The sequence below is a fragment of the Pseudomonas wadenswilerensis genome (assembly GCF_900497695.1).
In the GTDB taxonomy this organism is placed as follows: Bacteria; Pseudomonadota; Gammaproteobacteria; order Pseudomonadales; family Pseudomonadaceae; genus Aquipseudomonas; species Aquipseudomonas wadenswilerensis.
In genome coordinates this window covers 56,240-113,910 of record NZ_UIDD01000007.1, presented here as the reverse complement: position 1 = coordinate 113,910, position 57,671 = coordinate 56,240, and the positions used below count along the sequence as shown (strand labels likewise).

Sequence of the window (57,671 nt, the reverse complement as noted above, 5' to 3'; positions counted from 1 at the left end):
GCATCGACCGGTTGAATCCACAACCCAGAGCGGTCATTCATGTAGGTCAGCTAACGGCCAAAAGCGGTCAAAAACAATCATCCAACAATGTCGTCCCGGTCAACAGCTTCGGAGTGCTTAGCTACGCTCTAGGGCGTATATGCCATGACCAGCGTTGAAGTCGTAGCGTATCCGTTGAAGAGCGGATGCGTGCGCCGCGATCGCTGTATGGCGCGTTTTTATTCAATCTGTGTCTAACATTCTCCTATTGACCGCCCTACCATCGGCCGCTCCGTCCAGGTGCATACGATGAAAGATATTCCCGGCAACATCGATTTTTCAGGCTTGACGGCCCGTCGGCTAGGGCCAAATGACCGTGAGATCATTTGTGTGCACCGTGAAACGATGTTCCTTGAGGCGGGAGGAGACCCATCGGAGTTGCGGGTGATGACTGAGCACTTCCGGCCCTGGTTGCACCAGCGCCTATTCGATGGCCGCTACTACGGTTTTGCGCTGATGGACACGGGGCAGCCTGTGGCGGCGATAGGTCTGATGAATATCGACTGGCCACCTCATCCGTCCCATCCGGCCTTAGACCAGCGCGGCTATGTGCTAAATGTTTTCGTCGAACCTGCTTACCGGCGCCGGGGCCTGGCTTCAACCCTGATGAAGTTGGCTGAAGCCGAATTTGCGCAACGCGGAATGAGTTTTGCCGTGCTACACGCGACCAAGGCCGGCAAGCCGGTGTATGAAGGACTGGGCTGGGCGAATACATCTGAGATGGCAAAAACCGTTTCGTGATTTGACTGCCTATCTAGGAGCCTGGTCGCCGATTCTAGCTGTTGATGAAAGGCTGCTTTGGGTCGTTAGCTGCCGGTCGTGGGTGACTGCTTTCGACCCAGAGCTGCCGGTGTATGGCATCCAGGTGGGAGCGGGCTTGCCCCGCGATCCGGGCCATGGGCATTGTCTATCACGCGGCCATGACCCTATCGCGGGGCAAGCCCGCTCCCACCGTCTAATCGCCGTTCGAGCGGACGATCCCCCTACTCAGCGATAACCCGATACCGCGCCAGATTCAGCGCAACCAGCAACGCCACCATCGCCATCAGCGCCCCTGCCAGAAACCCGCCGCTGTAACCGGCCTGCGCGGTCAACCCCAGCAACAGCGAGGATGACAGCATCTCGCCCAGGTCGCGGGTGCTTTGCACGGCGGTCATGTCGGTGCCGGCCTGGTCGCTTTGCCCGGCAAACGCCATCGATGCGGTCATGATCGCCACCGAGCTAGCGCCGGTGGCAAACGAGCCCAGCCCTACCGCCAGCCAGATCAACCCGACCTGGGTCGCCACTACCCCGCTGGCCTGCAGCAGCCAGACCAGTGCGGCCACCCCGGCCATGGCCACCGCCAGCATGAACGCCGGCCACAAGCCCAGCACGCGGATCAGCCAGGCACCACCGCCGCAACCCAGGACGATGGTCACCACCCCGCCGCTCATGCCCAGTTGGCCGATGGCCTGCAAGGACCAGCCGGCATCGTTGAGGAACAGTTTCGACAAGCCGAACCCGGAGACCGCGGTCATGGCCGAGAGCAGCGCCAGCACCACCAGCGACACGGCCTTGGGCCGTTTGATAAAGCGCAGCAGGCTCGCGTGCGCTACGTCCGGCTGTTTTTTCTTCGCGGGTGCTACGTGCAGCCAGGCTACGCAGCACAGGCTCGCCAACGGCACCAGCGCCAACAGGCCAAAGGCCGTGGTTTGCCCGAAGTGGCCACTGAGCAACAGCGCCCCGGCACCACCGACGAAGAAGCCGAACATGGTGCCGCCGACCTGGATCGCGTTGATCCGCGCCAGCATGTTCTCACTGAAATACTCGGCGGCCATGCCGTCGGTGGCGATGTCCTGGGTGGCGCTGGCGAACGAGGCAAGGATCAGCAGGCCCACGGCCCAGCCTGCGGTGTCGACACTCAGGCCAATGCTCGCCAGGGTCACCAGGCACAGCAGCACCAGGATCTGCATCGGCATGATCCAGCTGCGCCGCCGCCCCAGGCGCGGGTTCCAGAGGTTGTCCACTTGCGGTGCCCAGATGAATTTCACCACCCACGGCAGGCCCACCAGCGGCAGGAAGGCCAGGGCATCAAGTGCAGCACCGTCGTGGCGCAACAGCGTGGGCAAGGCATCCATGGCGATGCCGAAGCAAATGCCCTGGGAGAGGTACAACAGGGCGAACGTCAGCACCATGCGCCAATGTTTCAACAGATCCAGCATTTGAGTCTCCAATCAAACAGCGTTGGCGTCGGCAGCCCGTGCCGTACGCGTAAAAAGAGTCAGGCGGCGCACCGCCCACAGGGCACTGGCGCCACCGAGCAGCAGCACCAGGTCGATCGGCCAGACGACCAGGTTGGCGTGCACCAGGCTGCCAGCCAGGTGCAAGGCGCCGGCGCTCAGGTAAGCCAGGCCGGCCACGCTCAACAGCAGGCGCAACGGTTGCCGCTGAGGCGGCATGAGCGCCGCCAGCAGCAGGCTGGCGGTCCAGCTGCCCCAGAAGCACCCCGGCAGCACGCTGGGCGGCAACAGCCCCAGATTGGCCAGCGCTCCGGCGCACAGCAGTACAGCGCTGGCAGCCAGCAGCCCGCCGCCGCCACCGACGACCATTCGCAGCAGCACTTGCCAACCCGCGCCTGCCTTGAGCCGCCGGCGCTCCAGCCACAGGTACAGGCCGCTGAGGACCAGCACCGCCGCCGCCAATGCCATGCCGAAATGCACCGCGCGCAACAGCGGCCCCGCGTGGGGCAGCCAGCGATAGTCGGCAAAGTGCAGCGGCTGCACCGCAATGAACGCCTGCAACCAGAACCCACGCCCACTCGCGCTGCTGGTGCCCAGGGGCTGGCCGTCATCGCCGCGGTAGGCATGCCGCTCGAACACGGCGGTACTGGGCAGCCCCTGCTCGATGCCGGCCACTTCCACCCAGGCCCCGGGTTCACCCCAGCGATGCAGCGTGACGCTCTGGGCGGCAAAGCCTGGGTGCGCCGCCGCGTCGTTGTGCAGCAGTTGATCGAGATCGAGCGCCTGGGTCGTGGCGGCCTGCGGCTCGACCTGCGGCGGGGCGCCGAGCAACTGCATGAACGCTTGCTGCGGGGCCCCGGGAAACGCCTGCCCAGCCAGGGCCACCGTGCCGAGGGCGCCGAGGCCGGACAGCGCCCCGGTGACCCCGAACAACAGCAGCCACGGCCCGGCCCAGCGGCCGATCAGGCTGTGCAGGTCATGGGCCAGCACCCGCAGGCCGCGGTCGCGGCGCAAGCGCTTGAGGTCCTGCAAACGCCCGCTGTGCAGCGCGCTGCCCGCCCAGATCATCAGCAACAACACCACGCCCAGCAGGCTGATCAGGATCCGCCCGGGGAACCCGCTAAACAGGCTCTTGTGCAGGTTGAAGAGGATGTCGGCTGCATTTACCGGCGCCAACTCCCGGCCAGTGGCCGGGTCCAGTTCCAGAGTGCACTGGTTGGCTGAAGCGCATAGTTCAACCACCGCACGCTGACCATCGGGCAAGCGGATGTGCAACGCCTCCGGCGTCAGGCCATGCCGGCTCGCCACCTCCAGCCACTGCGTCAGGGGCAGTGTTGGCCCTGGTGCCAAGGCTGCCGGGCCGCGAAACCAGGTGCGCAAGTCTTCATGGGCCATGCTCCAGGCCCCGCTGAGCAGAATCACGAACAGCAGCAGGCCAAACACGCCTCCAGCGCCGGAATGCACGCGCTGCACCAGCGCCCGCGGTGCCCCCATCATGTCCGGGTCCCTTCCCACAACAGCCATGGGGTGAACAGCAACAGCCAGACGCCGGAGCGATAGACCACACGCTGGCGATCTGGCGCCAGTAGCACCCACAGCAGCACCGTCACGAGAAAGCCCAAGCCGAGAAAAATCCCGGCGTAGAGCCGCTCAAGCCCGCCGCCCCAGGGATAGTGCCGGGCCAGCAGCACCGCCAGTTGCAGGCTGCTCAGCACACTGCCGGCCAGCGCAAGACAGATGCGCAGTGGCCATGGCCCGAGGCCGGGGGTTGCCATCAGAACGTGCCTCGCAGGGTCATGTTGAGGCTGCGCGGCTCACCGTAGCGGTTGTTCCAGTTGGGGGTGGACAGGCTCTGGTAGTACTTGCGGTCGGCCAGGTTGTTGCCATTGAGCGAGGCCGTCCAGTGCTCGTCGATGCGATAGGCAACCCGCGCGTTGAGCAACGCATAACCGCCCTGCTCCATCGACACGGCGCCCGATTGCGCAGAGAAATCACTTTGCGCCTGCACCCCGGCACCAACACTCCAGCGCCGGTCCTGCCACGGCAGCTCGTACTGGCTCCAGAGTCGCAGCATGTGCCGGGGAGTGAACTCGGCATAGCGGTCGCCCGAAGTGCTGCGGGTGTCTTTAAGGTACTCGGTGGTGGTGTAGGTATAGCCGGCGAACAGGCTCCAGTCCGGGGTGATGTAGCCGGTACTTTCCAGCTCGAAGCCCTGGCTGCGCACCTTGCCGCCGCTGATGTAATAGGTGTTTGGCCCGGCACCTGGGTGTTCGGGGTCAACCTGCGGATTGTTTTCCAGGTCGATGCGAAACGCTGCCAGGGAAACGTTCAGGCGCCCCTCCAGCAACTCGCCCTTGATCCCGGTCTCATAGGTCTTGCCTTCCACCGGCTTGAGCAGTTCACCGCTCCAGGTCTGCCCGGTCTGCGGCTGGAAGACTTCGGCATAGCTGGCGTACCACGACCAGTCCTGGGCGAAGTCCCAGATCAGCCCGCCGTAGGGGGTGATCTCGCGCCCGGGTTTGAAGTGATCGCCCGGCGCGTCCTGGTCCCACCAGCTGGCCCGGGCGCCGACCACCAGGGTCAGCGGATCGAGCAGCTTGAAACGGGTCAGCGCGTAGACGCCCTTGGACGTGGTCGTGGTCGAGCCCGGCGAGGTATAGGCGCCGATACCCGGCTTGGGCACGCTGTGCGGGTCCCAGCGATAGACGTTCACCGGCACGTTCAGCGGCGTGGTGAAGTTCGCCATGCGCTGTTCGGTTTCACCCTGGCTGTAGTTGCTGCCCAGCAGCAACTCATGGCTGCGGCCGAACAACGTAAACGGCCCGTTGAGCGATGCATCAACGCTCTTCTGGGTACTCTCGAACTTGTATGCGGCGCCCATCAGATGCCCGCCGTCGCCGGTAAGCGGATCAATTGCACCAAAGGCCCCGGCATAGCGCAGGCTGGAATCTGCGTCCTGGTACTCGGCAGCGATTTTGGCTTTCCAGTCGTGGTCCAGTTGCTGTTCCAGCGAGCCGAACACCCGGCGCGTGGTCCACTTGAAGCGATCCCAGTCGACATCCAGGTAAGTGGAGCGCGGCAGGTTCAGGCTCGACCCATCTTTGGCCATCGGCACGCCGGCCATGTTGGTCACCGAATCGATGGTCTGGTACTGCGCGCCCAGGGTCAGCAGGGTGTCCGGGCTCAGGTCGAATTCGCTGATGCCGTAGAGCAGCTGGGTGTCCTGCTTGCCGATATCGTAGAAGTAGTCACGGTCCTCGTAGGCCGCAACCATCCGCCCACGCACATTGCCGGAGTCGGTCAACGGCCCGCCGACGTCGATCTCACCGCGGTAACGGTCCCAGCTACCGCCACTCAAGGTAGTGCTGGCGGCAAAGTCCTTTTGCGGGCGCTTGCGCACCAGGTTGACGGTGGCTGCCGGGTTGCCACTGCCATGCAGCAGGCCGTTGGAGCCGCGCAGGATCTCGACCCGTTCATACACCGCCATGTCCTGCGGTGAACTGGCGGTGTCGCCGAGCAAGGCCGGCACCCCATCGAGCTCGAAGGAGTTGATCTTGAAGCCGCGCACGTAATAGGCGGTGGTCAGCAACTGGAACGGCTGCACAGTGACCCCGGTGGCCTGCTGCATCACTTCATCGAGGCTGAACAGGTTCTGTTGCTCGATACGCTCGTGGTCGATCACGCTCACCGATTGCGGGGTCTCGCGCAACTTGAGCGGCATCTTGCCAATGGTGGTGACACCGGGTGCGGTCACGCTACTTGCGCTGTCCTTGCCGGTGATCTCGATGTTGCCCAGCTGCAGCGTCCCGCTGCCACTCTCTGCAGCAATGGCCAGCGCCAGGGGATTCAAGCCCAGCACCAGCACCATCCCCAGATGCGCCCGGCGATGCTGGCCACCCCGTCCTGCCTTTGCGACTCCCAGATGTAACATTGCCCCGCCCCATTTCGATAATAATTCTCATTAGTATCCTTCAAACGAGTGGGTGAACTTTTCGATTTAGTGACTTTTTCAATTGATGCCCGGCACCAATGCCCTTAGCCGTCGACACGCTGCTGCTCGACGAACTGCGCATACCAAGGGTGGGTGGCGAGCAACTGTTCGTGGCTGCCGCAGCCGCTCAAGCGTCCGGCCTCAAGCACCAGGATCTGATCGGCGTCACGCACCAGCGCCGGGTTGTGCGACACCAGCACCAGTGTGCGCCGGCCACGCAACGCCCGCAGGCTGCGATTGACCCGCGCCTCGCTGCGCGCATCGAGGCTGGCGGTGGGTTCGTCGAGCAACACGATCGGCGCTTCGGACAGCAGCGCCCGCGCCAGGCCCACTCGCTGGCGCTGACCACCCGACAGCAAGGCACCGCCCGGGCCGACTTCGCAGTGCCAGCCGTCCGCCAGGCTGGCGAGCACCTCATCCAGCGCAGCCGCTTCGGCGGCCTGCTGCAGTTGCGCCGGTGTCGCCTGTGGCCGCGCCATGCTGACATTCCACAGCAGGCTGCCGGCGAACAGGCCGCTGTCCTGGAACACCTGGGTCAGCTGCGCGGCGAGGGTTTGCTCGCTCAATTGGCGGATGTCCACCTGGCCCAGGCGCACTTCGCCGGCCTGGGCATCCATCCCGCGGCCAAGCAAGGCCAGCAGCGTGCTTTTACCGGCCCCCGAAGGCCCGACAATGGCCGTGAAGGTGCCGGGCGCGCAGTGCAGGTCGAGGTCCTTGAGCAGGTGCTCGCCGTGTTCGCCGTAGCTGTTCAGACCCTGGCCCTGAAGGCTGGCATCCCGTGGTTGCAGGCCGGGTTGCGGGCTGAACAGTGTTGGTTCGCCCAGCACCCCCAGCACCTGCGCCAAGGCCTGCCAGGCCATGCGCAAGGCCTGGTCCAGTTGCGCCAGCTGCGACAGCGGCTCGACAAAGCGCACCAGCAAGACCAGCACTGCCACCAGCAGCGCCCCCGGCAAGTGCCCGGCAGCCACCGCCAGCACCCCGCCGACGAGCACCGCCGAAAACACCAGTTGCACTGCGCTGGCAAAGCCCAGGCTGGCGGGCAGTGCCCGGCGATTGAGCGAACGGGTCGCCTGATGTTGTTGCTGCAGGGCCTCGCGCAGGGCTACCTGGCCCTGACTGGCATCAGCACTGCTGCGCATCAGCGGCTGCTGCTCGGCGAAGGCTTGCAGCAGTTGCCCGGCATGACGATCCACCGCCTGGCGCTGTTGCTCCAGCTCCAGGCTGCGCCGCCCGGCCCAGCGCAGCAGGCCGAACAACGGCAGGTAGGCCAGCGCCAGCAGCAGCGCCAGCCGAGGCGCGATGGCGAACAGGCCGAGGACCACCACCGTCGGCGTGACCAACGCGGTTATCAACGGTGCCAACAGGTGCGCCGGGATGCTCATGCTATTGAACACCGGCCCGCGAACCAGGTCCTCAAGATGACGCTGCCGGCCCAGCGGCAGCCGTGGCAAATGCGCCAGCAGACGCGACACCAGCCCCGTCGCCAGCCCCGCCCCGGCCAGGTAACCACGACGCTGGGCGATGTAGCTGACCAGGGCGTGCAGCAGCGTCAGGCCGAGCAATAGCCACACAGGCTGCAGCGCATCAGGAGCCGCAGGGTCGAACCAGGCCAGCATCAGCGGCACCAGTGCCAGCCCGGCCAGGCCATCGAGCACGGCGGCCAGCACCATCCAGATCAAGGCCCCGCGCAGGGTTTGCCAGGTGCGCAGTGGCAGTTGGCGCAGGGACGAAAAAACGCTCATGACACAGGCTCCATTTGATCGGCGCTCGACATTTGTTCACGCCACAACTGACGGTAAAGGCCGTCCGTGGCCAGCAACTGCTGGTGACAGCCGCGCTGCACAATCCGGCCTTCGTTCAGCACCAGGATCTGCTCGGCATGGCAGATGCTCTGCAACCGGTGGGCAACGATCAGCCGGGTACGCCCGGCCGCCCCCTCATGCAAGGCAGTGCGCAAGGCCCGCTCGGTTTGCGGATCGGTCGCCGAGGTCGGCTCGTCCAAGAGCATGATCGGCGCGCTCGAGAGCAGCGCGCGGGCGATGGCCAGGCGTTGCAGCTCGCCGCCAGAGAGCCTTACGTCGTCACCAGCGATGCTCGCGTAGCCCTTGGGCAAGGCCATGATCCGGCTGTCCAGGCACGCCGCCCGCGCGGCCTGGCGAATCTGCGCCAGGCTCGCGTCGGGCTGGTACAGGGCGATGTTCTGCGCCAGGGACAAACGCAGCGCGCCGGCGTGCTGGAACACCAGCGCCAGATGACGTTGCAGTTGCTGGCTGGCGACCTGGCGAACATCCACCCCGCCCACCAGCACCTGCCCGCTGTCGACGTCCATGAACCGTGCAATCAACCCGGCCAGGGTGCTTTTGCCCGCGCCCGACGGCCCCACCAGCGCCGTGGTGGTGCCCGGTTCCAGGCGCAGGTTGATCGCCGCCAGCACCGGGACCGAGCCATGGGCGAAGTACACCTCACGCATTTCCACGCTGGCGTCCCTGGGCACTTGCGGCGCGTCGGGTTCGGCCAACGGCGGCGTACTCAACACCGCCTGCAGGCGCTGCGCGCTGACCCGCGCACTGTTGAGGGCATCGAGGCCGTGCCCCATCGCCAACACTGGCGCGGCCATGGCCCGTACCAGCAACAGGAAGGCGCACAACTGCGCCGCGCCCACCTCGGTCAGTCCCGCCAGCAAAGCCCCGAGCACCACCCAGGCCAGCAGCCAGGGTGCGCCGAGCAGCACCTGGATCAGCGCAGCGAGATGACCGGCGCGGCTCACCCAGTGGCTGAAGCGTTGGTCGAATTGGTGTACCGCCTGTTGCAGGCTGCGGTGGATGCCCGCACCCGGAAACTGGCGCACCAGTCCCAGGTTCGCGGCAAACTGACTGTAAGCGCTGAACAACTGCTGGATCGCAGCATTACGCCGTTCGACATCTTCGCGGTAATGCGCCGAGCCCAGCCGCCAGTAACCCAGCACTCCCAACCCCAGTGGTAGCAGGCACCAGAGCGCCAAACCGCTGTCGCTCCACAGCAGGTAGCTCAGGGTGGCCAGAGGAATCAGCAGCAGGTTGACCAGATCGGTCGGGGCATGGCCGACCAGTTGGTGCAGCGCCCGCACATCCTGTTCGGCATAACGGGTGACGCCGTCGGCCCCCAGCCGCGCGAACCAGCCCAGGGGCAAGCGTTGCAGATGCTCGGCCAGGCGCACCCGCAAGCGGTTGCACAGGTCGGCATCCACGCTGTGGGTGAGGTGCAGTGCCAGGGTCTGACCACACAGCCACAGGGCCGAGCCGAACACCGCCAGCAGCACCCAGCCCATCACCCCAGGCGCCAACGGCGGCGCCTGGTGCAGGCCGTCGGCCAGATGCGCCAGGGCTATCAACGGCACCAGCGAACTGATCCCGGCGATGGCCTGCACCGCCACCGCTAGCCACAAGCGCGCGCGAAAAGGCTGCAACAATGCCCGCAATTCGGGCCCCAGAAAGTTCATCGGCAACCCTCCAGGGCCTGCGCCAGGCTTGCCGCCGGCAGCGCCTGGGGTGGCGTTTCGGGAAAGCCGATGGCCGCCGTCACCTGCTGCCAGAGCCCGACCACTTCCAGGCTGCGCTGTTGCCGACGCACCAGGCCGACGCCGTCGAGCAACGGTTGCAGGGCACTGGCCGCCGCCTGTGGCCAGACCTGGCGATAGACCTGCCCCCAATCGGTGGCGGCGTCCTGCAGCACTTCGACACACGGCAAGGCGACGCCAGTCAGATCGAACAACCCGTGCACATCCTCGCTCGGCGCACGCACCGCCGGCATCCACAGCAGCGGCCCATGGGGCGAGGCCAGCAGCAGGGTGCCGCTGTCGGTGGCGAGGCTGATGCGCTGGAGCATCTGCATGCGCCCGTCATCGGCCGCCGCCAGTTCGTTGAGCACGCGTAACGACACCGGTACCTCAGCCATGATCAGGCTGATATCGCGCCACGGCGACAGCGCCGGCGCCAGATTGTCCAGCGACCACGGCCCCACCGACTCCAGTAGCGCCGCCAGCAAATCCAGGGTCGCGTAGCTGACCTGCACCGCGCAGTTGGCCTCGATGTGGCGAATCCCCTGCTGGCGATGCAACTGCCGGCCGAGCTCGATAAAGCGCGCCACCCACGGCAATTGCGGATAGAAGCTGTTGAGCAGGCAACGCCGCTGCAAGCGCGCCGCAGTACGCAACAGCTCGTGCAACTCCTGGGGCAACAGCGGGTGTTCGATCAGCACATCCATGCCACGCGCCATCAACGCTTGCGCCAGGGCCGGGCCCTGCTCGCCGCGTGCCGCGCCGCCCACCGCCACGCAGGCCAGGCGGGTATCGTCGGGCACCTGTTCGAGGGCGTCGAAACACGGCACCTGCAGGTGCCGGGCCAGGGCCTGTGAGCGGCGACTGCCCTGCCCCAGCACCCCCACCAGTTCGAGGTTGTCGGCGGCAGCGACACCGGCGGCATAGAACTGGCCGAAGCGCGAGCCCACCACCAGGGTTTTGACGGGGTTGTTCATGGACGGTGTTCCTCCAGCAAGTGACGACTGAGCCCGGCGCTCAGGCAATCGAAGTGATTGCCGCGCAGGGTCTGCACGGTGAGCGGCGCCAGCGATGCCGCCTGCCACCAAGCCTGCAGGCTGGCCTGGTGATTGGCGATCAAGGGGTTGCTGACGCTCGGCACGAACAGGCGCACGGCGCCGACATAAGGCACGCTGTCGCTGTAGTGACTGGCCCGCACCGAATGGGCGAACACCCGGTACAGCTGCTCATCGGCGATGCCACGGGCGGCGGCCAGCACCCGGGACTTGAGCTGCGCTGCGTCGAAATGTGGCAGGCCCTCACTCAGGCTGCCCGCGGCCAGGTGCTGCGGCGAATCCTTCAGCCCCTGGGCCAGTGCGGCGTGCAGTTGTTCGGCAGACGGCAAGCCCAGCGCCTGCGCATCCAGGCCAAGGGTGGCGGCGAAGCTGTAGAGAATCAGCAGCTCATCGTCCACCCGATAGGGAATGCGGTAGCTGGAGACAATGTCCACCTGGCGCACCTCGGCCCCCAGTTGCAGCAATGCCTTGGCCAGTTCCAGGGTCACCAGCCCGCCGGAGCAGTAGCCCAGCAGGTCGAAGCTGCGCCGGCCGCTGTCCCACAAGGCCTGGGCATAGCGTTTGCCGAGGGTCGCATTCACGTGTTGCGCAGGCAGGCGCAGGTAGCCCTCGCTGTCGTGCACCGCGAGCCCCAGCAGCGGGCCGCTGCCCGCCAGTTCCGCGATCAACCCGCGATAAGGCAGCAACGTGCCGAGGCCCTCATGCACCAGCACCCGGGCAACGCCCTCGCCAGCGGCCAGTTCGCTCAGGGTATCCAGCCGCACGCGCCCGGTCAACGGCGCTCGGGTCGTATCCAGGGCGGGCGTTGCCGGTTGTTCCGGGGCCGGCGCCTCAGTGCACGATTCGCTGCGCAGGCGCTGCGCCAGGCCGGCCGGGGTCGGCTGGCTGAGGGCCCAGCGCAGCAGGCGGTCGAAGGGGTGCGCACGGGCCAGGGGTTCCTGTTCGCGCACGCCGGCGATCAATTGGGCGATCAGCAGCGAGTCACCACCGGCGGCGAAGAAATCCTGCTCGGCCGACAGGTCGCTGCAGTCGAGCACTCGCTGCCAGTGACCGATCAGGCGCTGCACCAGCTCATCACCCACCTCGGCCCGTACCTGGCGCACCGGTTCCAATTGGCGCTGCTGCGCCTGCGTGGTCAGGGCGCGGCGGTCGATCTTGCCGTTGGCGGTCACCGGCAGGCGGTCCAGCACTCGCACCTGGGCCGGCACCATGTAACGCGGCACCCGCTCGGCAATAAACGTCAGCAAGGTCTGGGCAGGCAACAGTGGCCGGTCGGTTTTCATCCGCGCCACCAACAGGTCATAGCCCAGCACCGCCAGCACACTGGCCGGTGAAGCCAGGGCCTGGGCATGGTCCCCTGCTTCACCGTTGAGCCAATCCAGCCACTGTTGCCGGTGCACGAACAACTGCCCGTTGGCCACGCGCAAGTCCTCGGGCGTCTCCATCATCAGGCTTTGGCTGATACTGATTTCCCGGTGCTCGCGGGTCAGCTCCTGGATCACCAGCCAGGCATCGGCTTGCAACAACTGGCGCAGGCCGGCCAGCAGGCGTGGGGTATCGAGGGCATTGTTCAAGGCCCCGGAACTGAGCACAAGGTCCACCGAGCCTGCATGCAGGCCCTGCTCGCAGGCGGGCTTGTTCATGTCAAAGTGCATGAAGCGCACCCATGGGTACTCGGCAAAGCGTTCCCGTGCTGCATTGAGGAAGTAGCTGGAAACATCGGAGAACAGGTAGTCGATCTGCACACCGGCTGCCACCAACGGTGCCAGCGCCGGAATGACCGAGGCACTGGCCGCGCCAGTGCCAGCACCGACTTCAAGAATGCGCCAGCTACGCTGCCCTTCACGGGCAACAATCGCGCTCACCGCCTCGGCCATGGCCTGGTGCAGCACCTGTGCATGCAGGCCGCGGCTGTACATGGCTTCGGCAATATGCGCCGAACCTTGCGGGAACATCAGGCTCGCCGGGCTCAGCCGGCCGTCCAGTTGCTCGGCCAGGCGCATGGCGCTGCCCCGCAGGTAATCCACCAGTTCCACCGGCCAAAGCCCCGCCGGCGCCCGTTCAGCGAAGTGCGCCCAGGCTGCTGCTTGATCGACCTCGCCCGGGTCCACGGCGCAGCGCCAGCCCGTGCCCTGGCGTTGCAGAAAGCCGCTGTAGGTCAACAGGGTCAGCCAATGGCGCAACAGGCGTTGCTGGCCTGGCTCCAGTTTCAGGGCCTGACACAGCGGGGCAAACTCTACGTCCTGCGCCAACGCCAGCAAACCACTGCCGGCCAGCCAGTGCAGCAGCGATGCATCTGCCGCCCGGTCCAGCGCCGCCAGGGCGGCCTGAATTTCCTCACGGGGGCCGAAATCGGCCTGCTCCAGGGTGTCGCGCGCCTTGGCCACAACCCGGGCCAGTTCCTCGCCCACCCGCTGGGTATCGCTGGCCGAAGCCTGCAAGGTGACAAAGCTGCACAACGAACGCTCGTGGCGCTCGCCCAGCAGTACCGTGGTGCTGGCTGCAATCTGTGGATGGGCCAGCCAGCCGGCGTCGATTTCCGCCAGTTCGATGCGATGGCCACGGATCTTCACCTGATCGTCCTGGCGTCCGAGAAACTCGATCAGGCCGTCCTCATCCAGGTAACGTCCCAGGTCCCCGGTACGATACAGGCGCCGTCCGCTGGCATGGGTGATGAAGCGTTCGGCGGTACGCTGCGGGTCTTCGGCGTAGCCGAGGGCCAGGCCAAGGCCACCGATATGAATCTCGCCGCGTACCCCCGGCGGGCATTGCCTGCCGAGGCTGTCGAGCACTTCCAGGGTCTGGCCGTTGAGGGCGCGGCCATAGGGGATGCTCGGCAAGGCCGTGTCGGCGGGACGGATGGGATGCTCTACCGACCAGATGGCCGCCTCGGTCGCGCCTCCCAGGCTGAACAGCTGGCTGTCGGGCCAGCGCTGCCACCAGCGGGTCGGCAAGGTGGTGGGGATCCAGTCGCCGGACCACATCACGCAACGCGGCCCGGGAATCACAGCCGGCTCGGTCTCCAGGTAATCGATCAGCATCTGGCCCTGGGCCGGCACCGAGTTCCACAAGGTCACGCCGTGCTCACGCATCAGTTGCGCCCAGTGGGAGGGATCGGCGCCGCGTTCGGGGTCTGGCAGCACCACCTGCGCGCCGACCGCCGTAGCCCCGAAGAAGTCATACACCGACAGGTCGAAACTCAGCTCCGCCAGCCCCAGCACCCGGTCCTGGGCGTTGACGCCGTAGCGCTGGTTGATGTCGTCGAGGGTGTTGACCACCGCGCCATGGCTGAGCATCACGCCCTTGGGCGTACCGGTGGAGCCGGAGGTGTAGATGATGTAGGCCAGGTCACCGGCTTGCACCGCCAGCGGTTCGCGCGGCGGCCAGTGGCTGGCGGCGGCGAGGCTGTCGATGGCGATACGCGGCAGCTCAAGGCCCGCCGGCAAGGCCTCGGCCTCCAGGCTGATGACGGCGGCAATCCCGGCGTCACGCAAAATGGCTTCGCGGCGCAGGGCCGGTTGCCGGATATCAATGGGCACATAGGCGGCGCCCATCTGGTTGATACCCAGCACCGCCATCAGTTGCCAGGCGCTCTTGGGCAGCATCACCGCCACCCGCGCGCCGGGCGCTACCTCAAGCGCCTCCAGCGCCGCGCGTACGGCGTCGGCGTGCTGGGCAACCTGACGGTAGCTGTAATGCCCGGCGCGGTCGCTGATCACCGGCGCGTCCGGGGTGCGCAGCGCCTGGCGGGCAAAGCCGCTGGCAATGTTGCGGTCCAGGGCCTTGTGCGCCGAGAGCCGCGGCGGCCGTTGTTGGGTCAACACGATGTCGCCGCGCACTTGCCACAGCTGCGCATCTGCGGACAGGCGCTGCAGCAGGTCGACATAAGCGTCGAACATCTGCGCGGCCATGCCTTGCGGCAGCACGCCGACGCGCACGTCCCAGCCGATCTGCAAACCACCGTACTGGTCGCTGACCTGGCAATCGATCCACACCTGGGACGTCTGGCTGATCATGTAGCTCGGCGGCTGCAACAAGCGTCCGCAATCCCCCAGCAGGCGCTCGACGCTGCCAATGCCGCTGGTGAACACCACCGGCATCAGGTCGGCGCCACGCCCCTGGACCCGTGCCAGCTCGCGCAATACCTCGACCCCGGTAAAGCGGCTGTGATCCAGGTCATCGAACAACTGCGCGCCGATACGCCGCGCCCGCTGGACAAAGTTCGCGCCGCTGGCGCCGTGCACCGCCAGCAGGCTCAGGGCGGTGAAGTCGCCCAGCACCTGGCCCAGTTGCGGGTGCAGGTCCGGCCGGTTGAGTACGGTGAGGTTCAGGCAGAAATCGGCGCTCTGGCTCCAGCGCCCGATCACCTCGGCGAACGCCGCCAGGGTGACGCCCGCAGCGCTTAAGCCCTGGGCGCTGGCCAGGGCACAGAGGGCGTTCCACTGGGCCGCGCTCAATGCGCCATGGTGGTGCTCGAAGCGGCGCGAGGCGATCCCGGCGTCATCGCTCAGGGGCAGGTCCGGACGCCCGGGCAGGCTATCGAGGCGCGCCAGCCACCAGGCCTTGTCACGTTGCCAGGCGGCGCTTTCACGCACCTCATGTTCATGCTGCAGGTAGTCGCGATAGGTCGCCTCCAGCACCGGCCAATGCCGCGTTGGCTCCAGGTAGCGCTGGGTCAGTTCCACCAGCAACAGTTGCAGGCTGGCGTAATCGAGCAAGGTGAAATCCACCGAACAATGCAGGATCGCCCGTTCCGCGCCCAGGCTCACTTCCGGCAACAGGATCGGCCATTGGTCGAGGGCATGGCAGGCATGATCCAGGCGCTCGCGCACCTGCTGCAGATGCGCTTCGAACGCCAGCGGCGAGGCCTGGCGCAGGTCATGCAGCGGCAAGCGTTGCCAGGGCACCTGGGCCTGCACGCACTGGCGGCTGTTGTCGTGCACCACCGCGCGCAACATCGGGTGGCGCTGTACCAGGGCGTTCCAGGCCTGGTTCAGTTGCTCGATGTCGACATTGGCCGGCCAGGGGTACTCGACGTACAGGTGGCAGGCGTTGCCGCCATAGTCGAACGCCGGGTTGCGCCCCAGCACATAGGCGCCCTGCACCGCGCTCAGGGCAAAAGGTTGCAGCGCCTGCCCGGGTTGCGAGCGCCACTGCGCGCGTGGCGACAGATGGACCATCAGTGCTTCACGCTGGGCGCGGATGCGCTCGGCCAGGGCCGGGTCCAGCGCCCCTTGCGGCGCGCGAAAACGCAGCTGGCCTTCAGTGGCCCAGAGTTCGATCTGGCGTTCACGACAGATGTGCAACAGGTCATCCAGGCTCATAGCACGCCCTCCTCAATGGCAGCACTGCTCGCCAGCAGCGCGGCCATGCCCGCCAATGTCGGCTGCAGGTAGAAATCACTCATGCGCAGGCTGACACCCATCTGCTCGCGCACGCTGGCCAACAGACGGGTAGCCAGCAGGCTGTCGCCACCCAGGCTGAAAAAGCTGCCTTGGGCATTGCGCACCGGGCGTCCCAGCACCGCCTCCCAGCACACGGCCAAAGGTTGCAATGCCGGGCTCAGCTCGCCCTCTTCGCTGCTGGCCGGCTGGCGGCGTTGCAACGCCTGAGTCATGCAGGCCTGCAGGCGGCTGCGGTCGATCTTGGCGTTGGCATTGAGCGCCAGACGCGGCAGGCACCAGAGGTGTTCGGGGCGCATCGCTTGCGGCAAGCGCTGTTGCAGCCAGTGCTGCAGGCTGTCGCCGGTCAAGGCGTCGGCCGCGGCCGTGGCGCTGACCAGCAGCATCGCCGGGTTCTGCCACAGGCAGTGCAGGTCGGCAAAGCCGCTGTGCCCGAGCATGCGCGCGATCTGCACGGCGTCGGCCAACACCGGTGTGCGGCTGTCGAGCAGTGCCGCGCTGACCAGGCGTAGCGGCGAATCGCGCAACAGCTCGGCCAGCAGCAGGCGGCCGCCTGGCTTGAGCAGCGCCTGGGCCAGGTTCAGGCAGTCGGCGGGCTGGGCATAGCCGTGCAAGGCGGCGAAGCTGATCACCAGGTCGTATTGGCAGCAATGCTCAACGGGCAACAGGCTGTCCAGCAGCAGTTGGCTGGCAGCACCCTGGCGCTTGCCGGCGGTGGCAGCCAGCAGGCCGGGGCTGGTTTCGAACAGGGTCACTTGCAGGTCGCAGTGGCTCAGGTGATCGAGCCATTGCTCGAGCAACTGCCCGCCGCGCACATCCAGCACCGCGACCCTCAGCGGCCCGGCCTGGGCACTGCACTGCTGCTGCACAGCCTGGCTCATGGCATCCAGCAACTGGCGCCCGGCCGGCAGGTTGAGGGCCATGGCCTGGGGGGCCAACAACGGATCGAACAACACCTGCGTGGCGCCGCCTTCGCTGCACAACAGCGACTGCAGCGCGCCGACCATGGCCTGCAGGTCGGCCTCCCGCCAGCCCAGTTGTGCCAATGCATCACCGAGGCTCAGCGACTCGGCGGGTTGCTCGCGCAACCACTGGCGCCAGGTGTCCAGCAGTGGCAGCGCCGGCAACGCTTGCCCGTGCAGCAGACGTTGCAGCAGTTCATCGGTAACCCGGGCTTCAGCTTGCGGCGTGTCGTCCAGCAATGACCGGCCTTGCCATGCATCCGCGGCGACCTTGACCGGCGCTGCGTTCAGCACCAGCACCGCGCCGAGGCTGGCCACCGTCCCCGGCAATACCGCCGCGCAGGCGCTGTCGATCAGCGGATGGGCGCTCAGCGCTGCCTCGATTTCGCCCAGTTCGATACGTTGCCCGCGAACCTTCACCTGCTGGTCGATACGGCCGAGAAACTCGATAGTGCCGTCGCCCCAGAAGCGCCCGCGATCCCCGGTGTGGTACCAGCGCCCGCGCTCGTCGCTGCGAAAACGTTGCGCGGTCAGTTGCGGATCGTTGCGGTAGCCTCGCGCCAGGCTGCCACCGCCAATCAGCAATTGTCCCACCACCTGGTCGGGCACATCCCGACCGCTGTCATCGACCACCCGATAGGCCTGGCCGGCCAGGGGCTTGCCATAGGGGATCGAGGTCCAGTGGCCCGGCACTTCGTCGATGCTGTGCAGGTTCGACCAGATCCCGGCCTCGGTGGCGCCGCCCAGGCCATACACCCGGCACTGCGCTGTGGCCTGTCGGCGCAAGCGTGCGGCGAGGTCCAGGGCAATCCAGTCGCCCGACAGCAACACCGCCCGCAGGCTCTGGTAGTGACAGTCGCCCGCAGCAATGCCCAGGGCCATTTCCAGCAGCGCCGGCGCCGAGTTCCACAGGCTCACCCGGTGCTCGGCAATCAATTGCGCCCAGCGCGCCGCGTCGCGGGTTTCCTCGGGTTGCAGCAGCACCAGGCGGGCGCCCTGCCCCAGCACGCCGAACAGGTCGAACACCGACAGGTCGAAATCCAGCGCCGACACCGCCAGCAAGCAGTCATCGCGGTCGATCCCGAGCTCGGCCTGCAATGCGTCGATGGTATTCATTGCCGCGCCATGACTCACCTCGACCCCCTTGGGCACGCCGGTGGAGCCGGAGGTGTAGATCACATAGGCGCTGGCCTGCGGCGCCTGCACGCGTGGCGCAGCCAGGGGCGCGGACTGCTCCAGGCGCGCCAGGTCCAGCCAGCGCAACGACGGGCTATCAGGCGTAAGCGTCGGCGGCGCCTCGGCAATCACCAGGCTTATGCCCGCTGCCGACTCGATCAGGCTACGGCGCGCTGGCGGTTGCGCAGTATCGACGGGGACGTAGCAGCCACCGGCCGCCAGCACGCCGAACACCGCGACGATCTGCCCGAGCCCGCGCGGCAGGCAGACTTCCACCGCCTCGCCCTGGCGCATGCCGGCTTCCAGCAAGCCGGCGGCCACCCGTAGCGAACGCGTGGCCAGTTCACCGTAGGTGCAGCGTTGAGCGCCACAGATCAGCGCCAGGTCTTCCGGCCGCTGCCCGCTGTGGCGGAAGAAATCTTCCAGCAAGCCACGCCCCGGGGCGAGCGCCGGGACGCTGTTCTGGCGCGCGCTCCGGGCCTGTTGCGCCAGCGGCAGGAGTACCGGTTGCGGCAGGCTCCAGTCGCTGTCGGCAAGGCGCTGCAGCAGCTCGATGTAGGCCTGGAACATCGCCTCGAGCACGCCGTCGGCGAACAGTTCACTGATGCTGTCCCAGGCCAGCAACAGGCCGTCTTCGACCCGGTACAGCTGGTGGTCGAGCCACACCTGCGGGGTTTGCGAGAGCATATCGTGCAGGTCGCCAAACACTTCGCGAAAGCTCGCCGGGACAAACCCCGACTCGCTCAGGTTGCTGGAAAACACCACCGGCGCCGAACGCGGATGGCCCTGGCGCCGGCCTTCGCGCAGCACTTCCAGTGCGGGAAACGCCGAGCGGTCGATGGTGCCATGGAGGCTGCACTGGAACTGCCGCACCGCTTCGGCGAAGGGCAATTGCGGTGCGTCCTGACACTCCACCAGCAGCAAAGTGGTGAAGTCGGCTATTACCTGATCGATGCCGGGCTGATCATCGTGACGGTCGAACAACGGCACGTTGAGCAGGAAGTTCGACTGCCCGCTCCAGCGCGCCAACACCGCATTGAAGGCGGTGGCGAACACGCAGGACAAGGTCAGGCCGTGGCCGGTAGCCTGGCGCTGCAAGCGCTCGGCTTCCGCGCCGCTGAGGACAAACGCCTGGCGGCTGAAGCGCGGTTCGCGGATCGACTCGGGCGCGCAGGCCAGCGGCAGCGCCGGGCCATCGGGCAACTGCGCCAGGCGTTGGCACCAGTACTCGCGGTCACGGGCATAAGCTTCGGCGCGGCGTAGCTGACGGCGCTTCAGATAGTCGGCAAAGTGCAGGGTCGGCGGCGCCGGCAACAACGCTGGCGCCAGGTAGGCCTGGCCCAGGTCCGCCATCAACAGGCGCAGGCTTTCCACGTCGACCGCCAGCAGGTCGACACTCAGCCAGACCCGGTCACGGCCGTCGGGCATCTGCACCAGGCCCACCAGCATCACTTGCCCAGCCTCCACCGCCAGGCATTGGTGCGAGCGCCAGCGGCGCAGTTCGGCCCAGGCTGGTTGCGCCGCTTGTGGTGAATGTTGGCGCCAGTCCTGATGGTCAAACACTGGCTGTGTCGGCGACGCCAGAATGCGTTGGCGGCCCTCGTTGAAACTGGCCCGCAGCATCGGGTGCCGGGCCTGCACCAGGCTCACAGCGGCTTCAAGGCGTCGCGGTTCGATGCCCTGGCAGTCGAACTCGAGCCAAGCGTGACAACTGATATTGCCCAGCACTTCAGCGGCGCCACGGCCCAGCCAGTAGGCCTGTTGCACGGCACTGAGTTCGAAGCTCTCCGCGCCTGCTGATGCAGGTGCAACGGCAGGCGCCAGCGTAGGTTGCAAGGTTTGCCCGCGCAACAGCGCCAGCCAGGCAGCCACGCTCGGCTCGGCACTCAACTGGGCAAAATCGACCTGTAGCCCGTGGCTGCGCAGGCGCTCTTGCAGATACATCAGGCGAATTGAATCCAGCCCGCAGCCGAGCAGGTTTTCCTCGTCGCCCAGGCTGTCGATTTCATCCACGGTGGCACCCAGCAACTGGGCGAGGTGTTCGATCAGCCAGGGGCGCAGCGGGTTGGCCGGGGGGGTGTCTGCTGTTGTCAGCTCGCTCATGAAAAGCTTCCTGTGACCCTTGAAAATAAAGTCTGCGCGGCTCACAAAGATGCAAGCCATTATCAAATGAGACTTTATCGCAAGCAGGTTTTCAGGAAGCGCTCAAGGCTTTAGATGCACAGGCCTTTTCATTCGATTCAGAGTCAGCGAGCCGTCAGCGGATCTCGCTGGGCGATACGCCGTAGCGTTTGCGAAAGGCGATGGAAAAATGCGCCGGGCTGTAACCCACGCCATAGGCGACGGTCGAGACGTTGCTCTCTTCATCGCTGAGCATGCGGTGCGCTTCACTCAGGCGATGTTCGTGCAGGTAGCCAAACACGCTGGTGCCAAACACCTTGCGAAACCCTGCGGTGAGTTTGCGTGGGCTCATGCCGACATGGGCGGCCAGGGCATTCAGGCTTGGCGGCTCCAGCAGCGAGCGCACCAGCCGATCGCGCGCCGCGTGCACGCGCTCGACATCCGATGAGGTGATGCGCAGCTTCTGTTCCGGCTGCGCGCGTTCGTCCAGCAGGAACTGCGCACTCAGGGCGGTCAATTCCAGGGCCTTGCCGCCCAGGTACAGCGAGCGGCTGGGGCCCTGCATCGGACAGGTGGCAATCTGCGTCGCCAGCGCCTGCATCGCCCGGGGCGCCGGGCGCACCATCATGTAGGGATCGCCCCCCCTGGCGGCCAGCAGCTTGCGCGGGGCCATGCCCAGGTGCCGGTCGAGAGACTCCAGGTCCAGCTGCACGATGGTGTAGCGCAGCGGCGTCGAGGTGCCGTAGATCTGCGAAGAGGTGAACTCGCCGTCATTGACGATGGTGCACAGGCTCGGGCCGCGGATCGATTGCTCGGCGTGCCCGGGGATCCGGCAGGACAACTCGCCACTCTGCACCAGGATCAGCTTGAGACCACGCTCCAGCGGGTCTTCGACCCAGGCCTCGCTCTCCGACCACAGGGTGCCGGTGACCAGGGTCATGTGCGGTTCCAGGTAGACCGTTCCGGGTTGGTTGCCCTTGGGGGCGGCCTGCTTCTCTGGGTGAGTTGGGGCGATGATCGTAATAGTCATTGGGTTTTCCCTTTTCCTGAGGCCATTACGTGGGGCCTGACCTGAAGTAACGGGAGGCTTGTAAGCCTTGAGCCTCCCTGTTTGAAGCCACTGCGCATTTCATCTAATGAAAAAGTCGCGGTACCGAAAGCCTTGGCGTTGAGATGCCCTCGGCAAAAGACAATGATAATAGATCTCATTTAGCCATTTGTAGCCAATTATTTCTGCAAATAGGAGATTCCATGTCATTGAGTACCTCCATCCTTGTGCCAGATGCCTCCGACGACGCCCCCGACTGGCCGGCCGCATTTGCCGAACGCTACCGCCAGGCCGGCTACTGGCAAGAGCAGACGTTCGCCCAGGCCCTCGACGCTGCCGCTGCCCGAAACCCTGCAGCAATCGCAATTACCGACGGCCCCTTGCACCTGAGTTATGCCAGCCTCGCGGACCGCTGCCGGCGCCTGGCCGGTGGCTTGCGTGCCCTTGGCCTGCAGGCCGGTGACAATGTGGTCGTGCACCTGCCCAACGGCAGCGCCTTTGTCGAAGTGTGTTTTGCCCTGTTTCGCCTGGGCGCGCGGCCGATCCTCGCCCTGCCCGCCCACCGCCAGCATGAGATCGGCGGCTTCTGCAGCTTTGCCCAGGCCACGGCCTACATCGGCTGCGATCAGCTGGAAGGCTTCGACTGTCGGCAGATGGCGCGCCAGTTGCGCGCCGCCAACCCCTGCCTGCAACACGTGGTGATCGAGGGTGTCGCCGAGGAATTCACCGCCCTAGGCGAGCTGTACCGCAGCGAAGCACTGGAGCATGACGCCGGTCAGGCCGAGGCAGTGGCCTGCTTCCAGCTGTCGGGCGGCACCACCGGCACCCCCAAGCTGATTCCGCGCCGGCACGCTGAATACCTCTACAACGTGCGCGCCAGCAGCGCCGTCTGCGGCCTGGACCAGCACACCGTGTACCTTGCCGCCCTGCCCATGGCGCACAACTTCACCCTGTGCTGCCCCGGCGTGATCGGTACCTTGCTGGCGGGTGGCCGGGTGGTGTGCAGCCGGCGCCCCGACCCGGACACCTGCTTCGCCCTGATCAGCGCAGAGCGGGTGACCGTCACCGCGTTGGTGCCACCGCTGGCAATGCTCTGGCTCGACGCCCAGGCCCAGCGCCAGGCCGATCTGTCGAGCCTGCGTGTGCTCCAGGTCGGCGGGGCGAAGCTGCTGAGCACCGCGGCGGCGCGGGTCACGCCGATACTCGGCTGCACCTTGCAACAAGTGCTGGGCATGGCTGAGGGGCTGCTCTGCTACACGCGCCTGGATGACCGCCAGGAGCTGATCCTGCACACCCAGGGCCGGCCGCTGAGCGCCGATGACGAAGTGCGCATCGTCGACGAACAGGGGCAAGCGGTGCCCGACGGTGAAGTCGGCGAACTGCAAGTGCGTGGGCCTTACACCATTCGCGGCTATTACCGCCTGCCGGCACACAATGCCAAGGCCTTCACCGACGACGGTTTCTATTGCAGCGGCGACCGGGTGCGGCGTACCGCCGAGGGTTACCTGGTGGTCGAGGGGCGGGACAAGGACCAGATCAACCGCGGCGGCGAGAAAGTCGCCGCCGAAGAAGTGGAAAACCTGCTGATCAATCATCCCCAGGTGCATGACGCGGCCCTGGTGGCGATGCCCGATGCACTGTTGGGCGAATCCACCTGTGCCTTCATCGTCGCCCGCAATCCGGCGCCGTCGACGTTTGCTCTCAAGCAGCATCTGCGCAGCCAGGGCCTGGCCGCATTCAAGGTGCCGGACCGCATCGAGTTTGTGCCGCAGTTCCCGCAGACCGGGGTCGGCAAGGTCAGCCGCAAGGACCTGCGCGAAAGCCTGCGCCTGGCCTGGCTCGACGCCAACCGCGGGAGCAGCGCCTCGTGATCGCTGACCTGCTGACCCAGACCGAGCGCTGGGTGCGCCCCTATCGATTGTCGCCGATGCCGCGCTGGCGCCTGGTGTGCTTCGCCCATGCCGGCGGCAGTGCGAGTTTTTTCCGCGACTGGGCCTGCACCCTGCCCGCCGATATCGACCTGTTGGCGATCCAGTACCCGGGGCGCGAAGACCGCTTCAGCGAACCCTGCCTGACCGACATGCACAGCCTCGCCGAGGCCGCCAGCCAAGCGTTGCGCGGTTACGCCGATCGCCCCCTGGCCCTGTTCGGCCATAGCCTCGGTGCCGTGGTGGCGTATGAGGTGGCGACGCGCTTGGAGCAACAGGCAATCGCCGTCGGCCACCTGTTCGTTTCCGCCCACCCGGCTCCGCAGCGCCAGCGTGGCGGGCAGTTGCACAGCGGGCCGGACCAAGCGCTGCTGGACGATGTACAGCGCCTGTCCAGCCGGCCCAATCCGCTGCTGGAAGACCCGGCCCTGCGCGAGATGTTCATGCCCAGCCTGCGCAATGACTACCGCATTGTCGAAACCTACGGCTGCGCTGCGCCGCAACCGCTGAGCAGCCGGATCGCGGTGTTCTACCCCGAGCAGGATCCGGAGATCGACCTCGACGAAGCCTTGGCCTGGCAAGCCGCGAGCCTCCAGCCACTGCACCTGCAGCGCTGGCAAGGCGAACACTTCTACCTGATCGAGCAGCGCCAGGCGTTGCTCGATGCCCTGGCGGCCACGCTGCTTGGCTGTCGCCCGCTCACATCGCCCGCCCTTGAGGAATCCCTCTGATGAAATCCCCTGACGCTTGCGAAGGCCTCCCGGACATCCGGATCGCCATCGATTCACTGGACCACCAGATCATCGAACTCATGCGCCAACGCATGGCTTACGTCAAAGCCGCTGCCCGGTTCAAGCCGACCGAAAGCAGCATCGCCGCACCCGAGCGCGTCGCCCAGATGCTCCCGCAACGGCGCCAGTGGGCCGAAGAAGCCGGGCTGGATGCGCATTTTGTCGAAACCCTGTTCGCCCAGATCATCCACTGGTACATCGCCCAGCAAGTACGGCACTGGCGCACCATGAGAGTCCCGGCATGAGGGCCTTTACCCGGCTGGAAGAACACACCGCGGGGCTGACCCAGGTGTTCGAACAGGCTCGCCAGCGCGCCGCCGTGCAAGGCGCGCCGGTGCTGGCCAGCTACGCCCTGGCGATCGTCGAGCTGGACCTGCTGGAGCTGTTTTGCCGCGTCGACCAGCCCGACGCCGAGAGCCTGTTCTGGCGCGCGGCCGATGGCGGCAAGAGCCTGTTCGGCTGGGGCGTGGCGGCAGAACTGAGCGGCGCTGGCGGGCAGCGCTTCGCCATGGTGGAGCAGCAATGGCAGCAATGGCTGCACAGCGCGGTGATCCATGGCCCACAGCCTCCAGCGCTCTGCGGCGGCTTTCGATTCGATCATCAGGTCGAGGCCAGCAGCGCCTGGCAAGGTTTCGGCGATGCATCGATGCTGTTGATGACCTTGCTGCTGATACGCGACGGCGATCAATGCTGGCTGGTGTGCCAGCAGCGGATCGGCCCCTCGGACAATGCCGACAGCCGCTGCGAGCATGTGCTCAATGAATGGAACGGCCTGATGGATCGCTATCTGTCGCCGCCGGTCACCTTGGCGCCGCCGCAGCATACCCGTGACCAGTGCCTGCCGCGGGCATGCTGGGAAAGCAAAATCGCCCATGCCCTGGACGTACTGCGCGACAGCCCGATGAAAAAGGTGGTGCTGGCGCGTGAAGTAATCAGCGAGTACTCCCATGCCATCAGCCCTGGCCGAACCCTGGTACGCCTGGCCAGCAACGATCCCTCGGCGTACCTGTTCGCCTTTCGCCGGCAGCAGAGCTGCTTCCTCGGTGCTTCGCCGGAGCGCCTGGTAAAACTACACGACGGCCGCCTGCAAACCCAGGCATTGGCCGGTACCATCCGCCGCGACCCGGACCCGCAGCAAGACGCCCAGCTGGCGCAAGCGCTGATGGACTGCGAGAAGAACCGCCACGAGCATGCGCTGGTGGTGCAGATCATCCAGAGTGGCCTGGCCCCGTGGGCAAGCCAGTTACAGGTACCGTCGACGCCCGCTATACAGCGCCTGAGCCGGGTCCAGCACCTGAGCACGCTGATTGAAGGCCGCCTGCGCCCGCAAGCAGGCCTGCTGCAAGTGGTCGCGACGCTGCACCCGACACCCGCCGTCGGCGGCCACGAACGTCGCCAGGCCATGGAGCATATTCGCCGCTTCGAGGGTTTCGACCGTGGCTGGTACGCCGCGCCGCTGGGCTGGCTGGATGCCCGGGGCAACGGCGAATTCATCGTCGGCCTGCGCTCGGCACTGGTGAATGGCAAGCACGCCCGTTTGTTCGCCGGTTGCGGCATCGTGCACTGCTCGGAGCCTGCCAGCGAATACGAGGAAACCTGCATCAAGCTGGCCGGCATGCAGTTGGCCTTGCAGGCGTGAGCGTGGCAACAATCCCTGCCAGGCCAAAATAGCCGACAGGGATTGTTGCCCACTGCCTATAATTGGGTGGACCGGGGGCCAACCCGGGTACAGCCCTCTTCGGCGATCCGGACAGCCTTTGATATGAACAGCACCGCCATAACCACCTGCCTGCTCGCCCTCTGCCTGGCGCTGACAGCCGGTTGTTCGAGCAAACCCAAAGCACGTTACCTGGCGGCCAACGCCGGTTCCAACTGCCACGCCAAAGCCGTCCCCACTGCCGGCGAAGGCGGCCTGGCCTGGGGCGCGACCCTGCAGATCGCCCGGCAAAAATCCATGAACAACTGCATCCGCTATGCCGGGCGTTCCGGCGGCCTGCCCAACACCTGCAAAGTGGTGCTGGCCGAGTGCAAGCGCTAGCCATTCTGTAATCCATTCGCTATATAAATTTATATATAGCGTTGTCAATTTCCGCGCCTGGCTCTAGTATCTGCGGCGTTCTGCCGGTGCGCGTGTTCGCTTGATCGATTCGACCTGATAGCCCCTGGGGAGGGTGCTGTCGGCCGTTTTGCGCCACACGCTATATAATAAAATATATAACGATACCAACAAAGGAGCGTCATGACGCCGTTCGCCCCCCGTACCCTGCTGCTCGCCCTGGCCGCGATCAGTGCCGAGGCCGCCGTGGCCGAGCAGAAAAAAACCTTCAGCCTGGGTGAAATCCAGATTTCCGCACCGCAGGATGATGCCCTGGCAACCGGCAGCAGCGTCGTCGAGCTGGATGACATGCGCCTGCACGACCGCGAGACCGTCGACCGCGCCCTGGCCCTGGCCCCCGGGGTGAATCTCGCCTACATGGGCGCGCGTGCCGAACAGGTGGTGTACGTGCGTGGCTTCGACCGTCTGCAGGTGCCGGTCTATATCGATGGCATTCCCACCTACGTACCCTACGACGGCAATATCGACCTGGGACGCTTCACCACCTACGACCTGTCGCGCATTGAAGTGGCCAAGGGCTTCGCCTCGTTGCTGTACGGCCCCAACACCCTGGGCGGGGCGATCAACCTGATCACCCGACGGCCCACCGAGGCCTTCGAAGGTGAAGTGGGCGGCGGCCTGGAGCTGACCGACCACGGCAACGTCAACGCTTATCGCAGCTATGCCAACCTCGGCTCCAACCAGGGCAATTGGTGGATGCAGGGCGGCGTGTCCTATGTCGACTATGACTACACGATGCTGCCGGACGACTTCGAGCCGACCAACAACCAGCAAGGCGAGGGTCGCCGCGAAAACAGCAACAAGCGTGACGGCAAGTTCAGCTTCAAGCTTGGCTTTACCCCCAACGACACCGACGAGTACGTCCTCGGCTATGTCCAGCAGCAAGGCCGCAAGGGCCAGCCGCCCTACGCCGGCGACCTGCCCGCCACCGGCCAGCGCAAGCGCTGGTGGCAATGGCCGAAATGGGACAAGACCAGCCTGTTCCTGGCCACCAATACCCGCTTCGGCGAGCACGGCCTGAAGACCCGGGTGTACCGCGATACCTTCAAGAACTCGCTGGAAAGCTTCGTCTACAACAATGGCATCCCCGGCGCGATGCAGCCTGGTTTCCCGAGCAAGTACGATGATGAGTCCACGGGTTTCTCGGTCGAAGGCGACCTGGCCCTGAGCGAGGGCAACCGCCTGGGCATCGCCTACCACTTCAAGGAAGACGTGCACCGCTCGCGCGATGGCAGCGACCCGCAAACCCACTTTCGCGATCAGACCCAGTCCATCGCCGTGGAAGACACACTGCGCCTGAACGAGATTTTCAGCGTGGTCGGCGGCGTGTCGTACAACTACCGCAAGAGCCTTGAGGCCGAGAACTTCGGCACCAGCGCCGCCTCGCCGAGGGTCAAGACCCTGTATGACGAGCCCACCGGCAGCGATGATGCGGTCAACAGCCAGTTGGGCCTGTTCATGAACACCGGGCCGCTGCTGAACATCGATCACAACGGCCAGGTGCGCCTGACGGTGGCCCGCAAGAGCCGCTTTGCGACCATCAAGGACCGCTACTCGACCCGCTTTGGCACGGTGATCCCCAGCCCCGACCTGAAATCCGAACGTGCCACCCACTACGAGCTGGGGTACAGCGGCGCGGTCAACCAGCAATGGACCCTGGACACGGCGCTGTTCGTCAGCAATATCGAAGACTCCATCCAGCAGGTCACCGTCGCCCCGGTAGCCGGTTGCGCGGCGCCGTGCGGCCAGTACCAGAACATCGCCAAGGCACGTAACCAGGGCGTTGAACTGGGCCTGCGCGGTGACCTGGGCAACTGGGAATTCAACACCAGCTACACCTACCTGGACCGGAGAAACCGCAGCAACCCCGAGCTGCACCCGATCGACACACCGCGCCACAACCTGTTTGCCTCGGCCAGCTTGAACCTCGATGCCTGGCGCCACACCGCCGGCGTCGAAGCCGCGTCGCGGCGCTACAACATGTCCGATGGCAGCCAGATGAGCGGCGGCTACGCGGTATACAACCTCAAGAGCGGCTACCGCTTCAGCAACGACGTCCGCATCGAAGCGGGCATCCGCAACCTGTTCGATCGCCTTTATGCATACAGCGAGGGGTACCCGGAAAGTGGCCGCAGCTACTTCGTACAGTTCAATGTGCCGCTCTAAGGCCTGGCTGCTGGCCCTGCTGCTGGGCGCGGCCAGCGTCCAGGCGGCAGCGCCGCAGCCGGTGGTGGTGTTGACCAGCTACCCCGAGGAGATGATGACGCGCTTCGAAGAAGCCTTCGAGCGCGCCAACCCCGGCTATCGCCTGCAGATCCTCTGGCGCCAGGGCTTCGATGCCCTGCCCTATTTGCGTCAGGCCGATCAGGGCGGGGTCGATGTCTACTGGGCGCCGTCACCGGGCAACTTCAAGCGTTTGGCCCGGGACGCCGGCTGGCAGCCGCTGGGTGTCGACCTGGACGGTTTGCCGCCGCGCATTGGCGCCATCGCCCTGCGCGATCGCGCGGCTCGCTATCAGGCCACCGAGCTTGCCGGTTACGGCTTTGCCATCAATCCGGTCGAACTGGCCAAGCTGAACATGCCCGCCCCGCGAGACTGGCCGGACCTGCTCGATGCCCGCCTGCGCGGGCGCATCGCCCTGCCCGACCCGGCGCGGGTCGGCTTTGCCCCGGTACTGCTGGATATCGTCCTGCAGGCCTACGGCTGGGACAAGGGCTGGGCCCTGTGGAGCGAGCTTGCCGGGCAATCGCGGCTGGTCAGCCGTGGCGGCACCCTGGTCAGTGACGAGGTGGCCAGCGGGCGCTCGGCGGTGGGCGTATCGATCGACTTCTTCGTTGCCTCGGCGGTGAGCAATGGCGAAGCGGTCGAGTTCATCTATCCCGCCCATGGCGGGCTCAACCCGGCGCATATTGCCATCCCCCGCCAGGCCAGGCAGGTCGAGGGCGCGCGGGCCTTTGTGCGCTTCGTGTTGTCGTCTGAAGGGCAACGCCTGCTGGCCGATCCGGACATCCGCAAACTGCCGGTGCGCCCCAGCGTTTATGCCGATCTGCCAGCGGGCTATCACGACCCCTTTGCCGCCGCCCGCCAGGGTGCCTATGCCTACACCGACGACCGTTCGCGCGAGCGCCTGGCGCTGATCACCTCATTGTTCGAGCAATGGCTTGGCCAACCCCATGAGCGCCTCGGCGCGTTGTGGGCGCGGGTGCATGCCGGTGAAGCACAGGGCCGGGACCTGACCGCCGTGCGCGAGTTCCTCAGCGTGCCGCCCATCGACGAGGAGCAAGCCATGTCGGCGCCGTTGCTGGCGCTGTTTGCTCAACGTCAGGACCAGGGCATGCAACGTCAGTCGGCCAGCGACCAGGACGCCCTGGGCCGCGAGGAGATCGCCTGGCAGTTCCATAGCGCCAGGCAACAGGCGCAAGCCGAGCGCCTGCTTGCGGCCATGGGCCTGTGAAGCGCTATGGCCTTTGGCTGTTGCTCGGCATGCTGGTGAGCCTGCCCGCCAGCGCCGAGCACGCCGCCGTCAACCGTGAAGCCTTCGCCCAGCCCTTGCCGGGGCTGGATGACGACCTGCAACGGGAGCGCTTCTTCCACGGCCGCAGCCTGTTCCGCCAGGCCTGGGTGGTCGCGCCCTCGCGGGACGAAGCGGTCGATGGCCTGGGGCCGCTGTACAACCGCATCAGTTGCATTGCCTGCCACCCGAAAAATGGCCGTGGCCAGGCCCCGGCCAGCGACCACGAGCCCCTGCGCACGCTACTGGTGCGGCTGTCGCGGCCCGGACGCGATGCCCATGGCGGGCCACTGCCGCATCCGGCCTATGGAGATCAGCTCAACGAATCGGCCATTCCCGGTGTGGCCGGCGAAGGCCGGGCGCATGTCCGCTGGCAAGAGCAGTTTGTGACCCTGGCGGATGGTGAGCGCATCGGCCTGCGTTCGCCACGGCTGAGCTTCAGCGAGCTGAACTATGGTCCATTGGATAACGTGCACACCTCGATGCGGGTTGGCTCACCGGTGTTCGGCCTGGGCCTGCTCGAAGCCATCGAGGCCAGCACCCTGCAAGCGCTGGCCGACGCGCCTAAACCTGATGGCGTGAAAGGCCGCGTCAACCAGGTGTGGAGCGTCGAGCGCCAGCGCCTTGAGGCCGGGCGCTTCGGCCTCAAATCGAACCAGCCGGACCTGCGTCAGCAGATTGCCAGCGCCCTGCACGGCGACCTGGGGATTACTTCGCCGCTGTACCCTGAACAGAACTGCACGTCGATGCAACAGGACTGTCGCCAGGCGGTCAGTGGCGGTGCGCCGGAGCTCGATGCCCTGCAACTGGGTGACCTGCACTTCTACCTGGCGCATCTGGCGCCACCGCCGCGGCGAGGCCTGGACAATCCCGAGGTGCAGCGTGGCGAGCGGCTGTTCAATGAAGCGGGATGCGCCCAGTGCCATCGCCCGCGCCTGACCACGGGCCAGCATCCGCTGTACCCGCTGTTATCAGCGCGGCAGATCGAACCTTACAGCGACCTGTTGCTGCATGACATGGGGCCGGGCCTGGCCGATGGGCGCGACGACTACCTGGCCAGCGGCCGCGAGTGGCGTACCGCGCCGCTGTGGGGGCTGGGGCTGATCGAGCGGATCAACCCCGGCGCCGGGTACCTGCATGACGGCCGGGCGCGTACGCTTGAGGAGGCGGTGTTGTGGCATGGCGGTGAAGCGCAAGTGGCGCGCGAGCGCTTCAAGGCACTGGTGGCCGATGATCGCCGGGCGCTGCGGGCGTTTTTGCAGTCGCTGTAATCTCTGGATCGCTGGCAAGCCAGCTCCCACAGGGTCGGCATACACAGGTCCAATGTGGGAGCTGGCTTGCCAGCGATGAGGCCACCGCCGATTCCCTCATATCATTCCCGATGATAATAACCTTCGCGCCATTCGATTCGTTGTTAATAGTTACAAATCGCAGAATCCGCCCACTATCAATAAATTGGCGGACTCCCCATGGAACAGTCACTCAAACCTTTGCGTTACCCCCTTGCTCTATTGGCTGTATTGGTGATGAGTGCCTGCGGTCGCACCCCGGAGGCCGTGCAGGCGCCGGCGGCGACCAAGGTCAGCGTGGCCAAGGTACTGGAACAACCGATCAACGAATGGGACGAGTTCACCGGCCGCCTGGAGGCACCGGAAACCGTCGAGGTGCGCCCGCGCGTCTCCGGGCAGATCGACCAGGTGGCCTTCACCGAAGGCGCCCAGGTGAAAAAAGGCGATCTGCTGTTCCAGATCGACCCACGTCCGTTCCAGGCTGAGGTCCGCCGCCTCGAAGCCCAGCTGCAACAAGCCCGCGCCACCGCCATCCGCAGCGAAAACGAAGCCCAGCGCGGCGAGCGCCTGCGCAGCAGCAACGCGATTTCCGCCGAGCTGGCCGAATCGCGCACCAGCGCCGCCGCCGAAGCGCGTGCCGGTGTCGCCGCGATCCAGGCCCAACTTGATCTGGCACGCCTGAACCTGAGCTTCACCCGCGTTACCGCACCGATCAGCGGCCGGGTCAGCCGCGCCCAGTTCACCGCCGGCAACATCGTCACCGCCGATGTGACGCCGCTGACCAGCGTGGTCTCCACCGACAAGGTCTACGCCTACTTCGACGCCGACGAGCGCGTGTACCTCAAGTACACCCAGCTGGCGCGCGACGGCCAGCGCGGCCAGAGCACCCCGGTGTACCTGGGCCTGTCGAACGAAAGCGGCAACCCGCACCTGGGCCAGATGAACTTCGTCGACAACCAGGTCAACCCCAAGACCGGCACCATCCGTGGCCGCGCAGTGTTCGACAACACCGACGGCCAGTTCACCCCGGGCCTGTATGCACGCCTGAAGCTGGTCGGCAGCGCCACCTACTCGGCGGTGCTGATCAACGACGAAGCGGTGGGCACCGACCTTGGCAAGAAGTTCGTGCTGGTCATGGACAAGGACAACAAGGCCGCGTACCGCGCCGTTGAACTGGGGCCGAAACTCGAAGGCCTGCGCATCGTGCGCAATGGCCTGAGCAAGGATGACCGCATCGTCGTCAAGGGCCTGCAACGGGTGCGCCCGGGCTCGCCGGTCGACCCGCAGGACACGCCGATGGCCAGTGAAGCGACCATCGCCGCCCTCGCCCAACAACGCCAGGTGCTCGAGGCCAGTGTCCAGGGCAAAGCCGTGGCCACCCCCAGCGTAAAACTCGCCAGTGCCTCGGCACCGCGCGGTTAAGGGATCAGTCCGATGAATTTTTCCAAGTTTTTTATTACCCGGCCGATCTTCGCCGCGGTGCTGTCGCTGTTGATCCTGATCGCCGGCAGCATCTCGCTGTTCCAGCTGCCGATCAGCGAATACCCGGAAGTGGTACCGCCCACCGTGGTGGTGCGCGCCAACTTCCCCGGTGCCAACCCGAAAGTGATCGGCGAAACCGTCGCCGCACCGCTTGAGCAAGCGATTACCGGGGTGGAGAACATGCTTTACATGTCCTCCCAGTCCACCGCGGATGGCAAGCTGACCCTGACCATCACCTTTGCCCTGGGCACCGATCTGGACAACGCTCAGGTGCAGGTGCAGAACCGTGTGACCCGGACCCAGCCCAAGCTGCCCGAGGAAGTGACGCGGATCGGCATCACCGTCGACAAGGCTTCGCCCGACCTGACCATGGTCGTGCACCTGACCTCGCCGGACAACCGCTACGACATGCTCTACCTGTCCAACTACGCCATCCTTAACATCAAGGACGAACTGGCCCGCCTGGGCGGCGTCGGTGACGTGCAGCTGTTCGGCATGGGCGACTATTCGCTGCGGGTCTGGCTTGATCCAAACAAGACCGCATCGCGCAACCTGACGGCCAGCGACGTGGTTGCGGCCATTCGCGAGCAGAACCGTCAGGTGGCTGCCGGTCAACTCGGTGCCCCACCCGCACCGGGGACCACCAGCTTCCAGTTGTCGGTGAACACCCAGGGCCGCCTGGTCAGTGAAGAAGAGTTCGAGAACATCATCATCCGCTCAGGCGCCGATGGCGAAATCACTCGCCTGAAGGACATTGCCCGGGTCGAGCTCGGCTCCAGCCAGTACGCCCTGCGTTCGCTGCTCAACAACCAGCCGGCCGTGGCCATCCCGATCTTCCAGCGCCCAGGTTCCAACGCCATCGAGATCTCCGATGAGGTCCGTGGGAAAATGGCCGAGCTGAAGAAGGACTTCCCCGAAGGCATGGACTACAGCATCGTCTATGACCCGACGGTGTTCGTCCGCGGTTCGATCGAAGCCGTGGTACATACCCTGTTCGAAGCACTGATCCTGGTGGTACTGGTCGTTATCCTGTTCCTGCAGACCTGGCGCGCCTCGATCATTCCGCTGGTGGCCGTACCAGTGTCGCTGATCGGCACCTTTGCGGTGATGCACCTGTTCGGCTTCTCGCTCAACGCCCTGTCGCTGTTCGGCCTGGTACTGGCCATCGGGATCGTGGTGGACGACGCCATCGTCGTGGTGGAGAACGTCGAGCGTAATATCGGCCTGGGCCTCAAGCCGCTGGAAGCCACGCAAAAGGCCATGGGCGAAGTGACCGGGCCGATCATCGCCACTGCGCTGGTACTGTGCGCAGTGTTCGTGCCAGCCGCGTTCATTTCCGGCCTTACCGGGCAGTTCTACAAGCAGTTCGCCCTGACCATTGCCATCTCGACGGTGATCTCGGCGTTCAACTCCCTGACCCTGTCGCCGGCCCTGGCCGCCGTACTGCTCAAGGAGCACCACGCCCCGAAAGACCGCTTCTCGAAAGTGCTTGAGCGCCTGCTCGGTGGCTGGCTGTTCGGCCCGTTCAACCGCTTCTTCGACCGGGCCAGCCATGGCTACGTCGGCGCGGTCGGCCGGGTCATCCGCAGCAGCGGCATCGCCCTGTTCGTCTACGGTGGCCTGATCATCATGACCTGGCTGGGCTTTTCTTCGACGCCGACCGGTTTCGTGCCGGCGCAAGACAAACAGTACCTGGTCGCCTTCGCGCAACTGCCGGATGCCGCCAGCCTCGACCGCACGGAAGCGGTGATCAAGAAGATGAGCGAGATCGCCCTCAAGCAACCTGGCGTGGCCGACTCGGTGGCCTTCCCGGGCCTGTCGATCAACGGCTTCACCAACAGCCCGAACAGCGGCATCGTGTTTACCCCGCTCAAGCCGTTCAATGAGCGTAAAGACCCGAGCCAGTCGGCCGCGGCGATTGCCGCCGCGCTGAACGCGCAGTTCGCCGGTATCGAAGACGCCTACATCGCCATCTTCCCACCGCCGCCGGTACAAGGGCTGGGCACCATCGGTGGTTTCCGCCTGCAGATCGAAGACCGTGGCAACCTGGGTTATGAAGCGCTGTACAAGGAAACCCAGAACATCATCGCCAAGAGCCACAACGTGCCGGAACTGGCCGGGCTGTTCACCAGTTACCAGGTCAACGTGCCGCAGGTCGATGCCGCCATCGACCGCGAGAAAGCCAAGACCCACGGTGTCGCCATCAGCGATATCTTCGACACCCTGCAGATCTACCTGGGTTCGTTGTACGCCAACGACTTCAACCGCTTTGGCCGCACCTACCAGGTCAACGTCCAGGCCGAGCAGCAGTTCCGTCTCGAAGCCGAGCAGATCGGCCAGTTGAAGGTGCGCAACAACCAGGGCGAGATGATCCCGCTGGCGACCTTCATCAAGGTCAGCGATACCTCGGGGCCGGACCGAGTCATGCACTACAACGGTTTCATCACCGCCGAGATCAATGGCGCCGCCGCCCCGGGCTACAGCTCCGGGCAAGCGGAAAAGGCCATCGAGAAGCTGCTCAAGGATGAACTGCCCAACGGCATGACCTTCGAATGGACCGAGCTGACCTACCAGCAGATCCTTTCCGGCAATACCGCGCTGTTCGTCTTCCCGCTCTGCGTACTGCTGGCCTTCCTGGTGCTGGCCGCCCAGTACGAAAGCTGGAGCCTGCCGCTGGCGGTGATCCTGATCGTACCGATGACCCTGCTGTCGGCGATTACCGGGGTGATCCTGTCCGGTGGCGACAACAACATCTTTACCCAGATCGGCTTGATCGTACTGGTGGGGCTGGCGTGCAAGAACGCCATCCTGATCGTCGAGTTTGCCAAGGATAAACAGGCCGAAGGCCTCGACCCGCTGGCTGCGGTACTGGAAGCCTGCCGCCTGCGTCTGCGACCGATCCTGATGACGTCGATCGCCTTCATCATGGGGGTGGTGCCGCTGGTGTTCTCTTCCGGTGCCGGTGCTGAAATGCGTCATGCCATGGGTGTAGCGGTGTTCTCCGGGATGATCGGGGTGACCTTCTTCGGTCTGCTGCTGACGCCGGTGTTCTTTGTCCTGATCCGCCGTTACGTGGAACGCAGCGAGGCCCGCAAAGCGGCGCGTGCGCTGAAGCTGGAGAGTCATGCATGAACCGCAATCTGAAACTCTTTATGCCGAGCCTGTTGGTCCTGGCCCTGGCCGCCTGTGCGGTAGGCCCGGACTACCAGGCGCCGGACACCGCGGCGGCGCAGTTGAGCGCGGCCAATGAACCGAGCGCCAAGGCGTCGTTCGACCGCAGCCGCTTCGAAAGCATCTGGTGGAAGCAGTTCGACGACCCGGTACTCAACAAGCTGGTCAGCCAGTCGCTGGACGGCAACCGTGAACTGCGCGTGGCCTTCGCCCGCCTGAAAGCGGCGCGGGCGATCCGTGACGATGTCAGCAACGACGCCCTGCCAACCGTGACCAGCCGTGCCAGCGCCGACCTGGGCAAGGGCCAGGTCCCTGGCCAGACCGAGGACCGGGTCAACAGCGAACGCTATGACCTGGGCCTGGACATGGCCTGGGAACTGGACCTGTTCGGCCGCATCCAGCGCCAACTGGAAGCCAGCGATGCCGAGCAGGACGCCGCGCAGGCCGACCTGCAGCAGCTGCAGGTCAGCCTGATCGCCGAACTGGTCGATGCCTATGGCCAGCTGCGCGGTGCACAGTTGCGCGAGAAGATCGCCCTGGCCAACCTCAAGACCCAGCAGGATTCGCGTGGCATCACCGTAACCCTGCGTGACGCCGGGGTCGGCAACGACCTTGACGTGGTGCGTGCCGATGCCCGCCTGGCGGCGGTCGAGGCCAGCGTGCCGCAACTGCAGGCCGAACAGGTGCGGGCGCGTAATCGCATCGCCACCCTGCTTGGCCAGCGCCCGGACGCCTTGGCCATCGACCTCTCGCCGGCGCAGTTGCCGGCCATCGCCAAGGCCTTGCCGGTGGGTGACCCCGGCGAGCTGCTCAAGCGCCGCCCGGATATCCGCAGCGCCGAGCGCCAGTTGGCAGCCGCCACGGCCAACATCGGCGTGGCCACGGCCGACCTGTTCCCACGGGTCAGCCTCAGCGGCTTCCTTGGCTTTACCGCCGGGCGCGGCTCGCAACTGGGCTCCTCGGCCGCCAAGGCCTGGGCCCTGGGCCCGAGCATCACCTGGGCGGCCTTCGACCTGGGCAGCGTGCGCGCCCGCCTGCGCGGTGCCAATGCCGATGCCGAGGGTGCGCTGGCCAACTATGAACAGCAGGTGCTGCTGGCCCTGGAAGAGTCGGAAAACGCCTTCAGCGACTACAGCAAACGCCAGGAACGCCTGCTGGCCCTGCTGCGCCAGAGCGAAGCCAGTCGCAAGGCGGCGGACCTGGCCTCGATTCGCTACCGCGAAGGCACCGTCGATTACCTGGTGCTGCTCGACGCCGAACGCGAGCGCCTGAGCGCCGAAGATGCCCAGGCCCAGGGCGAAGTGGACCTGTACCGCGGCATCGTCGCCATCTACAAGGCCCTCGGTGGCGGCTGGCAGGCCGAGAGCGTGGCCGCGGCGAACTGATTCAACGGCTCCTTTGGTTGGTTTCTGACCGGCCCTTTGCCCCGCTGGCTCACGCTGGCGGGGCTTTTTTGTGTCTGACGATTCCAGGGGCTGCTTTGCAGCCCATCGCTGGCAAGGCCAGCTCCCACAGGTGCTGCATACGCTGGACCTTGTGGGAGCCGGCCTTGCCGGCGATGCAGTCAGCGCATAACCACGCATTGCATTTGACGCCACCGGCCCTCGTGACCCAAGCTCAACCCTTTGCAGCCGCGACACGCTTCGGATTCACCATGTCGAAACAGCGCCAGTACACGCTCATCAGCCTGACCTTGCTCATCATCCTCGGCCTGGGTGGCTATTTCTGGCGTGACGACAGCCCTGCTCCCACCCCGGCCCTCAAGCACAGCTACACCAAGGCACTGACCATGGCCCATGACGGCCAGCCTGGGGCCGCACGGGTGCTCTACCAGCAATTGGGCCGCGCTGACCTGTCGTCCATCCGCCGCGCCAGCCTGTACGCCGAACTGCCCAATTACCCCTCGCCCCTGGCCCTGAAACTGGCCAACCGCGACCTGCAGCATGAAGACCCGCTGGTGCGCCGCGCCGCCGTCGCCAGCATCCAGGCGATGCTGCCCGGTACCCAGCGCAGCCTGGTGCTCGGCCCGTTGCTCGATGACGAAGAGCAAAGCGTACGCTTTGCCGTGGTCGATGCCCTGCTCGGGCTGAGCGCGGACGATATCGGCCTGTATTACGGACCGCTGCAGGAAGTGCTGGAGCAGTACCAGCAGCTCCTGGCCAAGCGCAGCGACGATGCCAGCGCCCAGTTGCACCTGGCCCAGCTGTACCTGCACGAGAACAGCTATCAGGAGGCCGGGCAAGCACTGGAACGCACCCTGCAACTGGCCCCGGACAATCTCGAAGCGCTGGCCGCCCAGGTCCAGCTGCTGGAGCGCCAGGGCCAGACCGACGCCTCACGCCAGGTGTTGGCTAAAGCGCTGCAGAAGCGCCCCGACTCTGCCTTCCTGCAACACGAACTGGGGCGCTGGCTGCTGCGCCACGGCCAGGACGAATACGCCCTGCTGGCCTTCGCCCGGGCCCTGGAACTGGAACCGGACAACCACGACTACCGCTACACCCTGGCCACCAGCCTGCACCAGCTGGAGCAGGTCGATGCCGCGCAAAAGCAGCTGGAAACCATCCTTGCCCGGCAACCGGCCAACCGCAAGGCGCGGGTGCTGCTGATCGAGTACTGGAAAGAAACCGGCCAGTTGCAGAATGTGCAGGTGCTGCTGGCCCAGCTGGAGCAGCAGAACCCGGACGATCCGCTGGTGCAGCAAGGCCTTTGAACGCTCCCGACAACCGTCCGCCAACCCGGTTGAACCCCCACGCAACGGCTGTGGTCCAGAGATAGTGCGAGGACAGCAGGCACCGGCGGTGCTTGCCTGAGCGTTATCAAAGGAGACCACCCGTGGGCAACGCGTTAGCCAATGCCGAACGAGCGCTGATTCTGGCGCCGGCCCAGCTCAGCCAGCTGGCCCAGCGCCTGCTCGACAAGGCCGGCATTCAGGCGCTGCAAGCCGCCACCATGGAAGACCTCGGGCTTGCCCTGGAACAGGGCGTAGGCCTGGCGATCATCGCCGACACCTGCCTGGACGGCAGCACCCGCTCGCCCTTGCATCTCTACCTTGGCAAGCAGCCGTTGTGGTCGGACCTGCCCGTGCTGCTGCTGACGGGGCCGCCGATACAAGGTCAAAGCCCGCCGCAAAGCCGACACGCTGCCCTTGGCAACCTGTTCCTGCTGCAATGTCCGTTCGAACCCGACACTCTTCTCGCCCTGACCCACGCCTCGTTGCGCGCGCGGCGCCGACAGTACCAGGCACGTAACCAGAGCCAGGAACTGGAGCGTCAGACGCACCGGGTCGAAGCGCAGCTGCGCCAGTTACGCGAGGAAGAACATTACCTGCGCCAGTCGCAGAAAATGGAAGCCATCGGCCAACTGGCCGGCGGTGTGGCCCACGACTTCAACAACTTGCTGACCGGCATCGGCGGCAGCCTGGAAATGATCGGCAAACGCTTGCAGCAAGGCCGCACCGACACCCTGCCGGCCCTGCTCAGCCTCAGCCAGGAAGCGGTCAAGCGCGCAGCCAGCATGACCCACCGCCTGCTGGCGTTCTCCAGTCGGCAGTCACTGGATGCGCACCCGGTGCAGGTCGCTGCACTGTTGACGGCAGAGCAACTGAAGTCGGTGCTCGGTCCACAGATCAAGCTGCAAGTACGCATCGAGCCCGAGTTATGGGCTGTGGAAGCAGACCCGGTGCAACTGCAGGAAGCACTCGGCAACCTGCTGAGCAATGCCCATGATGCCATGCCCAATGGCGGACGCCTTACCGTCAGCGCCAGTAACCAGCGCCTCGACGGTACCCTGTTTGGTGGTCACTCCCTGGCCGCCGGCGACTATGTGCTGATCAGTCTGCATGACAATGGCTGTGGCATGCCGCAGAGCACCCTGGACCGCGCCTTCGACCCGTTCTTCACCACCAAGCCGATCGGCCAGGGCACGGGCCTGGGGTTGTCGATGGTGTACGGCTTCAGCAAGCAGTCCCAGGGCCACGTGGCCTTGCACAGCCGCATCGGCCACGGCACGCGCGTCGATGTTTACCTGCCACGGCATGCAGCACAACGACTCGAGTCTGAGGTCGAAGTACCGCAGCCTTCCGCCGCTACCGCCAGTCAGAACGTGTTGATCGTCGAAGATGACCCCACCGTTCGCCTGCTGGTGCACCAGGCGCTGGATGAGCAGGGTTACCAGTGCACGGTGGCCGAAGATGCCAATATCGCCCTGGCGATCCTGCAGGCCGGGGAGCCGGTCGACCTGTTGGTCAGCGACGTCGGGTTGCCGGGCATGAACGGCCGCCAGTTGGCAGAGATCGGTCGTCAGTTGCGGCCCAAGCTCAAGGTGCTGTTCATCACCGGCTACGCCGAAACCGCAGTGGCCCGCGGCGGCTTCCTCGACGCTGGCATGCAGATGATCTGCAAGCCTTTCGAATTCGCCCAGTTGACCGACAAGGTCGCGCAGATTCTCGGCAAGGGCAGCCGACCATGAGCCAGATGCAGCCCGACGGCCCCCTCGCCGCGGCACCGGCGGTACACACGTTGCGGGTGCTGACGGTCAATGCCCACAAGGGTTTCAGCCCGCTGAACCGCCATTACGTATTGCCTGAGCTGCGTGAAGCGGTGCGCAGCGAGGACGCCGATCTGGTGTTCCTCCAGGAAGTGCTCGGCAGCCATCGCCACCACGGCCTGCGCCACCGCAACTGGTCGGATGTGCCGCAATACGAGTTTCTCGCCGACAGCCTCTGGCCGGTGTTCGCCTATGGCCGCAACGCCGTGTATCCGGAAGGCGAACACGGCAATGCGCTGCTGTCCAAGTACCCGATCCTGCGCCATGACAATCTTGACGTCAGCGTCCATGGCAGCGAACAACGTGGCTTGCTGCATGCAGTGCTGGCCTTGCCGGCGGACACCGAACTGCATACGGTCTGCGTGCACCTGGGCCTGGACGAACGTCAGCGCCGGCGGCAATTGCACCTGCTGTGCGAGTTGCTGCACAGCCTGCCCGGCGATGCCCCGGTGATCGTTGCCGGCGACTTCAACGACTGGCGCCAGCGCGCCGACGGGGTGCTGGCCGAGTGCGGGTTACATGAAGTGTTCAGCCAGGCTCATGGCCGCCCTGCGCGCAGTTTTCCGGCGCGCTGGCCGCTGCTGTGCCTGGACCGCATCTACCTGCGCAACGCCCGGGCGCATGCCCCCAAGGTCATGGCCCGCAAGCCCTGGACCCACCTTTCCGATCACCTGCCATTGGCAGTGGAGGTGCACCTGTGAACAGCCAGTGGCGACCCGACAACCAGGTTCAACTGCTGATCAATGGCGAGGAATACTTCGACAGCGCCTTTGCCGCCATCGAGCAGGCGCGGGTGGAAATCCTCCTGGAGACCTTCATCATCTATGAGGACAAGGTCGGCAAGCAGTTGCAGCAACTGTTGATCGCTGCCGCCAAGCGCGGAGTGAAAGTCGAAATGCTGGTCGATGGCTACGGCACCGCCGACCTGAGCCTTGATTACCTGCGCGAACTCAGCGAGGCCGGTGTCCATTTGCAAGCCTTCGACCCCAGCCCGAAACGCCTGGGCATGCGCACCAACCTGTTTCGCCGCCTGCACCGCAAGATCCTGGTGGTCGATGGCGAGGTCGGCTTTGTCGGCGGTATCAATTACTGCGCCGATCACCTGGCCGATTTCGGGCCGATGGCCAAACAGGACTACGCCGTGCAGGTGCGCGGGCCGATCGTCGCCGACCTGCAGCGCGCCACCCTTCGCTTGCTCGAACAACAGAGCGTGCTCAGGCCGGGCACCCGGCGCTGGTGGCAACGCCGGGTGCCGATCAATCCGGACAGCGAACAGGCCAGCATGACCCTGTGCATTCGCGACAACCAGGACCACCCCAATGACATCGAGCAACACTACCTCAGGGCGCTGCGTGCGGCCCGTGAACGTATCACCATCGCCAACGCCTACTTCTTTCCCGGTTACCGGCTGCTGCGGGCGATTCGCAATGCCGCCCGTCGGGGCGTCAGGGTCACCCTGGTATTGCAGGGCATGCCCGACATGCCCTGGGTACGGCTGTGCTCACGCTTGCTCTACAACTACCTGATCAGGGACGGCGTGCGCATTTTCGAGTATTGCGAACGGCCGCTGCACGGCAAAGTGGCGCTGGTTGACCGGCACTGGTCGACGGTCGGTTCAAGCAACCTCGACCCCTTGAGCCTGGCCCTGAACCTTGAGGCCAACCTGATCATCCGCGATGAGACCTTCAACACCCGCCTGCATGAACACCTGCAGGAGCTTACCGCCCATCGCTGCAAAGCAGTCAGCCTGCAGCGGGCACTGCGCGGCTACTGGTGGCGGGCGCCGCTGATCTTCCTGACCTTTCATTTCATCCGTCATTTCCCGGCCCTGATGGGCTGGCTGCCGGCCCATGTACCGCGCCTGAAACCGCTGTACGAAGGTAGCGAAGCAACAGGCAAGCCGACATGAACCCGCACAGGAAACTCTGGCGTCGCGCCCGCCAGGCGCTGACCCTGGGTTTTTTCATCCTGGTGCCGGTGCTGCTGTTTACCGTGCTGAAAAACCTCGACTGGCAGGAGGTACGGCAAGCGCTGGCCGCCTATCACTGGAGCACCCTGGGCATGGCCGCCGGGGTGGCGTGGTGCAGCTTTGCCCTGTTCAGCAGCTTCGACCTGCTCGGGCGCCACTACACCGGGCACCACTTGCCGGCGCGTCAGGTGCTGCCGCTGGCGTTCGTGTGCTATGCCTTCAACCTCAACCTGAGCGCCTGGGTCGGTGGCATTGCACTGCGCTACCGGTTGTATACCCGCCTTGGCCTGAAGGTCTCGACCATTACCCGAATCCTCAGCCTGGGGCTATTGACCAACTGGGTGGGCTATTTCGCAGTGGCGGGCAGCTTGTTTGTCTGTGGTCTGCCGAGGTTGCCGGCCGGCATGGAGATCGGCAACACCGGCTTGCGCCTGATCGGTGCCGTGTTGCTGCTGGTGGCCATCGCCTACCTGCTGGCCTGCGCCTTCGCCACACGCCGCACCTGGCGCTTTCGCAAGCACCCGATCACCCTGCCGGGCATCCGCCTGGCTGCGCTGCAAGTGCTGATGGGCGCCTGCAACTGGTCGTTGATGGCGCTGGTGGTGTTCACCCTGCTGCCCGAAGGGGCGGACTACCCGACCGTGCTGGCGGTGCTGATGATCAGCAGCATCGCCGGGGTCATTACCCATATCCCGGCCGGGCTGGGCGTACTGGAAACGGTGTTCCTGACCCTGCTGCAGGGGACTTACGGCAAAGGCACGCTGCTTGCCGCGTTGATTGGCTACCGGGCGATCTACTTTCTGCTGCCGCTGCTGATCGCCACGCTGGTGTATCTGTTGCTCGAACGCCTGGCCAGTCAGCGCAGTGCCGGGGAAAGGTCGAGGAGCACCGGCTGAACCGCTTCAAGCATCTCGTGCACCTGGTGGACAAGGTCTTCCAGGGCAAAGGGCTTGGTCATCAGCGCAACACCGGGCTCAAGCACTTGCTCTTCGGTCACCTGTTGTTCTGCGAAACCGGTAATCAACAGCACCTTTTGCTGCGGCTGGATCGTGTGCACGGCGTTGGCCAGCTGTCGACCGCTGACGCCGCGCGGCAGGCCGATATCGGTGATCAGCAGGTCGACCGTGCCCAACTGGCGAAACTGCTGCAACGCCGCCTCGGCATCGCCCGCCTCGAACACTTCGAAGCCCTCTTCTTCAAGGGCCTCCTTGATCAGCAAGCGCAAGGTGCTCTCGTCGTCGACCAGCAGGATGCGTTCACCCTTGGCGCGCGCGTAAGCCTTGCGGGAAGGCTCCCCAGCTGCAGGCTCCGGCAGTTCATCCAGGTAACGTGGCAGGAGTATCTTCACCCGGGTACCCTGCCCGGGACTGGAATCGATCCATACCCGCCCGCCCGACTGACGGACGAACCCGTAGACCATCGACAAACCAAGCCCGGTGCCCTGCCCCACCGGCTTGGTGGTGAAAAACGGGTCGAAAGCCCGCGCGACGATATCGGCGTTCATGCCATGGCCGTTGTCCTGTACCTGCAGTGAAAAGTAGTCCCCGGGGGCCAGGCCGTCTTCACCTTCGGAGGGCAGTTCATGCCGTTCGTTACCGGTAGTGATGCGCAGGCAACCGCCTGCGCTCATGGCGTCGCGGGCATTGATGCACAGGTTGATCAGGGCGTTCTCCAGCTGATTGGCGTCGATCAGCACCCACCAGGGGGCAGGTTCGACCTGGACCTGCAAATCGATATGAGTACCGACGGTCTGCTGTATCAACTGCTCGATGTCCAGTACCAGTTGATTGATACAGGCAGGCTTGGGATCGAGCGCCTGGCGCCGGGAAAAAGCCAGCAGTCGATGGGTCAGTGTCGCCGCGCGCTTGGCCGCGCCGCGGGCGGCATCGAGGTAGACGTGCAGGTTTTCCAGGTGCCCTTGGGCAATGCGCCGTTCAAGCAGTTCAAGGCTGCCGCTTATGCCGGTCAGCAGGTTGTTGAAGTCATGGGCCATACCGCCGGAAAGCTGCCCGATGGCCTCCATCTTCTGGCTTTGGCGCAGCAACTCTTCAGCGTGGCGCAATGTTTCTTCGCGTTCGCGCTCCTGGGTGATGTCGTTGCCAACGGCGGTAAAGCCAAGCTCCGAAGGCACCGCAGCCCAGTTGAACCAACGATAATGCCCGTCCTTGTGACGCAAGCGGCTGACCGTATTTTCAGTGCCTTGGCCGGCCCGCAGGCGTTCGACCACCGACACGACCTCCTGGTGATCGTCGGCGTGTACCAAGGTCATGACCGAGGTTTGCAGCACCTCGTCTTCGTGCCAGCCCAGGACCTGGGTCCAGGCCGGATTGACGGCGCTGATGCGCAAGTCCGGCAAGACAACCAGCATGATATCGCTGGACAACTGCCAGAACCGGTTGCGGTCAGCCGTACGCTCCTGCACCTGGCGCTCGAAGGTGTTGGTCAGGTGGCGCCACTGCAACTCGGCTTCGACGCTGGCGGTGGTCTCGATCACCGTGTCGAGGAAACCGGCCACCGCCCCGCGCTCATCACGGATGGGGCTGTAGCAGAACGTGAAGTAGGTCTGTTCCATCGAGCCGTTGCGATTGATCATCAGCGGGAAGTTCTCGATGAAGATCGCCTCGCCCGACAGCGTGCGAAACACCAGGGCACCGATGCTGTCCCACGCCTCGCTCCAGACCTCGTCAAAACCGCGCCCCAGCGCTTCAGGCTTGGCCCCGAGGATCGGCTTGAAGGCATCGTTGTAGATAGTCACCAATTGCGGCCCCCAGACCAGGCAACCGGGGAATTTCGATGCCAGCAGCATGTCCACGGCAATGCGCAATGACGCGGGCCACAGGTGCAAAGGCCCGAGGGCCGTACTGGCCCAGTCATGGTTGCGAACCTTTACACTCATTGATCCTGACATGGGCGAGCTCGGCTAACGGTTGGGGGCCTGAACAATCGGACCTAGACGCCGATATCTTCGTTCCAGAGCTCGGGATGCTTCTGGATAAAATCGCTCATCATCTTGACGCAGTTATCATTGTGCAGCACCTGCACGTCGACACCACGGGCCTTGAGCAGGTCTTCCTCGCCCATGAAGGTCTGGTTTTCGCCAACAATGACGCGCTTGATGCCGTACAGCAGGATCGCCCCGCTGCACATCGGGCACGGCGACAAGGTGGTGTACAGGGTGGCCTCGGCATAGAGGCTGGCGGGCTGGCGCCCGGCGTTTTCCAGGGCGTCCATTTCGCCGTGCAGGATCGCGCTGCCCTGTTGCACGCGGCGGTTATGGCCGCGTCCGATGATCCGGTTGTCGTGCACCAGCACAGAACCGATCGGTATGCCGCCCTCATTACGGCCCTGTTGGGCCTCTTCGATGGCTGCCTGCATGAACGCATCCACGGTTTGGGTCATAGTGCTCATCCGTTGGTCGACTCCCTGTAGCGTTGCGGACTATCTTCGCAGGCTAGCATATCGCCAGCCGGGAATGGCATCCATGCCAGCCGCTACTATGCTGAACAGGTTTCTCCTCTGCGGCCCGGGCAGTCCGGGTCCGTTCCAGTACAGGGAGCGTTGCGATGAGCAAGAAAATACTGGTGGTGCTGACCAATACGGCCAAATACCCGACACTGAAGCGCGCCACGGGTCTGTGGCTGGGTGAAGCGGTGCATTTTGTCGATAAAGTCGAAAAGGCTGGCTACAAGGTCGACTACCTGAGCCCCGGCGGCGGCTACGTACCCATCGACCCGCACAGCCTGCAAATGGCCGCAGATATCGATTGGGAGTGGTACCAGAACAAGGCGTTCATGAACCGCCTGGGCAAGACCCTCAGCCCCGGAGAGGTCAAGGCCCAGGATTACAGCGTCATCTACTATACCGGCGGTCACGGTGTCATCTGGGACTTTCCCGACAACACCGAACTGCAGGACCTGGCCCGGCGCATCTTCGAGGCCGGTGGCGTGGTGGCATCGGTGTGTCATGGCGCGGTCGGCCTGCTCAACATCAAGCTCAGTGACAACACCTTGCTGGTCAAGGACCGCGAAGTCACCGGCTTTTCCGACACTGAAGAGAAACTGGCTGAACTGGACAAGGTCGTACCTTATCTGACCGAAACCGAGCTCAAAGCCCGTGGCGGGCTGTATCTCAAGGCTGAGGAGCCGTGGCTGCCCTTCGCCATTGCCGACCAGAAAGAGGGACGCTTGATCACCGGTCAGAACCCCGCCTCCGCTGGCGTGGTGGCTGACCTGGTAGTGGCCGCGCTGAAAAAGCGTTGAGGCGCTTACCCGGATTGCCGATTGGTACTTCATCTACGGTAAACGTGGCCTACAGCCGCCGCTGATTGCACTCTTTATGCTGGCGAGTATCACCCGACCAGGAAGATCGGGTTCTCGTTCAGCATAGAGGTGCAATCATGGCTCCATCCCGTCTTGCCGGCCGCAGTTTGCTCGAGTTTCTGATAACCCTGCTGATCGGCCTGGCGCCTGTGGCCTGTGGCCTTCTGGTGCTGGCACTGCAGGTTGAGCGCAAGCAGGAAGAAACCGCCAAAGTGTCTGCTGTTGAGGCCGTTTATGCCATTGACCGGGTAATCGATACCCTGCACGGCGCCAGCGGATCAGTGCTGGGGCTGGCTGGGCGAACGTGCGAGGAGGTCCTGCCTGCCCTGCGTCAGGAAGCCTTCAAGCAACCCAACGTGCGCTCGCTGGTGCTGGTCAGAGAGAACCGAGGCTACTGTAGCTCCCTGCTCGGTAACGTTGACAGGCAGATCGACCCCGGTGAATACCTCAACCAGCGCCTGCGCCTGGATCTGCGCAACGTCGTCACGCCAGACGTTCCTGTATTGCATTACCGCATACAGGAATACCCTTTTGGCGTCATCGCCCTCAACGATGCCCGCAGTTTGCAAGCCGAATTGCTGGGCTTCAAAAACTCCATCGTGCTGGCCCTGCAGTTCGGCTCCGACTACCTCTGGGCAACCGGCAGTGGCATCGAATCACAAATACCCAACCATGCCGAGGACTCGCAGCGCCTGGTCTCCGAGAAATATGGCTACACGGTGCACGCTGGCTACCCGCATGGCCATACCTGGCGAATGATCCGCCAGGCCTCGGCTTCAACCGCGCCGTCATTGCTGCTGGTTGGCATCATTACGGCGGCGGTGGCGTACTGGGGCTTGTTCCGTAGACGCCGCACACCTGCGCCTCCTACCGTTTGAACGCCTGCATAAAAAAGCCCTTCACGGAATCCCGGGGCTATGAGCCTTGGGTTGGGATGTTGAGGCTACGGCTGCGGGCTTATCCATTCGCTGTGGCGCCGCTGCCGGCCCCTTTCGCCCTTACGGCGGGTCCCTTTTGTCTTGGCAAAAGGAACCAAAACCGCTCGCTCCAGCATACGGCCCTACGCTGCGCTCCGGGTTCCTTCGCTACGGTGCCTCCTGAAGTCGCGAAGTTACGGGCGGCGCCTGCACTGACGTATCTGTGAAATCAGATGTTGGCGCAGCCATGCTGACGCAGGAGCGGGACAAGCCCGCTGGTAAAACGAGTACCAACTTGCTTGGTCTTGATCTTGATCTTGATCTTGATGTTCATGCACGTACTTCCAGGCGCCGCGAAAGGCGACTTCAGGAGGCCGAGCGAAGGTGCCGTAGCGAGGGGACCCGAAGCGCAGCGTAGGGCCGTATGCAGGAGCGAGCGGTTTTGCCTACCTTTTCCCAAGAGAAAAGTAGGCCGCCGTAAGGGCGGAAGGGGCCAGCAGCAGCGCCACAGCGAATGGATAAGCCCGCAGCCTCAACATCCCAACCCAACCGAAGAATCATAGCCTCCGGGATTCCGTGGAGAACCTAAAAAAAAAGGCCATTGAGCATACGCCCAATGGCCTTTTCAGTAGCGATGCAGATCAGTCAGTGCTCAGAACACCGCGACGCACCTGGTCTCGCTCGATCGACTCGAACAGGGCCTTGAAGTTGCCTTCACCGAAGCCATCGTCACCCTTGCGCTGGATGAACTCGAAGAACACCGGGCCCATCAGGGTTTCCGAGAAGATCTGCAGCAGCAGGCGCTTGTCACCGGACTCGGAGGAGCCGTCAAGCAGGATGCCACGGGCCTGCAGCTCGCCGACCGGCTCGCCGTGACCCGGCAGACGGCCTTCGAGCATCTCGTAGTAGGTCTCCGGCGGCGCGGTCATGAAGCGCATGCCGAGTTTTTTCAGGGCGTCCCAGCTCTCGAGCAGGTTGTCGCTGAGGAAGGCCACGTGCTGGATGCCCTCGCCATTGAACTGCATGAGGAACTCTTCGATCTGCCCGGCACCCTTGGACGATTCCTCGTTCAGCGGGATTCGGATCATGCCGTCAGGTGCGGTCATGGCCTTGGAGGTCAGGCCGGTGTACTCACCCTTGATGTCGAAGTAACGGATCTCGCGGAAGTTGAACAGTTTCTCGTAGAAACCGGCCCAGTAGGCCATGCGCCCGCGGTAAACGTTGTGGGTCAGGTGATCGATGATCTTGAGGCCGGCACCGACTGGATGACGATCAACGCCCTCAATGAAGTTGAAGTCGATGTCATAGATCGAGCTGCCTTCTTCAAAGCGGTCGATCAGGTACAGCGGCGCACCACCGATACCTTTGATCGCCGGCAGACGCAGCTCCATCGGACCGGTTTCGATTTCCACCGGCTGGGCCCCCAGTTCCAGGGCGCGGGCATAGGCTTCGTGGGCGTTACGCACACGGAAGGCCATGCCGCATACCGAAGGGCCATGCTCGGCGGCAAAGTACGAAGCGACGCTTTTCGGTTCGTTGTTCAGGATCAGGTTGATACCGCCCTGGCGGTACAGGTGCACGTCCTTGGAACGGTGGGTAGCCACCTTGGTGAAACCCATGATCTGGAAGATCGGTTCCAGGGCGCCCGGGGTCGGCGATGCGAACTCGATGAATTCAAAGCCCATCAGGCCCATCGGGTTTTCAAAGATATCAGCCATGCTCGTTTCCTCATCATCAAAGCGGGTAAATAACGGTTGTTAATTGCTATCGATGTCGAGCAGGCGTGGTGGCGCGCAAGAGATGCCCCTCACACTTCTGGCGAGGAAGTCACCATAGATCAGCTTGAACCCATGACACTTCATATGGACCCATTCTCGGCGGGTTGATTCCCCGAAGGTGGAGAACCTTATTATTGTATGCGTAACGGGATTCTACAGTGCGTAAACCGATTTGTCCGCACTTAAGTTGACGCCCGACGGCCGACGAACGGCTATCCTAGGCGCACAGCCGTTTTCCTTCTCCGCCAGTACAGGTTAGCCGCCATGCCTTTCACGGTAAAACGCCCCGGACGCTGGACCTTGCGTGCCCTGCTGCCCTGGGCCGTCGGCGCGGTACCGGTGCTGTGCGGCCTGGTGATCATGTTCTGGCAAGCCGAGCGCGAGCTCGAGGCCCGCAGCAGCGCCACCGCACAGCATGTGGTGGCCCAGGTCGAGCTGATCCTGGACAACATCTCCGGCGCGGCGCAATCGCTGCTGCCACTGGCCGGGCTGCCGTGCATGGAAGAAAAACTGGCCCTGCGCGACCAGGTCACCCGCCGCTCCTTCGTGCGCTCCACCAACCTGGTCTACCGCAACGAGCTGTATTGCAGTTCGCTGTTCGGCCCGTACAGCGAACCGGTCAATGCCAGCGACTATGTCGACGGCAAACTCTGGCTGATGAACGGCAACTCGGTGACCCCGGGCCATCCGCTGCTGGTGTATCGGGTCAGCGAAGGCGAGCGCGGCGCCATCAGCACCGTCGATGGCGACCACCTGCTCACCGCCCTGCGCCTGATCGGCCCGCACACCCGGTTGTTGCTGCAGGTGGGCCGTTACTGGATGGGCAAGGACGGCCTGGTGCATGAAGGTATCGCCCCCGCCGCCGCGGTGGCGCCGGTGCGGCTCACCTCCAGCTACTACCCTTTCTCGATCCACAGCGGTTATGAAGCGGGCAAGGTCGGCCAGGTGATGCGCGATGAATACCCTGCCCTGTTCGGCTTGCTGGTGTTTCTCGGGGTGATTGCCGGCGCCGTGTGCCGCTGGATGCTGCGTCGCGCCAGTTCGCCACGGGCCGAGTTGCAGCGGGCCATGGAAGCCAACGAATTTTTGCCGTACTTCCAGCCAGTGGTGCGCAAGGGCGACTATCGCTGGGCCGGCGCCGAAGTGCTGATGCGCTGGCAGCACCCGCGCGAAGGCCTGGTACGCCCCGACCTGTTCATCCCCTACGCCGAGCACAGCGGCCAGATCGTGCCGATGACGCGCATCCTCATGCGCCGCACCGCCGAACTGCTGGCGCCCCATGCGGCGCTGATGGAGGACGGTTTTCATGTCGGCATCAACATCACCGCCGATCATTGCCAGGACCTGGCCCTGTACGACGACTGCCGGGACTTTCTCGCCGCCTTCCCGCCCGGGCGCGTGCTGCTGACCCTGGAACTGACCGAACGCAAGCTGATCGCCCCCAGCGAAGTCACCCAGGACCTGTTCGCCAAGCTGCACGAACTGGGGGTAATGATTGCCATCGACGACTTCGGCACCGGCCAGTCCAGCCTCAGCTACCTGCGCCAGTTCAAGGTCGACTACCTGAAGATCGACCAGAGCTTCGTCGCCCTGATCGGGGTCGATGCCCTGTCATTGCATATTCTCGACAGCATCATCGAACTGTCGGCCAAGCTTGAACTGGGCATCGTCGCAGAAGGCGTCGAAAACGAAACCCAGCGCGATTACCTGGCGCACCACAATGTCGATTTCCAGCAGGGTTACCTGTTCGCCCGGCCCATGCCGATCGAGGGTTTTGTCGCCGCCCTGGCGGCCCAGGCCGAACCCGCGTCGCAGGTGGCGGAGGTTGCCGGTTAGGCCTGCGGCCTGAGATCATCGCGGGTTACCCGCTCTGTTTTCTTCTGCAACCGAGGCATTTGTGTCAAAAGGCATCATTACATCGGTCACGGCGTCGTTCCTGTTTGCCGTGATGTACTACTACACCTCGCTGCTCACCCCGCTCGACGGCGAGGAGGTGTTCGGCTGGCGCATGCTCCTGACCCTGCCGTGCGTCACCCTGTTCATGCTGTTTACCCGCGACTGGCCGCTGGTCACCGGCTTGCTCGCACGGGTGCGGCGCACACCGCTGCTGTTGCTCGGCCTGCTGGGGACTTCGTCGCTGATGGGCGTGCAGCTCTGGCTGTTCCTCTGGGCGCCGTTGCACGGGCGCAGCCTGGAAGTATCGCTGGGCTATTTCCTCTTGCCGCTGACCATGGTTCTGACCGGCCGCCTGATCTATGGAGAACGCCTGTCGCGACTGCAGAAAGTGGCGGTGGCCTGTGCGATCACCGGCGTCGGTCATGAGCTTTACCAACATGGCAGTTTTGCCTGGGAAACCCTGTTGGTGGCCGGTGGCTATCCGTTGTACTTCGTGCTGCGGCGCAAATGTGGCACTGACCATCTTGGCGGGCTGTGGGCCGACATGTGCCTGCTGCTGCCAGCGGCGCTGTACTTTGTCATCCAGGGCCCGCTGTCGGCCCAGGACCTGGCCGAACATCCGGGGTTGTACGGCCTGATTCCACTGCTTGGGGTGATCAGCGCACTGGCGCTGATCTGTTATGTACTGGCCAGCCGCCTGCTGGCCTTCAGCCTGTTCGGCCTGCTCAGCTATGTCGAACCGGTGCTGCTGGTGGCCGTGGCCCTGCTCCTGGGCGAGACCATCGGCCCCGACCAGTGGCTGACTTACCTGCCGATCTGGCTGGCGGTGCTGGTGCTGATCGCTGAAGGCGTCAGGCACCTGCTGCGTCAACGGCGGCGCTCGGTGTAAGGCGCACCTGGCGCACCCGTCTTTCCTCCACCGCGACCACAGTCATCTTCCAGTTGTCCCACACCAGGCTGTCGCCGACCATCGGCAAGCGGTCAAGCAGACTCATGACCAGGCCGGCGAGGGTCTGGTAGTCCTCCGTGGGCTTGGCGGCAAAACCGGTGCGCGCCTGGATCTGGCTGAGGTTCAGGGCGCCGCTGACGACAAAGCCCTGCTCGTCTTCGACGATCCCCGGCCCCTCCACTTCACTGGCATCGGGCAATTCACCGGCGATGGACTCGAGGATATCGGTCATGGTCAGCACCCCGGTGAAATCACCGAACTCGTTGACCACGAAGGCAATGTGCGTCGACTGGCCGCGCATCTGCTCCAGGGCGTTGAGGATGCTGAAACTCTCCAGCAGGTTCAGCGGCGCCCGGGCGAGGCTCTCCAGGTCCGGCTGATTACCGGCCAACAACTCCTTGAGCAGTTCCTTCTTGTGCACGAAGCCCAAGGGTTCTTCGATGCGGCCGTCACGAATCAGCGGCAGGCGCGAGTAGGACGAATGCATCAGCGCGGTACGAATTGCTTCAGCCGGCTGCGCCAGGTCGATGGTATCGACCTTGGCACGTACCGTCATCACGGTCTTGACCGGCCGCTCGGCCAGGTTCAGTACGCCGCTGATCATCACCCGCTCGCGGCGGTCGAACAGCACCTGCTCTTCGCCACCCTCGACCAGATCGGCAATCTCCTCGCCGACGTCGTCGGCCTCGACCCGGCGCCCGCCCAGCAGGCGCATTACCGCGTGGGCGGTGCGTTCGCGCAGCGGACGGTGTTGCTGCAGGCTCCGCTTGCGGCGGGCACGGGCCAGCTGGTTGAACAGCTCGATGAGGATCGAGAAACCGATGGCGGCATACAGGTAGCCTTTCGGAATATGGAAGCCCAGGCCCTCGGCGGTGAGGCTGAAGCCGATCATCATCAAGAAACCCAGGCACAGCATGATCACCGTCGGGTGATTGTTGACGAAACGGGTCAACGGCTTGCTGGCAACGATCATGATGCCGATGGAGAAGATCACGGCGATCATCATGATCGACAATTCTTCGACCATACCCACGGCGGTGATGACCGCGTCCAGGGAGAACACCGCATCAAGCACCACGATCTGCGCGACGATCGGCCAGAACGCGGCGTGACGCACGCTGCCGGTGTTTTGCGCAACGTGGCCTTCCAGGCGCTCGTGCAGTTCCATGGTCGCCTTGAACAACAGGAACACACCACCGAACAGCATGATCAGGTCGCGTCCGGAGAAGCTCTTGTCGAACACCTCGAACAGCGGCGCAGTGAGGGTCACCATCCACGAGATACTGGCCAGCAGGCCCAGGCGCATGATCAGCGCCAGCGACAGGCCGATCACCCGCGCACGGTCGCGCTGATGGGGCGGCAGTTTATCGGCGAGGATGGCGATGAACACCAGGTTATCGATACCCAGTACCAGTTCCAGCACAATCAGCGTGGCAAGGCCCAGCCAGGCCGTGGGGTCGGCTAGCCATTCCATGGGCGATCACTCATGTGCGAGAACGGACGGAAAACGTCACAAAGACGGGAGAATGGCCGGGACGGCCGGGTACTGGGAGGCTCCGAGAACGAAGTCATATCAACCTGAAATCAATTGGGGATGTGATCCTACAATTGCAGCAGGCTTTTCTCACAGCATGAAACTATTTCAAATTCTGTAAATCGCAGGGCAAGCCCGCTCCTGCCGGTGAGCGGTGAGCGTATTGCCTGTGTTGGGTAATTTTCTTCAATACCCGAGGGTTTGCCGAGCCGTAGGCTGTGCCGGTCTCCCCTGTTCTGGATGAACTTCCCATGAGCCTGATGCTATCAATGGCCGCCTTTGCGCTGGCCGCTTCTATCTCACCCGGCCCGGTCAATATCGTCGCCCTTGGCGCCGGTGCCCGCCACGGCCTGCGCGCCAGCCTGCGGCATGTCACCGGAGCAACAGTGGGTTTTACCCTGCTGCTGTTGCTGATTGGCCTCGGCCTGCACCAACTGCTGCGCTACTGGCCGGCCCTGACCCAGATACTGCACTGGGCAGGCGTGCTGTTTTTGCTGTACATGGCCTGGAAACTGGCCTGGGACAATGGCCAACTGGGTTCGGCCAGCCACGAGGCCGCACCTTCGATGCTTGCCGGCGCCACCCTGCAGTGGCTCAACCCGAAAGCCTGGCTGGCCTGCGTGGCCGGGATTGGCGCCTATGTCGGCGATGGCGAAACCCGGCTGTTATGGCAATTCAGCGCTGTCTATTTCGTCATCTGCTATCTGTCGATCGCCACCTGGGCCTGGGCTGGCAGCGTGATCAGTCAGTACCTCAACAATCCGCAGCGCATGCGCCTGTTCAACCGCAGCCTGGCACTGCTGCTGGTGGCCAGCGCCCTGTACCTGCTACTGGGCTGAACGGTAATGCCCCGGCGTCGCCGCCAGGTGGCGTTTGAAGGCGCGCTGCAAATGCGCCTGATCGGCAAAACCGGCCTCCATGGCGACCACGGCGATCTGCCGGCCGCGCCGCAACTGAGCGCGGGCGTATTGCACGCGCTGGTCGAGCAGGTAACCATGGGGCGTCAGGCCAAACTGCTGCTTGAACGCCCGGATCAGGTAGGACGTAGACAGCCCGGCAGCCTGGCTGATGTCCTCCAGGCGCAATGGCTCGGTGCAATGGCCGCGAATGAATGCCGCAGCCGCCAGCAGCCGCTGGTCAGCCTTGGTCGCCGGTTGCTCGCCAGCCCCCAGGTGCTGGCTCAATCCGCGGAAAAACACCCGTAAGGCTGCCTCTTTGCCAGCGGCCGGTTGCTGCTCATCCAGCAGCAGATGGAACAACTGCCGCAGATCGTCGAACAGCGCCGCCAACGTGCTGCTGATCGCCGTTGGCGCTGAGAACCCGAGGGCCTGCAACCAGGACCAGTCGACATACAGCATCAGGTAGGACCAGGGCTCACCGTCGATGGGATTGCAGGTATGCACCACCCCTGGGTTCATCAGCACCACGGTACCGGCGGCCACGTTCTGATGGCTGTCGCCACTGAGGTAGGTACTGCGCCCCGCCGTGATTGCGCCAATCGAAAAACTCTCGTGCGAATGCGCCGCGTAGCAGACCTTGCGGCCATCGGCGACGCTGCGCGCCTCGATGAAAGGCAGCGCCGGGTCACGCCAGAATCGGGAGTTTGCGCGCATTGGCATCAGCCCTCGGCGTCGTGCACCACCACCAGCAACTGGGCCTGTACTTCACCCAGCGAGCGCAGGCGGTGTGGGGTCTGAGCGTTGAAATACAGCGCATCCCCACGTTCGAGGATCACCCGCTCGTTCATGAAGTCGACCTCTACCTGCCCCTCATGGACGAACAGGAACTCCTCGCCCAGGTGCTCCTTGAACGAAGCATCGCTGAACTCGGGCGGCGGGCTGATGATGAAGGGCAACAGGCTGCGGCTGCCGATCTGCTTGGTCAGCACCGTATAACCTGGCCCCGGCCCCGCTACCGCCTGACGTTCGTGGTTGCGCACCAGGCTGTAGCGGGCCTGGCCTGGCTGGTCTTCGGCAAACAGCTCCTCGACATTGACGTTCAAGGCACGCGCCAGCTTCAACGCAGCCGCTATCGACGGGGTGTTCAGCCCGCGCTCGACCTTGGACAGGTAACTCTTGGTCATGCCCGACATCTCAGCCAGCGCATCCAGGGTAATACCCAGTTTTTTTCTCAACAATTTCAATCGGATAGACATGTGACGCGATTTTCCCAATGCCATGGGCAAGTTTTTTCTTGCTAATGACACTTTGTGTCATATAGCCTTGATTGTGTCATGAGATTGACCACCCCGTCACCTTCCAAGCAACCGGGGTGGGCCAGCCGTGACAATCCATCACGCCACCGAGGATAGCCCCATGGCCAAGACAATGGCACTCCCCAAGGACCAACTGATCCAGAAGGCCCTTAAGCAGATGCAAGGCTCGCTTGCCGATAATACGTGGACTGTGCGCGAAAAGCTGGCATTGACCTGCCGGATTCTGTTCGACAACGGCCACGACTCCGGCCTTGCCGGGCAAATCAGCGCCCGCGGTCCGCAACCGGGCACCTTCTACACCCAGCAACTGGGCCTGGGATTCGACGAAATCACTGCCAGCAACCTGTTGCTGGTCAACGAAGACCTGGAAGTGCTCGAAGGACAGGGCATGCCCAACCCGGCCAACCGCTTCCACAGCTGGGTGTACCGCGCGCGGCCGGATGTGAACTGCATCATCCACACCCACCCGACCCACGTCGCCGCCCTGTCGATGCTCGAAGTGCCGCTTGAGGTGTCGCACATGGACCTCTGCCCGCTGTACGACGATTGCGCGTTTCTCGAAGCCTGGCCCGGCGTGCCGGTGGGCAACGAAGAAGGCGAGATCATCAGTGCAGCCCTGGGCGACAAGCGCGCCATCCTGCTCTCGCACCACGGCCAGTTGTCGACCGGCGCCAGCATCGAGGAAGCCTGCGTGATTGCCCAGTTGATCGAGCGCGCCGCCAAGCTGCAACTGCTGGCCATGGCCGCCGGCAGCATCAAGCCGATTGCCCCTGAGCTGGGCCGTGAAGCCCATGACTGGATCTCCCGGCCCAAACGCCACAGCGCTGCCTTTAACTACTATGCGCGCCAGTGCCTGCGGGTGCATGGCGACTGCCTGAACTGATCCGAGCTTTTTTACTTACCTTGCGGAGTAGATTTCATGTCCAAGACTTTTCACGGCATCATCGGCTACACCATCACCCCGTTCAGTGCCGACGGCGAGCAGCTTGACCTCGACGCCCTCGGCCGCTCGATCGACCGCCTGATCGACGGCGGCGTGCATGCCATCGCCCCCCTCGGCAGCACCGGCGAAGGCGCCTACCTGAGCGACCTGGAATGGCAACAGGTGGCCGCGTTCAGCCTGCGCCACATTGCCGGGCGGGTACCGACCATCGTCAGCGTCTCCGACCTGACCACCGCCGGCGCCATTCGCCGTGCGCGCTTTGCCCAGGAACACGGCGCCGATGCGGTGATGGTGCTGCCGGCGGCCTACTGGAAGCTCACCGAAGCGGAGATTTTCGAGCACTACCGAGCGATTGGCGCCAGCATCAAGCTGCCGATCATGCTCTACAACAACCCGGCCACCAGCGGTACCGACATGTCGGTGGAGCTGATCCTGCGCATCGTGCGCGAGGTCGAGAACGTCACCATGGTCAAGGAGAGCACCGGCGACATCCAGCGCATGCACAAGCTGCAGTTGCTCGGCGAGGGCAAGGTACCGTTCTACAACGGTTGCAACCCGTTGGCCCTGGAGGCATTCGTGGCCGGCGCCAGCGGCTGGTGCACCGCCGCACCGAACCTGATCCCCACGCTGAACCAGCAGCTGTACCAGGCCGTGCAGGCCAACGACCTGAACGCGGCCAAGGCGGTGTTCTACCGTCAACTGCCACTGTTGGAGTTCATCCTCAAGGGTGGCCTGCCGGCAACCATCAAGGCCGGGCTGGGCATGACCGG

The 57,671-nt window shown here is 64.6% G+C and carries 41 protein-coding genes (2 of these 41 running past the window's edge); 25 read left to right on the top strand and 16 right to left on the bottom strand.

The features are described from left to right. Both CCOS864_RS11675 and CCOS864_RS11670 read left to right on the top strand, forming a co-directional pair. A protein-coding gene (locus tag CCOS864_RS11675) for an IS30 family transposase (RefSeq protein WP_115086448.1) crosses the window boundary here: on the top strand, nt 1-15 show its end. It extends 1,146 nt beyond the left edge of the window; 15 of the gene's 1,161 nt are visible here — the last part of the coding sequence; its start codon lies off the left edge, out of view; it ends in the stop codon at nt 13-15. Nucleotides 16-288: 273 nt separating this feature from the next. Further along, nucleotides 289-780, top strand: coding sequence for a GNAT family N-acetyltransferase (locus tag CCOS864_RS11670; RefSeq protein WP_010225377.1), 492 nt, complete (start codon nt 289-291; stop codon nt 778-780). Nucleotides 781-1,022: 242 nt separating this feature from the next. Here CCOS864_RS11670 and CCOS864_RS11665 read toward each other — a convergent pair whose 3' ends face one another. The 10 genes from CCOS864_RS11665 to CCOS864_RS11620 form a co-directional block, all read right to left on the bottom strand. Then, nucleotides 1,023-2,240: a RhtX/FptX family siderophore transporter gene (locus tag CCOS864_RS11665; RefSeq protein ID WP_115086447.1), complete on the bottom strand. Its 1,218-nt coding sequence runs from the start codon at nt 2,238-2,240 to the stop codon at nt 1,023-1,025. A 12-nt stretch (nt 2,241-2,252) separates the two neighbouring features. Next, the gene (locus CCOS864_RS11660) at nt 2,253-3,755 is read right to left on the bottom strand and encodes a PepSY-associated TM helix domain-containing protein (protein WP_167458883.1); all 1,503 of its coding nucleotides are present in this window, start codon (nt 3,753-3,755) and stop codon (nt 2,253-2,255) included. After that, nucleotides 3,752-4,033 carry a hypothetical protein gene (locus tag CCOS864_RS11655; RefSeq protein ID WP_115086445.1) on the bottom strand — a complete coding sequence of 94 codons (282 nt, stop codon included), beginning with the start codon at nt 4,031-4,033 and terminating at the stop codon, nt 3,752-3,754. The genes CCOS864_RS11660 and CCOS864_RS11655 overlap by 4 nt, the downstream gene beginning before the upstream one ends. Then, nucleotides 4,033-6,126, bottom strand: a complete 2,094-nt coding sequence (locus tag CCOS864_RS11650) for a TonB-dependent siderophore receptor (protein WP_115086444.1) — start codon at nt 6,124-6,126, stop codon at nt 4,033-4,035. Before CCOS864_RS11650 ends, CCOS864_RS11655 begins: the two co-directional genes overlap by 1 nt. A 167-nt stretch (nt 6,127-6,293) precedes the next feature. Next, complete coding sequence (locus CCOS864_RS11645; protein ID WP_115086443.1) at nt 6,294-7,991, bottom strand: ABC transporter ATP-binding protein; 1,698 nt, start codon at nt 7,989-7,991, stop codon at nt 6,294-6,296. After that, nucleotides 7,988-9,727, bottom strand: coding sequence for an ABC transporter ATP-binding protein (locus CCOS864_RS11640; protein ID WP_115086442.1), 1,740 nt, complete (start codon nt 9,725-9,727; stop codon nt 7,988-7,990). The genes CCOS864_RS11645 and CCOS864_RS11640 overlap by 4 nt, the downstream gene beginning before the upstream one ends. Then, nucleotides 9,724-10,761, bottom strand: a complete 1,038-nt coding sequence (locus CCOS864_RS11635; RefSeq protein ID WP_115086441.1) for a Gfo/Idh/MocA family oxidoreductase — start codon at nt 10,759-10,761, stop codon at nt 9,724-9,726. The genes CCOS864_RS11640 and CCOS864_RS11635 overlap by 4 nt, the downstream gene beginning before the upstream one ends. Further along, on the bottom strand, nt 10,758-16,163 hold the full coding sequence (locus CCOS864_RS11630) for a non-ribosomal peptide synthetase (protein WP_115086440.1): 5,406 nt from the start codon (nt 16,161-16,163) through the stop codon (nt 10,758-10,760). Before CCOS864_RS11630 ends, CCOS864_RS11635 begins: the two co-directional genes overlap by 4 nt. Next, a complete protein-coding gene (locus CCOS864_RS11625; RefSeq protein ID WP_115086439.1) occupies nt 16,160-20,482 on the bottom strand; it encodes a non-ribosomal peptide synthetase in 4,323 nt (1,440 codons plus the stop codon). The genes CCOS864_RS11630 and CCOS864_RS11625 overlap by 4 nt, the downstream gene beginning before the upstream one ends. A gap of 154 nt (nt 20,483-20,636) precedes the next feature. Then, entirely contained in the window at nt 20,637-21,530 is an 894-nt protein-coding gene (locus tag CCOS864_RS11620; protein ID WP_115086438.1) for a helix-turn-helix transcriptional regulator, read from the bottom strand. 227 nt (nt 21,531-21,757) lie between these two features. Between CCOS864_RS11620 and CCOS864_RS11615 the strand changes: the two genes are divergently transcribed. The 16 genes from CCOS864_RS11615 (at nt 21,758) to CCOS864_RS11540 (ending at nt 43,246) form a co-directional block, all read left to right on the top strand. Further along, a complete protein-coding gene (locus CCOS864_RS11615) occupies nt 21,758-23,419 on the top strand; it encodes a (2,3-dihydroxybenzoyl)adenylate synthase (RefSeq protein ID WP_208644382.1) in 1,662 nt (553 codons plus the stop codon). Further along, nucleotides 23,416-24,207 (top strand): thioesterase II family protein, encoded by a 792-nt coding sequence (locus CCOS864_RS11610; protein WP_276330488.1) that lies wholly within the window; start codon nt 23,416-23,418, stop codon nt 24,205-24,207. The genes CCOS864_RS11615 and CCOS864_RS11610 overlap by 4 nt, the downstream gene beginning before the upstream one ends. Next, nucleotides 24,207-24,512: an isochorismate lyase gene (locus tag CCOS864_RS11605; protein ID WP_115086436.1), complete on the top strand. Its 306-nt coding sequence runs from the start codon at nt 24,207-24,209 to the stop codon at nt 24,510-24,512. The genes CCOS864_RS11610 and CCOS864_RS11605 overlap by 1 nt, the downstream gene beginning before the upstream one ends. Beyond that, a complete protein-coding gene (locus CCOS864_RS11600; protein WP_115086435.1) occupies nt 24,509-25,906 on the top strand; it encodes an isochorismate synthase in 1,398 nt (465 codons plus the stop codon). Before CCOS864_RS11605 ends, CCOS864_RS11600 begins: the two co-directional genes overlap by 4 nt. 123 nt (nt 25,907-26,029) lie before the next feature. Next, complete coding sequence (locus tag CCOS864_RS11595; protein WP_115086434.1) at nt 26,030-26,305, top strand: hypothetical protein; 276 nt, start codon at nt 26,030-26,032, stop codon at nt 26,303-26,305. Between the two features lie 201 nt (nt 26,306-26,506). Then, on the top strand, nt 26,507-28,549 hold the full coding sequence (locus CCOS864_RS11590) for a TonB-dependent receptor plug domain-containing protein (RefSeq protein ID WP_115086433.1): 2,043 nt from the start codon (nt 26,507-26,509) through the stop codon (nt 28,547-28,549). After that, on the top strand, nt 28,536-29,837 hold the full coding sequence (locus CCOS864_RS11585) for an ABC transporter substrate-binding protein (RefSeq protein WP_115086432.1): 1,302 nt from the start codon (nt 28,536-28,538) through the stop codon (nt 29,835-29,837). Before CCOS864_RS11590 ends, CCOS864_RS11585 begins: the two co-directional genes overlap by 14 nt. After that, entirely contained in the window at nt 29,834-31,165 is a 1,332-nt protein-coding gene (locus CCOS864_RS11580; RefSeq protein WP_167458882.1) for a di-heme oxidoreductase family protein, read from the top strand. Before CCOS864_RS11585 ends, CCOS864_RS11580 begins: the two co-directional genes overlap by 4 nt. A 198-nt stretch (nt 31,166-31,363) precedes the next feature. Continuing rightward, nucleotides 31,364-32,605, top strand: coding sequence for a multidrug efflux RND transporter periplasmic adaptor subunit MexE (gene mexE, locus CCOS864_RS11575; protein ID WP_115086431.1), 1,242 nt, complete (start codon nt 31,364-31,366; stop codon nt 32,603-32,605). A gap of 12 nt (nt 32,606-32,617) precedes the next feature. After that, complete coding sequence (locus tag CCOS864_RS11570) at nt 32,618-35,797, top strand: efflux RND transporter permease subunit (protein WP_115086430.1); 3,180 nt, start codon at nt 32,618-32,620, stop codon at nt 35,795-35,797. Continuing rightward, nucleotides 35,794-37,221, top strand: coding sequence for an efflux transporter outer membrane subunit (locus tag CCOS864_RS11565; RefSeq protein ID WP_115086429.1), 1,428 nt, complete (start codon nt 35,794-35,796; stop codon nt 37,219-37,221). The genes CCOS864_RS11570 and CCOS864_RS11565 overlap by 4 nt, the downstream gene beginning before the upstream one ends. Before the next feature lie 269 nt (nt 37,222-37,490). Next, a complete protein-coding gene (locus CCOS864_RS11560) occupies nt 37,491-38,546 on the top strand; it encodes a tetratricopeptide repeat protein (RefSeq protein ID WP_115086428.1) in 1,056 nt (351 codons plus the stop codon). Nucleotides 38,547-38,668: 122 nt separating this feature from the next. Continuing rightward, a complete protein-coding gene (locus CCOS864_RS11555) occupies nt 38,669-40,303 on the top strand; it encodes an ATP-binding protein (protein WP_115086427.1) in 1,635 nt (544 codons plus the stop codon). Nucleotides 40,304-40,308: 5 nt separating this feature from the next. Beyond that, nucleotides 40,309-41,082: an endonuclease/exonuclease/phosphatase family protein gene (locus tag CCOS864_RS11550; RefSeq protein WP_115087097.1), complete on the top strand. Its 774-nt coding sequence runs from the start codon at nt 40,309-40,311 to the stop codon at nt 41,080-41,082. Next, a complete protein-coding gene (gene clsB, locus CCOS864_RS11545; protein ID WP_115086426.1) occupies nt 41,079-42,290 on the top strand; it encodes a cardiolipin synthase ClsB in 1,212 nt (403 codons plus the stop codon). The genes CCOS864_RS11550 and clsB overlap by 4 nt, the downstream gene beginning before the upstream one ends. After that, nucleotides 42,287-43,246, top strand: coding sequence for a lysylphosphatidylglycerol synthase domain-containing protein (locus CCOS864_RS11540; protein ID WP_115086425.1), 960 nt, complete (start codon nt 42,287-42,289; stop codon nt 43,244-43,246). The genes clsB and CCOS864_RS11540 overlap by 4 nt, the downstream gene beginning before the upstream one ends. On the opposite strand, the gene CCOS864_RS11535 is transcribed toward CCOS864_RS11540, so the two are convergent. Together CCOS864_RS11535 and CCOS864_RS11530 are read right to left on the bottom strand one after the other, a co-directional pair. Then, nucleotides 43,207-45,246 carry a hybrid sensor histidine kinase/response regulator gene (locus tag CCOS864_RS11535; protein ID WP_115086424.1) on the bottom strand — a complete coding sequence of 680 codons (2,040 nt, stop codon included), beginning with the start codon at nt 45,244-45,246 and terminating at the stop codon, nt 43,207-43,209. The genes CCOS864_RS11540 and CCOS864_RS11535 overlap by 40 nt on opposite strands. A gap of 53 nt (nt 45,247-45,299) precedes the next feature. Beyond that, the gene (locus tag CCOS864_RS11530; RefSeq protein ID WP_115087096.1) at nt 45,300-45,737 is read right to left on the bottom strand and encodes a nucleoside deaminase; all 438 of its coding nucleotides are present in this window, start codon (nt 45,735-45,737) and stop codon (nt 45,300-45,302) included. 176 nt (nt 45,738-45,913) lie between these two features. Between CCOS864_RS11530 and CCOS864_RS11525 the strand changes: the two genes are divergently transcribed. Both CCOS864_RS11525 and CCOS864_RS11520 read left to right on the top strand, forming a co-directional pair. After that, nucleotides 45,914-46,609, top strand: coding sequence for a type 1 glutamine amidotransferase domain-containing protein (locus CCOS864_RS11525; RefSeq protein ID WP_115086423.1), 696 nt, complete (start codon nt 45,914-45,916; stop codon nt 46,607-46,609). A gap of 137 nt (nt 46,610-46,746) precedes the next feature. Next, nucleotides 46,747-47,547 carry a CSS-motif domain-containing protein gene (locus tag CCOS864_RS11520; protein ID WP_115086422.1) on the top strand — a complete coding sequence of 267 codons (801 nt, stop codon included), beginning with the start codon at nt 46,747-46,749 and terminating at the stop codon, nt 47,545-47,547. Between the two features lie 680 nt (nt 47,548-48,227). On the opposite strand, the gene hppD is transcribed toward CCOS864_RS11520, so the two are convergent. Then, the gene (gene hppD / locus CCOS864_RS11515) at nt 48,228-49,304 is read right to left on the bottom strand and encodes a 4-hydroxyphenylpyruvate dioxygenase (RefSeq protein ID WP_115086421.1); all 1,077 of its coding nucleotides are present in this window, start codon (nt 49,302-49,304) and stop codon (nt 48,228-48,230) included. Nucleotides 49,305-49,628: 324 nt separating this feature from the next. Between hppD and CCOS864_RS11510 the strand changes: the two genes are divergently transcribed. Beyond that, nucleotides 49,629-51,200, top strand: coding sequence for an EAL domain-containing protein (locus CCOS864_RS11510; RefSeq protein WP_115086420.1), 1,572 nt, complete (start codon nt 49,629-49,631; stop codon nt 51,198-51,200). Nucleotides 51,201-51,261: 61 nt separating this feature from the next. Further along, nucleotides 51,262-52,149, top strand: a complete 888-nt coding sequence (gene rarD / locus CCOS864_RS11505; RefSeq protein WP_115086419.1) for an EamA family transporter RarD — start codon at nt 51,262-51,264, stop codon at nt 52,147-52,149. Here rarD and CCOS864_RS11500 read toward each other — a convergent pair. Further along, nucleotides 52,112-53,683 (bottom strand): TerC family protein, encoded by a 1,572-nt coding sequence (locus CCOS864_RS11500; RefSeq protein WP_115086418.1) that lies wholly within the window; start codon nt 53,681-53,683, stop codon nt 52,112-52,114. The genes rarD and CCOS864_RS11500 overlap by 38 nt on opposite strands. A gap of 311 nt (nt 53,684-53,994) precedes the next feature. Between CCOS864_RS11500 and CCOS864_RS11495 the strand changes: the two genes are divergently transcribed. Next, entirely contained in the window at nt 53,995-54,582 is a 588-nt protein-coding gene (locus tag CCOS864_RS11495) for a LysE family translocator (protein WP_115086417.1), read from the top strand. On the opposite strand, the gene CCOS864_RS11490 is transcribed toward CCOS864_RS11495, so the two are convergent. Together CCOS864_RS11490 and CCOS864_RS11485 are read right to left on the bottom strand one after the other, a co-directional pair. Beyond that, nucleotides 54,571-55,356, bottom strand: coding sequence for a helix-turn-helix transcriptional regulator (locus CCOS864_RS11490; RefSeq protein WP_115086416.1), 786 nt, complete (start codon nt 55,354-55,356; stop codon nt 54,571-54,573). The two genes, CCOS864_RS11495 and CCOS864_RS11490, sit on opposite strands and share 12 nt — an antisense overlap. Before the next feature lie 5 nt (nt 55,357-55,361). Continuing rightward, nucleotides 55,362-55,898, bottom strand: coding sequence for a helix-turn-helix domain-containing protein (locus CCOS864_RS11485; protein ID WP_115086415.1), 537 nt, complete (start codon nt 55,896-55,898; stop codon nt 55,362-55,364). A gap of 160 nt (nt 55,899-56,058) precedes the next feature. Between CCOS864_RS11485 and CCOS864_RS11480 the strand changes: the two genes are divergently transcribed. Both CCOS864_RS11480 and CCOS864_RS11475 read left to right on the top strand, forming a co-directional pair. Beyond that, nucleotides 56,059-56,841, top strand: a complete 783-nt coding sequence (locus tag CCOS864_RS11480; protein WP_115086414.1) for an aldolase — start codon at nt 56,059-56,061, stop codon at nt 56,839-56,841. Nucleotides 56,842-56,877: 36 nt separating this feature from the next. After that, nucleotides 56,878-57,671 carry the 5' portion of a dihydrodipicolinate synthase family protein gene (locus tag CCOS864_RS11475; protein ID WP_115086413.1) on the top strand. It continues 91 nt past the right edge of the window, so 794 of the gene's 885 nt are visible here — the first part of the coding sequence; it begins with the start codon at nt 56,878-56,880; the stop codon falls past the right edge of the window.

Coding starts and splice junctions, on each gene's coding strand:
- CCOS864_RS11670 (WP_010225377.1), top strand. CDS start 289: ATGAAAGATATTCCCGGCAACATCGATTTTTCAGGCTTGACGGCCCGT.
- CCOS864_RS11665 (WP_115086447.1), bottom strand. CDS start 2,240: ATGCTGGATCTGTTGAAACATTGGCGCATGGTGCTGACGTTCGCCCTG.
- CCOS864_RS11660 (WP_167458883.1), bottom strand. CDS start 3,755: ATGATGGGGGCACCGCGGGCGCTGGTGCAGCGCGTGCATTCCGGCGCT.
- CCOS864_RS11655 (WP_115086445.1), bottom strand. CDS start 4,033: ATGGCAACCCCCGGCCTCGGGCCATGGCCACTGCGCATCTGTCTTGCG.
- CCOS864_RS11650 (WP_115086444.1), bottom strand. CDS start 6,126: ATGGTGCTGGTGCTGGGCTTGAATCCCCTGGCGCTGGCCATTGCTGCA.
- CCOS864_RS11645 (WP_115086443.1), bottom strand. CDS start 7,991: ATGAGCGTTTTTTCGTCCCTGCGCCAACTGCCACTGCGCACCTGGCAA.
- CCOS864_RS11640 (WP_115086442.1), bottom strand. CDS start 9,727: ATGAACTTTCTGGGGCCCGAATTGCGGGCATTGTTGCAGCCTTTTCGC.
- CCOS864_RS11635 (WP_115086441.1), bottom strand. CDS start 10,761: ATGAACAACCCCGTCAAAACCCTGGTGGTGGGCTCGCGCTTCGGCCAG.
- CCOS864_RS11630 (WP_115086440.1), bottom strand. CDS start 16,163: ATGAGCCTGGATGACCTGTTGCACATCTGTCGTGAACGCCAGATCGAA.
- CCOS864_RS11625 (WP_115086439.1), bottom strand. CDS start 20,482: ATGAGCGAGCTGACAACAGCAGACACCCCCCCGGCCAACCCGCTGCGC.
- CCOS864_RS11620 (WP_115086438.1), bottom strand. CDS start 21,530: ATGACTATTACGATCATCGCCCCAACTCACCCAGAGAAGCAGGCCGCC.
- CCOS864_RS11605 (WP_115086436.1), top strand. CDS start 24,207: ATGAAATCCCCTGACGCTTGCGAAGGCCTCCCGGACATCCGGATCGCC.
- CCOS864_RS11600 (WP_115086435.1), top strand. CDS start 24,509: ATGAGGGCCTTTACCCGGCTGGAAGAACACACCGCGGGGCTGACCCAG.
- CCOS864_RS11595 (WP_115086434.1), top strand. CDS start 26,030: ATGAACAGCACCGCCATAACCACCTGCCTGCTCGCCCTCTGCCTGGCG.
- CCOS864_RS11590 (WP_115086433.1), top strand. CDS start 26,507: ATGACGCCGTTCGCCCCCCGTACCCTGCTGCTCGCCCTGGCCGCGATC.
- CCOS864_RS11585 (WP_115086432.1), top strand. CDS start 28,536: ATGTGCCGCTCTAAGGCCTGGCTGCTGGCCCTGCTGCTGGGCGCGGCC.
- mexE (WP_115086431.1), top strand. CDS start 31,364: ATGGAACAGTCACTCAAACCTTTGCGTTACCCCCTTGCTCTATTGGCT.
- CCOS864_RS11570 (WP_115086430.1), top strand. CDS start 32,618: ATGAATTTTTCCAAGTTTTTTATTACCCGGCCGATCTTCGCCGCGGTG.
- CCOS864_RS11565 (WP_115086429.1), top strand. CDS start 35,794: ATGAACCGCAATCTGAAACTCTTTATGCCGAGCCTGTTGGTCCTGGCC.
- CCOS864_RS11560 (WP_115086428.1), top strand. CDS start 37,491: ATGTCGAAACAGCGCCAGTACACGCTCATCAGCCTGACCTTGCTCATC.
- CCOS864_RS11550 (WP_115087097.1), top strand. CDS start 40,309: ATGCAGCCCGACGGCCCCCTCGCCGCGGCACCGGCGGTACACACGTTG.
- CCOS864_RS11540 (WP_115086425.1), top strand. CDS start 42,287: ATGAACCCGCACAGGAAACTCTGGCGTCGCGCCCGCCAGGCGCTGACC.
- CCOS864_RS11535 (WP_115086424.1), bottom strand. CDS start 45,246: ATGAGTGTAAAGGTTCGCAACCATGACTGGGCCAGTACGGCCCTCGGG.
- CCOS864_RS11525 (WP_115086423.1), top strand. CDS start 45,914: ATGAGCAAGAAAATACTGGTGGTGCTGACCAATACGGCCAAATACCCG.
- CCOS864_RS11520 (WP_115086422.1), top strand. CDS start 46,747: ATGGCTCCATCCCGTCTTGCCGGCCGCAGTTTGCTCGAGTTTCTGATA.
- hppD (WP_115086421.1), bottom strand. CDS start 49,304: ATGGCTGATATCTTTGAAAACCCGATGGGCCTGATGGGCTTTGAATTC.
- CCOS864_RS11510 (WP_115086420.1), top strand. CDS start 49,629: ATGCCTTTCACGGTAAAACGCCCCGGACGCTGGACCTTGCGTGCCCTG.
- CCOS864_RS11500 (WP_115086418.1), bottom strand. CDS start 53,683: ATGGAATGGCTAGCCGACCCCACGGCCTGGCTGGGCCTTGCCACGCTG.
- CCOS864_RS11495 (WP_115086417.1), top strand. CDS start 53,995: ATGAGCCTGATGCTATCAATGGCCGCCTTTGCGCTGGCCGCTTCTATC.
- CCOS864_RS11490 (WP_115086416.1), bottom strand. CDS start 55,356: ATGCGCGCAAACTCCCGATTCTGGCGTGACCCGGCGCTGCCTTTCATC.
- CCOS864_RS11485 (WP_115086415.1), bottom strand. CDS start 55,898: ATGTCTATCCGATTGAAATTGTTGAGAAAAAAACTGGGTATTACCCTG.
- CCOS864_RS11480 (WP_115086414.1), top strand. CDS start 56,059: ATGGCCAAGACAATGGCACTCCCCAAGGACCAACTGATCCAGAAGGCC.